Annotated in this window: 53 protein-coding genes, 1 tRNA gene and 1 pseudogene (1 of these 55 running past the window's edge); 31 read left to right on the top strand and 24 right to left on the bottom strand. The window is 59.3% G+C overall.

Annotated elements, in window-relative coordinates:
• The 8 genes from dnaK to greA all read left to right on the top strand — a co-directional run.
• Positions 1–1518, top strand: the 3' portion of a protein-coding gene (dnaK, locus tag H035_RS0115840) for a molecular chaperone DnaK (RefSeq protein WP_022949938.1). It extends 423 nt beyond the left edge of the window; the window shows 1518 of its 1941 coding nt (coding positions 424–1941); its start codon lies off the left edge, out of view; the stop codon is at positions 1516–1518.
• 86 nt (positions 1519–1604) lie between these two features.
• Positions 1605–2750, top strand: coding sequence for a molecular chaperone DnaJ (gene dnaJ / locus H035_RS0115835; protein WP_022949937.1), 1146 nt, complete (start codon positions 1605–1607; stop codon positions 2748–2750).
• Between the two features lie 2 nt (positions 2751–2752).
• Complete coding sequence (gene dapB / locus H035_RS0115830) at positions 2753–3553, top strand: 4-hydroxy-tetrahydrodipicolinate reductase (RefSeq protein ID WP_022949936.1); 801 nt, start codon at positions 2753–2755, stop codon at positions 3551–3553.
• 213 nt (positions 3554–3766) lie between these two features.
• On the top strand, positions 3767–4420 hold the full coding sequence (gene hxlA, locus H035_RS0115825; RefSeq protein ID WP_026596703.1) for a 3-hexulose-6-phosphate synthase: 654 nt from the start codon (positions 3767–3769) through the stop codon (positions 4418–4420).
• Between the two features lie 2 nt (positions 4421–4422).
• Positions 4423–4962: a 6-phospho-3-hexuloisomerase gene (gene hxlB, locus H035_RS0115820; RefSeq protein ID WP_026596702.1), complete on the top strand. Its 540-nt coding sequence runs from the start codon at positions 4423–4425 to the stop codon at positions 4960–4962.
• A 230-nt stretch (positions 4963–5192) separates the two neighbouring features.
• Positions 5193–6323: a glutamine-hydrolyzing carbamoyl-phosphate synthase small subunit gene (gene carA / locus H035_RS0115815; RefSeq protein WP_022949935.1), complete on the top strand. Its 1131-nt coding sequence runs from the start codon at positions 5193–5195 to the stop codon at positions 6321–6323.
• A 24-nt stretch (positions 6324–6347) separates the two neighbouring features.
• Entirely contained in the window at positions 6348–9590 is a 3243-nt protein-coding gene (gene carB, locus H035_RS0115810; RefSeq protein ID WP_022949934.1) for a carbamoyl-phosphate synthase large subunit, read from the top strand.
• 2 nt (positions 9591–9592) lie between these two features.
• Positions 9593–10069 (top strand): transcription elongation factor GreA, encoded by a 477-nt coding sequence (greA, locus tag H035_RS0115805; RefSeq protein ID WP_022949933.1) that lies wholly within the window; start codon positions 9593–9595, stop codon positions 10067–10069.
• A gap of 3 nt (positions 10070–10072) precedes the next feature.
• Here the strand turns inward: greA and yhbY are convergent, their stop codons facing one another.
• Positions 10073–10342: a ribosome assembly RNA-binding protein YhbY gene (gene yhbY / locus H035_RS0115800; RefSeq protein ID WP_022949932.1), complete on the bottom strand. Its 270-nt coding sequence runs from the start codon at positions 10340–10342 to the stop codon at positions 10073–10075.
• Positions 10343–10458: 116 nt separating this feature from the next.
• On the opposite strand from yhbY, the gene rlmE reads away from it, so the two are divergent.
• The 6 genes from rlmE to H035_RS0115770 all read left to right on the top strand — a co-directional run bounded on the left by rlmE (position 10459) and on the right by H035_RS0115770 (position 15877).
• Positions 10459–11079 carry a 23S rRNA (uridine(2552)-2'-O)-methyltransferase RlmE gene (gene rlmE, locus H035_RS0115795; RefSeq protein WP_022949931.1) on the top strand — a complete coding sequence of 207 codons (621 nt, stop codon included), beginning with the start codon at positions 10459–10461 and terminating at the stop codon, positions 11077–11079.
• A gap of 103 nt (positions 11080–11182) precedes the next feature.
• Positions 11183–13126, top strand: coding sequence for an ATP-dependent zinc metalloprotease FtsH (gene ftsH / locus H035_RS0115790; RefSeq protein ID WP_022949930.1), 1944 nt, complete (start codon positions 11183–11185; stop codon positions 13124–13126).
• A gap of 130 nt (positions 13127–13256) precedes the next feature.
• The gene (glmM, locus tag H035_RS0115785) at positions 13257–14597 is read left to right on the top strand and encodes a phosphoglucosamine mutase (protein WP_022949929.1); all 1341 of its coding nucleotides are present in this window, start codon (positions 13257–13259) and stop codon (positions 14595–14597) included.
• 56 nt (positions 14598–14653) lie between these two features.
• Positions 14654–15415, top strand: a complete 762-nt coding sequence (tpiA, locus tag H035_RS0115780) for a triose-phosphate isomerase (protein ID WP_022949928.1) — start codon at positions 14654–14656, stop codon at positions 15413–15415.
• A gap of 1 nt (position 15416) precedes the next feature.
• On the top strand, positions 15417–15782 hold the full coding sequence (gene secG, locus H035_RS0115775) for a preprotein translocase subunit SecG (protein WP_022949927.1): 366 nt from the start codon (positions 15417–15419) through the stop codon (positions 15780–15782).
• A 10-nt stretch (positions 15783–15792) separates the two neighbouring features.
• Positions 15793–15877, top strand: a tRNA-Leu gene (locus H035_RS0115770).
• Between the two features lie 219 nt (positions 15878–16096).
• On the opposite strand, the gene H035_RS0115765 is transcribed toward H035_RS0115770, so the two are convergent.
• Entirely contained in the window at positions 16097–18211 is a 2115-nt protein-coding gene (locus H035_RS0115765; RefSeq protein WP_022949926.1) for a PQQ-dependent sugar dehydrogenase, read from the bottom strand.
• A 234-nt stretch (positions 18212–18445) separates the two neighbouring features.
• On the opposite strand from H035_RS0115765, the gene H035_RS0115760 reads away from it, so the two are divergent.
• From H035_RS0115760 to H035_RS0115735, 6 genes are all read left to right on the top strand, one after another.
• Complete coding sequence (locus tag H035_RS0115760; RefSeq protein WP_040575096.1) at positions 18446–19189, top strand: DUF547 domain-containing protein; 744 nt, start codon at positions 18446–18448, stop codon at positions 19187–19189.
• 42 nt (positions 19190–19231) lie between these two features.
• Positions 19232–20167 carry a DUF3179 domain-containing protein gene (locus H035_RS20240; RefSeq protein WP_200861599.1) on the top strand — a complete coding sequence of 312 codons (936 nt, stop codon included), beginning with the start codon at positions 19232–19234 and terminating at the stop codon, positions 20165–20167.
• A 66-nt stretch (positions 20168–20233) separates the two neighbouring features.
• Entirely contained in the window at positions 20234–22384 is a 2151-nt protein-coding gene (locus H035_RS0115750) for an FAD-dependent oxidoreductase (protein WP_022949924.1), read from the top strand.
• A gap of 6 nt (positions 22385–22390) precedes the next feature.
• The gene (locus H035_RS0115745; RefSeq protein ID WP_022949923.1) at positions 22391–24037 is read left to right on the top strand and encodes an FMN-binding glutamate synthase family protein; all 1647 of its coding nucleotides are present in this window, start codon (positions 22391–22393) and stop codon (positions 24035–24037) included.
• 249 nt (positions 24038–24286) lie between these two features.
• On the top strand, positions 24287–25978 hold the full coding sequence (locus tag H035_RS0115740; protein ID WP_022949922.1) for an acetolactate synthase large subunit: 1692 nt from the start codon (positions 24287–24289) through the stop codon (positions 25976–25978).
• Between the two features lie 19 nt (positions 25979–25997).
• Positions 25998–26690, top strand: a complete 693-nt coding sequence (locus H035_RS0115735; RefSeq protein ID WP_022949921.1) for a glutathione binding-like protein — start codon at positions 25998–26000, stop codon at positions 26688–26690.
• A gap of 4 nt (positions 26691–26694) precedes the next feature.
• Here the strand turns inward: H035_RS0115735 and H035_RS0115730 are convergent, their stop codons facing one another.
• Together H035_RS0115730 and H035_RS0115725 are read right to left on the bottom strand one after the other, a co-directional pair.
• A complete protein-coding gene (locus H035_RS0115730) occupies positions 26695–28326 on the bottom strand; it encodes an NAD-dependent malic enzyme (RefSeq protein WP_200861598.1) in 1632 nt (543 codons plus the stop codon).
• A 221-nt stretch (positions 28327–28547) separates the two neighbouring features.
• On the bottom strand, positions 28548–29978 hold the full coding sequence (locus tag H035_RS0115725) for an aldehyde dehydrogenase family protein (protein ID WP_022949919.1): 1431 nt from the start codon (positions 29976–29978) through the stop codon (positions 28548–28550).
• A gap of 132 nt (positions 29979–30110) precedes the next feature.
• On the opposite strand from H035_RS0115725, the gene H035_RS0115720 reads away from it, so the two are divergent.
• On the top strand, positions 30111–30818 hold the full coding sequence (locus H035_RS0115720) for a ZIP family metal transporter (RefSeq protein WP_022949918.1): 708 nt from the start codon (positions 30111–30113) through the stop codon (positions 30816–30818).
• Here the strand turns inward: H035_RS0115720 and H035_RS21865 are convergent.
• A complete protein-coding gene (locus tag H035_RS21865; RefSeq protein WP_152486086.1) occupies positions 30739–31083 on the bottom strand; it encodes an HAD family hydrolase in 345 nt (114 codons plus the stop codon). The genes H035_RS0115720 and H035_RS21865 overlap by 80 nt on opposite strands.
• Positions 31084–31139: 56 nt before the next feature.
• On the opposite strand from H035_RS21865, the gene H035_RS0115710 reads away from it, so the two are divergent.
• Positions 31140–31571: a hypothetical protein gene (locus H035_RS0115710; protein ID WP_022949916.1), complete on the top strand. Its 432-nt coding sequence runs from the start codon at positions 31140–31142 to the stop codon at positions 31569–31571.
• A 263-nt stretch (positions 31572–31834) separates the two neighbouring features.
• Positions 31835–32173, top strand: coding sequence for a cupredoxin domain-containing protein (locus H035_RS20235; RefSeq protein WP_022949915.1), 339 nt, complete (start codon positions 31835–31837; stop codon positions 32171–32173).
• Between the two features lie 31 nt (positions 32174–32204).
• Here H035_RS20235 and H035_RS0115700 read toward each other — a convergent pair whose 3' ends face one another.
• Positions 32205–32780, bottom strand: coding sequence for a carboxymuconolactone decarboxylase family protein (locus H035_RS0115700; RefSeq protein ID WP_022949914.1), 576 nt, complete (start codon positions 32778–32780; stop codon positions 32205–32207).
• Positions 32781–32994: 214 nt separating this feature from the next.
• Between H035_RS0115700 and H035_RS22815 the strand changes: the two genes are divergently transcribed.
• Entirely contained in the window at positions 32995–33402 is a 408-nt protein-coding gene (locus tag H035_RS22815) for a DUF6789 family protein (RefSeq protein ID WP_084684995.1), read from the top strand.
• 677 nt (positions 33403–34079) lie between these two features.
• Here the strand turns inward: H035_RS22815 and H035_RS0115690 are convergent.
• The 7 genes from H035_RS0115690 to H035_RS20220 all read right to left on the bottom strand — a co-directional run bounded on the left by H035_RS0115690 (position 34080) and on the right by H035_RS20220 (position 41747).
• Positions 34080–34994, bottom strand: a complete 915-nt coding sequence (locus H035_RS0115690; protein ID WP_022949912.1) for an MlaD family protein — start codon at positions 34992–34994, stop codon at positions 34080–34082.
• A gap of 1 nt (position 34995) precedes the next feature.
• On the bottom strand, positions 34996–35766 hold the full coding sequence (locus H035_RS0115685) for an ABC transporter ATP-binding protein (RefSeq protein WP_022949911.1): 771 nt from the start codon (positions 35764–35766) through the stop codon (positions 34996–34998).
• A complete protein-coding gene (locus tag H035_RS0115680) occupies positions 35763–36899 on the bottom strand; it encodes an MlaE family ABC transporter permease (RefSeq protein ID WP_022949910.1) in 1137 nt (378 codons plus the stop codon). The genes H035_RS0115685 and H035_RS0115680 overlap by 4 nt, the downstream gene beginning before the upstream one ends.
• Before the next feature lie 256 nt (positions 36900–37155).
• The gene (locus H035_RS0115675; protein WP_022949909.1) at positions 37156–37710 is read right to left on the bottom strand and encodes a patatin-like phospholipase family protein; all 555 of its coding nucleotides are present in this window, start codon (positions 37708–37710) and stop codon (positions 37156–37158) included.
• Positions 37685–38662, bottom strand: a complete 978-nt coding sequence (locus H035_RS20225; RefSeq protein ID WP_022949908.1) for a hypothetical protein — start codon at positions 38660–38662, stop codon at positions 37685–37687. The genes H035_RS0115675 and H035_RS20225 overlap by 26 nt, the downstream gene beginning before the upstream one ends.
• Positions 38663–38673: 11 nt before the next feature.
• Positions 38674–39762, bottom strand: a complete 1089-nt coding sequence (locus H035_RS0115665; protein WP_022949907.1) for a cobalamin-independent methionine synthase II family protein — start codon at positions 39760–39762, stop codon at positions 38674–38676.
• Between the two features lie 11 nt (positions 39763–39773).
• On the bottom strand, positions 39774–41747 hold the full coding sequence (locus H035_RS20220; RefSeq protein WP_268741938.1) for a glycoside hydrolase family 15 protein: 1974 nt from the start codon (positions 41745–41747) through the stop codon (positions 39774–39776).
• A gap of 243 nt (positions 41748–41990) precedes the next feature.
• On the opposite strand from H035_RS20220, the gene H035_RS20215 reads away from it, so the two are divergent.
• The 3 genes and pseudogenes from H035_RS20215 to H035_RS22540 all read left to right on the top strand — a co-directional run bounded on the left by H035_RS20215 (position 41991) and on the right by H035_RS22540 (position 45480).
• The gene (locus tag H035_RS20215; RefSeq protein WP_022949905.1) at positions 41991–43136 is read left to right on the top strand and encodes a transaldolase family protein; all 1146 of its coding nucleotides are present in this window, start codon (positions 41991–41993) and stop codon (positions 43134–43136) included.
• Positions 43137–43139: 3 nt separating this feature from the next.
• A pseudogene (locus H035_RS22810) lies at positions 43140–43349 on the top strand (glycogen debranching enzyme N-terminal domain-containing protein); the annotation flags it as partial.
• A 118-nt stretch (positions 43350–43467) separates the two neighbouring features.
• Complete coding sequence (locus H035_RS22540) at positions 43468–45480, top strand: MGH1-like glycoside hydrolase domain-containing protein (protein ID WP_051149873.1); 2013 nt, start codon at positions 43468–43470, stop codon at positions 45478–45480.
• Between the two features lie 63 nt (positions 45481–45543).
• Here the strand turns inward: H035_RS22540 and H035_RS0115645 are convergent, their stop codons facing one another.
• From H035_RS0115645 to H035_RS0115605, 9 genes are all read right to left on the bottom strand, one after another.
• Positions 45544–46092: a DoxX family protein gene (locus H035_RS0115645; RefSeq protein ID WP_022949904.1), complete on the bottom strand. Its 549-nt coding sequence runs from the start codon at positions 46090–46092 to the stop codon at positions 45544–45546.
• Positions 46089–46865: an HvfC/BufC N-terminal domain-containing protein gene (locus H035_RS0115640; RefSeq protein ID WP_022949903.1), complete on the bottom strand. Its 777-nt coding sequence runs from the start codon at positions 46863–46865 to the stop codon at positions 46089–46091. Before H035_RS0115640 ends, H035_RS0115645 begins: the two co-directional genes overlap by 4 nt.
• Positions 46862–47752 carry an MNIO family bufferin maturase gene (gene bufB, locus H035_RS0115635; protein WP_022949902.1) on the bottom strand — a complete coding sequence of 297 codons (891 nt, stop codon included), beginning with the start codon at positions 47750–47752 and terminating at the stop codon, positions 46862–46864. Before bufB ends, H035_RS0115640 begins: the two co-directional genes overlap by 4 nt.
• A 30-nt stretch (positions 47753–47782) precedes the next feature.
• Entirely contained in the window at positions 47783–48208 is a 426-nt protein-coding gene (locus tag H035_RS20205; protein WP_022949901.1) for a BufA1 family periplasmic bufferin-type metallophore, read from the bottom strand.
• Between the two features lie 185 nt (positions 48209–48393).
• Positions 48394–49125: a DUF6969 family protein gene (locus tag H035_RS0115625; protein WP_022949900.1), complete on the bottom strand. Its 732-nt coding sequence runs from the start codon at positions 49123–49125 to the stop codon at positions 48394–48396.
• Positions 49126–49335: 210 nt separating this feature from the next.
• Entirely contained in the window at positions 49336–49977 is a 642-nt protein-coding gene (locus H035_RS0115620) for a DJ-1/PfpI family protein (RefSeq protein WP_022949899.1), read from the bottom strand.
• 99 nt (positions 49978–50076) lie between these two features.
• Complete coding sequence (locus tag H035_RS0115615) at positions 50077–50640, bottom strand: TetR/AcrR family transcriptional regulator (protein ID WP_022949898.1); 564 nt, start codon at positions 50638–50640, stop codon at positions 50077–50079.
• A gap of 556 nt (positions 50641–51196) precedes the next feature.
• Positions 51197–51409, bottom strand: coding sequence for a hypothetical protein (locus tag H035_RS0115610; RefSeq protein WP_022949897.1), 213 nt, complete (start codon positions 51407–51409; stop codon positions 51197–51199).
• A gap of 69 nt (positions 51410–51478) precedes the next feature.
• Positions 51479–51865 (bottom strand): RlpA-like double-psi beta-barrel domain-containing protein, encoded by a 387-nt coding sequence (locus H035_RS0115605; RefSeq protein ID WP_022949896.1) that lies wholly within the window; start codon positions 51863–51865, stop codon positions 51479–51481.
• A 174-nt stretch (positions 51866–52039) separates the two neighbouring features.
• Here H035_RS0115605 and H035_RS20200 point away from each other — a divergent pair, with 174 nt between their 5' ends.
• Positions 52040–52414, top strand: a complete 375-nt coding sequence (locus H035_RS20200) for a methyltransferase family protein (protein ID WP_022949895.1) — start codon at positions 52040–52042, stop codon at positions 52412–52414.
• A 115-nt stretch (positions 52415–52529) separates the two neighbouring features.
• Here the strand turns inward: H035_RS20200 and H035_RS0115595 are convergent, their stop codons facing one another.
• Positions 52530–52829, bottom strand: coding sequence for an RNA recognition motif domain-containing protein (locus H035_RS0115595; RefSeq protein ID WP_022949894.1), 300 nt, complete (start codon positions 52827–52829; stop codon positions 52530–52532).
• A 305-nt stretch (positions 52830–53134) separates the two neighbouring features.
• Between H035_RS0115595 and H035_RS0115590 the strand changes: the two genes are divergently transcribed.
• Genes H035_RS0115590 through H035_RS0115580 form a run of 3 tightly spaced genes read left to right on the top strand, consistent with a single transcriptional unit; the run spans position 53135 to position 55235 of the window.
• Complete coding sequence (locus tag H035_RS0115590; RefSeq protein ID WP_022949893.1) at positions 53135–53776, top strand: LemA family protein; 642 nt, start codon at positions 53135–53137, stop codon at positions 53774–53776.
• Positions 53776–54573: a TPM domain-containing protein gene (locus tag H035_RS0115585; protein WP_022949892.1), complete on the top strand. Its 798-nt coding sequence runs from the start codon at positions 53776–53778 to the stop codon at positions 54571–54573. The genes H035_RS0115590 and H035_RS0115585 overlap by 1 nt, the downstream gene beginning before the upstream one ends.
• Complete coding sequence (locus tag H035_RS0115580) at positions 54567–55235, top strand: TPM domain-containing protein (RefSeq protein ID WP_022949891.1); 669 nt, start codon at positions 54567–54569, stop codon at positions 55233–55235. The genes H035_RS0115585 and H035_RS0115580 overlap by 7 nt, the downstream gene beginning before the upstream one ends.
• On the opposite strand, the gene H035_RS0115575 is transcribed toward H035_RS0115580, so the two are convergent.
• Positions 55225–56466: an MFS transporter gene (locus H035_RS0115575; protein WP_022949890.1), complete on the bottom strand. Its 1242-nt coding sequence runs from the start codon at positions 56464–56466 to the stop codon at positions 55225–55227. The genes H035_RS0115580 and H035_RS0115575 overlap by 11 nt on opposite strands.
• Positions 56467–57199: the final 733 nt, after the last annotated feature.

Genomic DNA, 57199 nt, shown 5'->3' with positions numbered 1-57199 from the left:
ATCACCGTGCCGGCGTATTTCAACGACTCCCAGCGTCAGGCCACCAAGGACGCCGGCCGCATCGCCGGGCTGGAAGTGAAACGGATCATCAACGAGCCCACCGCCGCGGCTTTGGCTTTCGGTCTGGACCGGCAGCAGGGCGACCGCAAGGTTGCGGTGTACGACCTGGGTGGCGGCACCTTCGATATCTCCATCATCGAAATGGCCGATGTGGAGGGCGAGCGTCAATTCGAGGTCCTGTCCACCAACGGCGATACTTTCCTCGGGGGGGAAGATTTCGACAAGCGGGTCATCGATTATCTGGTGGATGAGTTCAAAAAAGACGCCGGCATCGATCTCCACAACGATCCCCTGGCATTGCAGCGTTTGAAGGAGGCCGCCGAGAAGGCCAAGATCGAGCTTTCCTCCACCCAGCAGACCGAAGTCAATCTGCCCTATATCACCGCCGACGCCTCGGGTCCCAAGCACTTGAACGTGAAACTCACCCGGGCCAAGCTGGAAGCCTTGACCGAAGATCTGGTGGAAAAGACCCGGCAGCCGTGCGAAATCGCCTTGAAGGACGCCGGCCTGTCGCCGTCGGAAATTGACGATGTCATCCTCGTAGGCGGTCAAACCCGGATGCCCAAGGTGCAGGAGTTCGTCAAGCAGGTCTTCGGCAAGGACCCCCGCAAAGACGTCAACCCGGACGAGGCCGTCGCTCTCGGGGCCGCGATCCAGGCCGGTGTGCTGGGCGGCGACGTGAAAGACGTGCTGCTCCTCGACGTCACTCCGCTCTCCCTGGGGATCGAAACCCTGGGCGGCGTGATGACCAAGCTGATCGAGAAGAATACCACCATTCCCACCAAGGCGAATCAAGTGTTCTCCACCGCCGAGGACAATCAGACCGCGGTGACGGTTCATGTCCTGCAAGGGGAACGCGAAATGGCCAAGGACAACAAGTCCCTGGGCAAATTCGATTTGGCCGGGATTCCGCCGGCACCGCGCGGTGTGCCGCAAATCGAGGTGATCTTCGACATCGACGCCAACGGGATTCTCAACGTGTCGGCCAAGGATAAAGCGACCGGCACGGAGCAGTCGATCGTGATCCGGGCCGCCAGCGGCTTGACCGACGAGGAAATCGAGCGGATGGTCCGCGACGCCGAAGTACACGCCGAGGAGGACCGGAAGTTCAAGGAATTCGTGACCGCGCGCAACGAAGCCGACGCCCTCATCCACGGCACGCGCAAGAGCCTGGAGGAATTGGGCGACAAGGTGCCGGCCGCGGAAAAGGAATCAATCGAATCGGCGATCCAGGATCTGGAAGAAGCCATGAAGGGCGACGACAAGGACGCCATCGAGGCGAAAAGCCGGCACTTGGCGGAATTGTCCGGTAAACTGGCGCAACAGATGTACGGTGCGGCCGGCGGTGGCGAGGAAGCCGCGGGCGGTGCGGCCGGCGCCGGTGAGTCCGCCTCCCGCCCCGAAGGCGAGGAAGTGGTGGATGCCGAGTTCGAAGAAGTCAAAGACGATAAGAAATGATGATCGTCGAAGACTGGAACACGGACCGATTGGGTTGAAATATAGAAAAATGCCGCCGGCGTGAAGTCGGCGGCACCTTTATGTCTATGGCAGAAGATTATTACACGATATTAGGTCTTTCCCGCAACGCCAGCGAGACGGAGATCAAGCGTGCGTTCCGCAAGCTGGCGATGAAATATCATCCGGACCGCAATCAGGACAATCCCGAGGCCGAAGAGCGCTTCAAACAGGTTAAAGAGGCCTATGACGTGCTCAGCGACCCGCAAAAGCGGGCCGCCTATGATCAGTTCGGTCACGCCGGGGTGCATGGGGCCACCCAGGGAGGCGGATTCAGCGCCGAGTCGTTCAGCGATATTTTCGGCGAAGTATTCGAGGATTTATTCGGCATGGGCGGCGCCCGGGGGCGCGGTGGCCGCGGACGGGTCCGGCGCGGCGCGGATCTCCGCTATACCTTGGAGCTGACCCTCGAAGAGGCGGTTGCCGGCACCGACACCCAGATCCAAATCCCCACCTTCGTGTCCTGCGAGGAATGCGGCGGCAGCGGTGCCCGACCCGGGAGCAAGCCGTCTCCTTGTTCCCTTTGCCAAGGCCAAGGCGTGGTGCGGATGCAGCAAGGATTTTTCTCCATTCAGCAGACTTGCCCCCAGTGCCAGGGAAGCGGCCAGGAAAACCGCGATCCCTGTCCCAAATGCCGCGGTCAGGGGCGCGTTCAACGGACCAAGTCGCTTTCGGTCAAGATCCCGGCAGGAGTGGACAGCGGCGACCGCATTCGTTTGGCGGGAGAAGGCGAGATGGGCGAGCAGGGAGGGCCTCCCGGGGATCTTTACGTGGAGGTTCGGGTCAAGGAGCATCCCATTTTCAGCCGGGAAGGCAACGATCTTCGCTGCGAAGTGCCCATCAGTTTCACCACCGCCGCCCTGGGGGGCGAGCTGGAAGTGCCGACCCTGGACAGCAAATTGCTCCTCAAAATCCCGCCGGAAACCCAAACCGGACGCATGTTCCGCTTGCGGGGCAAGGGGGTGAAATCGGTTCGCGGCGGCTCGATCGGCGATTTGATCTGTCGGGTCCGGGTGGAGACGCCGGTGCGCCTGACCAAGGAACAGATCGAGTTGCTCAAGCAACTGGACGAATCGCTCCAGGGCGGGGGAAGCCATCACAGCCCCCAAGCCCATGGCTGGTTCGACGGGGTGAAGCAGTTCTTCGAAAAACTCACACCGGGTAAAGGACATTGACTATGACGCGTATCGCCATTCCCGGCGCCGCCGGACGCATGGGCAGGATTTTGATTCAAGCGGTGGCCGCCGCCGATGACATGGAGTTGACCGCCGCCACCGCCCGTTCCGGATCCGAGTTGCTGGGTCGGGATGCGGGGGAATTGGCCGGCGTCGGAACGTTGGGCGTGCCGATCCGGCCCAGTTTGGAGGAGTGCGAGGATTTCGACGTGCTGATCGATTTCACCTTGCCCGAGTCGTGTCAAGGCTTCGTCGAGTATTGCCGTTCGCACGGCAAGCGGCTGGTGATCGGCACCACCGGTCTGAGCTCCCGGGATCGGGCGGCGATCGATGCGGCGGCGAACACGATTCCCATCGTATTCGCGCCCAACATGAGCGTGGGAGTCAATTTGGCCCTCCGCTTGCTGGAGACGGCGGCCAAAGTGTTGGGGGACGACGTGGATGTGGAGGTGCTCGAGGCCCATCATCGTCACAAGGTGGATGCGCCTTCCGGAACCGCCTTGCGCATGGGAGAGGTGGTAGCCGACGCCTTGGGCCGGGATCTGGAGCAATGCGCCGTCTACGGCCGCCAGGGCAAAACCGGGGAACGCGATCGCAAGACCATCGGTTTTGCTACCGTTCGCGCCGGCGATATCGTCGGCGAGCATACGGTCCTTTTCGCCGGCGAAGGCGAACGCCTGGAAATCACCCACAAAGCCTCCAGCCGGATGACCTTCGGTAAAGGTGCGGTGCGGGCCGCGCGTTGGTTGATGGCGCAAAACCCCGGACGTTATGACATGCGGGACGTGTTGGGACTGGCTTAGTTAGGAATTGACGGCGTCGGTTTTCTGTTTTAAAGTGGATTTCCTAACAACATAAATAGTTAGTAGCAGTTTTTCCGGCTTAAATCAGGTATCATTGTCGGTCAAACGATAGGCCTGATGCCGAGAAATTATAGGCTCGTTTAAAGGCTTGGCAGTGCAAGGCTGTCAAGTGAACGAAAATTTAAAACCAAAACTGAAAAGTGGAGCAATCACATGGCGAAAGAAGTTCTCATTCAAGTCGCGCTCGACTCCTTGGATCCTCAAGTCACTTTGGATCTGGCTGCTAAAGCCGCTCCGTACGTCGACATCATCGAAATCGGCACCCCGTGCATCAAGCACAACGGCGTTTCCTTGGTCAAGGAATTGAAGTCCCGTTTCGGCGACAAGAAAATCCTGGTCGATCTGAAAACCATGGACGCCGGCGAATACGAAGCCGATCCGTTCTTCGCCGCTGGCGGCGACATCACCACCGTGCTGGGCGCGGCGGATCTGGACACCATCAAAGGCGTGGTGACCGCGGCGCATAAGCACAACGGTTGGGCGCAAGTGGACCTGATCAACGTATCCGACAAGAGCGCCATCGCCAAGGCCGCCGCCGAAGCCGGTGCCGACATCATCGGCGTGCACACCGGTATCGACCAGCAGCTGGCCGGCCAGACGCCGTTTGAAGACCTGAACTTGGTTTCCGGCCTGGGACTGGACGTGAAGATTTCCTGCGCTGGCGGCATTAAAGCGGATACCGTTCAAGACGTGGTGAAAGCCGGTGCTGATATCGTGGTGGTTGGTGGTGCTATCCACAGCGCCGACGATCCGGCTGCCGCTGCCAAGAAAATCCGCGAATTGGTGGACGAAGCCGCAGGAGCTTAAGGATGAATCCGCATCGGAAGCTCGTTTTAGACAAGATCACGGATATCCTGTCCAATACCCCGAACGATTACGAAGATCGTCTGACCCAAATGGTCGAAGAAGCCGGTCAGGTTTTCGTCGGAGGGATGGGGCGTTCCGGCCTGGTGACGAAATTCTTCGTCATGCGGCTCATGCATGCCGGCTACAAGGCCTTCGCTCTGGGTGAAACCGTGACCCCGGCTATCCGTGAGGGGGACTTGTTCATCGTGATTTCCGGTTCCGGTGAAACCGGCTCGATGGTCACCAATGCCAAGAAAGCCAAGGAAGTGGGAGCCAAGGTCGTCTTGCTCTCGGCTAAAAGCAGCTCGACTATCGCGGATATCGCCGATGAGGTCATCCAAGTAGGCACGGATGCGTCCTACGCCAAGGTGAAAGGGCTCCCCATGGGTACCATGTTCGAGCTTTCCACCTTGATCTTCCTGGAAGCCCAGATTTCCCATGTCATCCATGAGAAGGGGATTCCGGAAGAGGACATGAAGGCGCGTCACGCCAACCTGGAGTGATTGGATCATTCTTGCGGTTGATGGCGACCTTTAGGGGTCGCCATGCTTTCCCTGCAAAGGCAAGTATCTGTTTCGGATACTTGCCTTTTTTATGAAAACCGTTCACGGGGACGCCATGGACACTTTACAGGGGTATCGCCTAGAATGAATACTTATTGGTGTAAATTGGATCGGAAACGGGATGGCCTCTGCGGGCATCCCGTTTCGTTTGTCACGCTTTCGGGGGATACGTGAAAGAGACAGCTATCTTGGCTTTGGAGGATGGCACGTTATTTCAGGGCGTCTCCATAGGCGGCTCGGGGTGCCGGGTCGGGGAAGTGGTGTTCAACACCGCCTTGACCGGTTATCAGGAAATCCTGACCGATCCTTCCTATGCGCGCCAACTGGTGACTTTGACCTATCCTCATATCGGTAATGTGGGGGTCAACCCGGAAGACGTGGAATCCGATTATATCCATGCCGCCGGGCTGATCGTACGGGATGTGCCCGGAGTCGCCAGCAACTGGCGGATGACCGAATCCTTGACCGCTTATCTCAAGCGCCGGGACGTGGTCGGAATCGCGGATATCGATACCCGCAAATTGACTCGGATCTTGCGCGACAAGGGGGCCCAGCGGGGGTGTGTTTGGGCCGGCGTGGATGTGGATCCGCAGGTGGCGGTTGCCAAAACGCGAGATTTCCCGGGACTCAAGGGCATGGATTTGGCGCGCGAGGTGAGTTGTCGGTCCTCTTATGTTTGGAGCCAGACCCCGTGGCGACCGGACCGATCGGGATACGGCGAACTAGAGACGCCCCGCTTCAAGGTGGTGGTTTACGATTTCGGCGTCAAAAATAACATCCTCCGCTTGCTCGCCGGGCACGGCTGCGAGGTGACCGTGGTGCCGGCGACCGCTCCCGCCGCCGAAGTATTGCGCCTGGCGCCCGACGGCGTGGTGTTGTCCAACGGGCCGGGCGACCCGGAGCCGTGCGATTACGCCATCGAAGCGATCCGAATCCTGTTGGCGGAGCGGATGCCGGTGTTGGGTATTTGTCTCGGCCATCAGCTCTTGGCCTTGGCCTGCGGCGCGCGGACGGAAAAGATGAAATTCGGCCATCACGGCGCCAATCACCCGGTCCAGGAACTGGCGACCGGAAGGGTGATGATTTCCAGCCAGAATCATGGATTCTCGGTGGAGGAGGCGAGCCTGCCCGCGCATCTTCGCGCCACCCATCGCTCCTTGTTCGATGGCAGCCTCCAGGGGATCGAGCATACGGAGTGTCCCGCCATCGGTTTCCAGGGCCATCCCGAGGCCAGCCCCGGTCCGCGGGATGTGGAAACCTTGTTCGATCGCTTCATCGAGTTAATGGCCGCCAGGTCTTGACACTTTTACCGCCGTTATCGAATCATGCCTAAAAGAACTGATATTCAAACCATCCTGTTGCTCGGCGCCGGCCCCATCGTCATCGGTCAGGCGTGCGAATTCGATTATTCCGGCACTCAGGCTTGCAAGGCCTTGCGTGAGGAAGGCTATCGAATCGTCTTGGTCAATTCCAACCCGGCCACCATCATGACCGATCCGGATACCGCCGACCGAGTTTATATCGAACCGGTGGATTGGCAGACGGTGGCCAAAATCATCGAAAAGGAACGTCCGGATGCCTTGCTGCCCACCATGGGCGGGCAGACCGCCCTCAACTGCGCGTTGGATCTTCACCGGGAAGGGGTGTTGGAAAAGTACGGCGTGGAGTTGATCGGGGCCTCGAAGCAGGCGATCGAGAAGGCCGAGGATCGGGACCTGTTCCGGCGCGCGATGGGAGAGATCGGCCTCAGCGTGCCGCGGTCCGGAATCGCCTACAGCATAGAAGAATCTCTGAACGTATTGGAGGATATCGGTTTTCCCGCCATCATCCGGCCCTCCTATACTCTCGGCGGTTCGGGGGGCGGGATCGCCTATAACCGCGAGGAATTCGTGGAAATCTGCGAGCGCGGTTTGGAGCTTTCCATGGTCGGCGAACTCTTGATCGAGGAGTCGATCCTCGGGTGGAAAGAGTTCGAGATGGAGGTGGTGCGCGATCGCAACGATAACTGCATCATCGTCTGCTCGATCGAGAACCTGGATCCCATGGGCGTGCATACCGGCGATTCCATTACCGTCGCCCCCGCCCAGACCTTGACCGACAAGGAATACCAGGTGATGCGCGACGCCTCGATCGCGGTGCTTAAAGAGATCGGCGTCGATACCGGCGGCTCCAACGTTCAGTTCGCGGTCAATCCCGAGGACGGGCGATTGGTGGTGATCGAAATGAATCCCCGGGTATCGCGCTCCTCGGCGCTGGCTTCCAAGGCCACCGGCTTTCCCATCGCCAAGGTGGCGGCCAAGTTGGCGGTGGGCTATACCTTGGACGAGTTGCGCAACGAGATCACCGGAGGGTTGATTCCGGCCTCCTTCGAGCCTTCCATCGACTACGTCGTGACCAAGGTGCCCCGCTTTACCTTCGAGAAGTTTCCCGACGCCGACGACCGCCTCACCACCCAAATGAAGTCGGTGGGAGAAGTGATGGCGATCGGCCGGACTTTCCAGGAATCTATGCAGAAAGCCTTGCGGGGGCTGGAAATCGGGGTCGACGGGCTGACCGAGAAATTGGATCTGGATGCGGAAGATACCCGCGACCGCTTGGTGCGGGAACTGCGTAGCCCGGGACCGGAGCGGCTGTGGTACGTGGCCGACGCTTTCCGCTTCGGGATGACGTTGACGGACATTCACGATCATAGCCGCATCGACCCCTGGTTCCTGGCTCAGATCGAGGAAATCGTCAAGGCCGAACATTCCCTCCAAGCCGAGACCTTGGCGACGCTGAAGGCGGAAGCATTGTACCGGTTCAAACGGATGGGCTTTGCCGATTCGCGCCTGGCGAAACTGCTCGACAGCGCCGAGGGCGAAGTGCGGGCCGCCCGCCACAAGCACGGTATTCGACCGGTCTACAAGCGGATCGATTCGTGTGCGGCCGAATTCGCCTCGAGTACCGCCTACCTGTATTCCACTTACGAGGAAGAATGCGAAGCGGCCCCCTCCGATCGGCGCAAAATCGTGGTCCTGGGGGGCGGTCCCAATCGGATCGGGCAGGGAATCGAATTCGATTATTGCTGCGTCCACGCATCTTTCGCCCTCAAGGAAGACGGTTTCGAGACCATCATGGTCAACTGCAACCCGGAGACCGTATCCACCGATTTCGATACCTCGGACCGGCTTTACTTCGAACCGTTGAGCCTCGAGGACGTGTTGGAAATCATTCAACTGGAGCAGCCCGAAGGGGTGATCGTCCAATACGGCGGCCAGACCCCTCTCAAACTGGCCCGCGACCTGGAGGCGGCGGGAGTTCCCATCATCGGCACCACGCCCGATTCCATCGACTTGGCGGAAGATCGGGAACGCTTCCAGAAATTGGTGGAGCGCTTGGGGCTGAAGCAGCCCGAGAATCGTACCGCCCGCTCGCTGGAGGAAGCGATTCTGTGCGCGCGGGAGCTGGAGTATCCCTTGGTGGTCAGACCGTCCTACGTGCTCGGCGGCCGCGCCATGGAGATCGTGCTCAACGAGGACGACCTGCGTCGCTATATGGTGGAGGCGGTGAGCGTTTCCAATCAGTCGCCGGTACTATTGGATCGGTTCCTGGACGACGCAGTGGAGGTGGACGTGGACGCCGTCAGCGACGGCAAGAAAGTTTGGGTCGGCGGGGTGATGGAACACATCGAACAGGCCGGAATCCATTCCGGGGATTCGGCGTGTTCCGTCCCCCCCTACGAATTGAGCGGAGCGCTGCAGGAGCGTTTGAAGGAACAAGTGCGTTGCCTGGCGCAGGCCTTGGGGGTGGTGGGTTTGATGAATACCCAGTTCGCCATCAAGGAAGAGGATATCTACATCTTGGAAGTCAATCCCCGCGCTTCGCGAACGGTGCCTTACGTTTCCAAGGCGGTGGGCTTTCCCTTGGCCAAGATCGCGGCCCGCTGCATGGTCGGTCAGTCCCTCGCCGAGCAGGGAATCGAGCGGGAGCGGGTGCCGCATTATTATGCGGTGAAGGAAGCGGTGTTTCCGTTCATTAAATTCTCCAAGGTCGATCCCCTGCTGGGACCGGAAATGAAATCCACCGGCGAGGTGATGGGCGTGGGGGAAACCTTCGGCGAGGCCTATGCCAAGGCCCAACAGGCAGCCGGCACCTGTCTGGTGCGCAGCGGCCGAGTGTTGATGAGCGTCCGCGACCGCGACAAAGCCCAATTGGTTGCTCTTGCCCGCAGCTTGATGGAAAGGGGATTTGAATTGGTGGCCACCCGCGGGACCGCCCATGCCCTGCAGGCAGCCGGAATCGCCTGCGAAGTGGTGAACAAGGTCGGACAAGGGCGACCCCACATTGTGGATTTGATCAAAAACGACGAAGTGGGTCTGATCATCAATACGACCGAGGGAAAGAAGGCCATCGCGGATTCCTTCCTGATCCGGCGCGAAGCGCTTCAGCACGGGATCACGTATACCACGACCCTGGCGGGGGCTCATGCCACTTGTCTGGCGCTGAGTGCGCTTCACACGGGTCAGGTGTATTGCCTGCAAGATCTGCATCGGCAACTGATCGAAACAGAACAGGAAGGAAGGGTGTAACGATGAAAAAAATACCATTGACCGTCAAAGGGGCGGAAAAGCTCAAACAAGAACTGCAGAAGCTCAAATCCGTGGAGCGTCCGAAAGTCATTCAGGCGATTGCCGAAGCCCGGGAGCACGGGGACTTGAAGGAAAACGCCGAGTACCACGCCGCGCGCGAGCAGCAGGGCTTCATCGAGGGAAGAATCCGGGAAATCGAAGGCAAATTGGCCAACGCTCAGATCATCGACGTCACCCAGATCGACGCCGAGGGCAAGGTGGTGTTCGGCGCCACGGTGGAGTTGGAGGATCTGGAGAGCGGCGAGACGGTGACCTATCAAATCGTCGGCGACGACGAGGCCGATATCAAGCTGGGGCTGATCTCGGTTTCCTCCCCCATCGCGCGGGCTTTGATCGGCAAGGAGGTCGAGGATGTGGTGGAAGTGAGAACGCCCAAGGGCGGGCGGGAATACGAAATTCTCGCGGTGCGTTACGAGTAGGATTTATTTATCCGGGTTTTCCCGATAAAACGTGGCGACATGTCCCAGTAATTGCACCAATTCCGCTTCCAGGCGCTCGCAAATGTGGGTGGCCATTTCCTTTCGCGCTTGGCGATCCCCGGCACTGAGCCTGACCTTGATCAACTCGTGGTGATCCAAGGCGAGGCCGATTTCGGCCAGGACCGCTTCACTGATTCCGTGTTGACCGGTCATCACCACCGGTTTGAGGTGGTGGGCCCGGCTCCTCAAGTTGCGCTTCAGTCTCGCTTCCATGGAATGTTTGGGATGACGTGGAGAAAGGCCATAGTATAGCCGATCTGAACCTTGAGGGGCGACAGGAGTCGAAAATTGAGTAAAATGCTAAGTTATGACGGTGTATAGGGTTAGCGATGGCAAGGACTCGTAGCAGCGGCCGTTGGTTGGCCGAGCATTTCAACGATACGTATGTCCGCCAAGCGCAGTCCCGGGGGTATCGTTCGCGCGCGGTATTCAAATTGCAGGAAATTCAATTCCGCGATCGAATTTTGACCCCCGGAATGACGGTAGTGGATCTGGGCGCGGCCCCCGGGGGATGGTCCCAGTTTGCGGCGGATCAAATCGGCTCCGGCGGCAACGTGGTGGCCGTGGATATTCTCCCCATGGATCCTCTGCCGGGCGTCACCTATTTGCAAGGGGATTTCACCGAGGACCGAGTTTGGCAAAACTTGTGCGCCTTGCTTGGGGAGACTCCGGTGGATGTGGTATTGTCCGACATGGCCCCGAACCTGAGCGGCAACCGCAGCGTGGATCAACCGCGCGCCATGTATTTGGCGGAATTGGCCTTGGATGCCGCCGAGCACCTTCTGACGGAAGGGGGCTGTTTTTTAACGAAACTTTTTCAGGGAGAAGGGTTCGAATCATTTCAGAAGCGCCTGCGTGGGCGCTTTACCAAGGTCGCGACTCGCAAGCCCAAGGCTTCGCGGTCGAGGAGTCGGGAAGTGTATATGTTAGCCCAGGGTTTCAAATCTTAGCCGTCATCCATTCGCTCAACTTTGTGAGCGCAACCTTCGTAAACAATACTTAGGATGTATTGGTAATTTAAAACCAAACGGACCTGGTTGGGAGAAAGCGCAGATGAACAATATGGTAAAAAATATCCTATTATGGGTAGTGATTGCGGCGGTCCTGATGTCCGTATTCAACAATTTCGGATCGCGGAAAGCACCGGGAGCGACGCTGTCTTACACCCAATTCATCTCGGCGGTGCAAAACGGCCGGGTTCGGGAAGTGATGATCGACGGCAACGCCGTCAAGGGGCAAACCACCGACGGTCAGAAATTCGTCACCTACAGCCCCAGCGATCCGCATCTTGTGGACGACTTGTTGGCCAACAACGTCGAAATCAAGGCGCGCCCGCCGGAAGGCGAATCGCTGCTGATGCAAATCTTCATCTCCTGGTTCCCCATGCTGCTCCTGATCGGCGTCTGGATCTTCTTCATGCGCCAGATGCAAGGCGGCGGCGCGGGCGGCCGCGGCGCGATGAATTTCGGCAAGAGCAAAGCCCGGCTGATGGAGGAGGAAAAAATCAAAGTCACCTTCAAGGACGTGGCCGGATGCGAGGAAGCGATCGAGGAAGTGGCCGAAGTGGTCGACTTCCTCAAAGACCCCAGCAAATTTCAAAAGCTGGGCGGCAAAATTCCGCGCGGGATCCTCATGGTGGGCCCCCCGGGGACCGGTAAGACATTGATCGCCCGAGGGATCGCCGGGGAGGCCAAAGTGCCCTTCTTCACCATCTCCGGGTCCGACTTCGTGGAAATGTTCGTCGGGGTGGGCGCCTCGCGGGTGCGCGACATGTTCGAGCAGGCCAAAAAGCATGCTCCCTGCATCGTCTTCATCGACGAAATCGACGCGGTCGGTCGGCAGCGGGGCGCGGGTCTGGGCGGCGGTCACGACGAGCGCGAACAGACCCTCAACCAGTTGCTGGTAGAAATGGATGGGTTCGAAGGCAACGAAGGCGTCATCGTCATCGCCGCCACCAACCGACCCGACGTGCTCGACCCGGCGCTGCTGCGTCCGGGACGTTTCGACCGCCAAGTGACCGTGGGCCTGCCCGACATCCGGGGGCGGGAACAAATCCTCAGCGTCCATTTGCGCAAGGTTCCCACCCTGGACGACGTGGACCCCAAGGTCATCGCTCGCGGTACCCCCGGCTTTTCCGGGGCCGACTTGGCCAACTTGGTCAACGAGGCCTCCCTGTTCGCCGCGCGGGCCAACAAAAAACGGGTGGGCATGGCCGAACTGGAAAAAGCCAAGGACAAAATCCTCATGGGCGTCGAACGGCGTTCCATGGTCATGACCGACGAGGAAAAGAGCATGACCGCTTACCACGAAGCCGGCCACGCCATCGTCGGGCTCACCGTGCCCGAACACGACCCCGTCTACAAGGTCAGCATCATGCCGCGGGGTCGGGCGCTGGGGATCACCATGTTCCTCCCGGAAAGGGACCAATATTCGGCCTCCAAGCGCAAACTGGAAAGCCAAATCGCCAGTCTTTTCGGCGGGCGCTTGGCCGAAGCGATCATCTTCGGTAAGGAAGCCATCACTACCGGGGCGTCCAATGACATCGAGCGAGCCACCCAATTGGCGCGCAACATGGTCACCAAATGGGGGCTTTCGGAAAAGATGGGTCCCTTGGCCTATGCCGAGGACGAGGGCGAGGTCTTCCTGGGACGTTCGGTGACCCAGCACAAGAATATCTCCGAGGAAACCGCCCGGATGATCGACGAAGAAATCCGCGGGATTATCGACCGCAACTACGAGCGGGCGGAACAGATCCTGACCGACAATCTGGACAAGCTGCACATGATGGCCGAGGCGCTGGTCAAATACGAAACCATCGACCGCGCTCAGATCGACGCCATCATGGCGGGCCGGACGCCGCCGCCGCCCAAGGACTGGGAAGATACGCCGCCGACCGAAGGCAAGTCGGCGGGCCAGGAAGAAGATCGGCCGGAGAAACCCGCTCCTTCCCCCGGGGTTAGCCCCCTCGGCGGGCCGGCGAAGCAGCACTACGAGTAAATCGCTCCGCACTGAAGACCCCGCGCCCGGTTCCCGGGTGCGGGGTTTTTTATTATGGCTCGCTGATGGCGCGGCGGTCATGGCTTATACTAAAACCCATTAGGTTAATTACGATACAAGGGGGATAACTGTGGCTAAGCGTTATTTCGGCACGGACGGTATTCGCGGCAAGGTGGGGGAAGCGCCGATTACCCCGGATTTCGTTTTGAAATTGGGCTGGGCCGCGGGTCAGGTGTTTCGGGACAACGGCTCGTCCCACGTTTTGGTGGGCAAGGATACCCGAATCTCCGGGTACATGTTCGAGTCGGCCCTGGAAGCCGGCTTGTCCGCCGCCGGGGTGGATACCCAATTGCTCGGCCCTATGCCGACGCCGGGCATCGCCTATTTGACCCGCACTCTGAGAGCCAAGGCCGGGATCGTGATCAGCGCCTCGCACAATCCTTACACCGACAACGGGATCAAATTTTTCTCCGGGGCGGGTAAAAAATTGCCGGACGAGATTGAGGCGGCCATCGAAACCCATCTGGAGCAGCCCATGACCACGGTGGCGTCGGATCGATTGGGCAAAGCCTTGCGCATCGGCGATGCGGCGGGTCGCTATATCGAATTTTGCAAAAGCACCGTTCCCTCGTGCATGGATCTGAGCGGATTGCATCTGGTGCTCGATTGTGCCCACGGGGCGACTTATCACATTGCCCCTCATGTGTTTACCGAGGTGGGGGCCCGGGTGGACTGCATCGGGACCCAGCCCAATGGATTGAACATCAACCAGGATTGCGGCTCGATTCATGCCCAGGCGCTGCAGCGCGAAGTGGTGGCCCGCGGAGCGGATTTGGGAATCGCCTTCGACGGCGACGGCGACCGGGTGCTGATGGTGGATCATACCGGTGCGTTGGTGGACGGGGACGAACTCCTCTACATCATCGCCGCCTCCCGCCTGGGTGCGGGCAAGCTGGAGGGGCCGGTGGTGGGCACTTTGATGACCAATCTGGGATTGGAGCACGCCCTGGCCGAATTGGGCGTGGATTTGCTCCGCGCTCAAGTAGGGGATCGTTACGTCATGGAAATGCTCGAGACCCACGGCGGGATCCTGGGCGGGGAAGGTTCCGGCCATATTATTTGTCTCGATCGCACCACCACGGGCGACGGCATCGTCTCCGCCCTGCAAGTGTTGGCGGAAATGTGGCGCAGCGGCAAATCCTTGGCCCAACTCAGGCAGGGGATGCGTAAGTATCCCCAAGTCCTGCACAATGTGCGGGTAAAGGCCAAGCCACCCCGTTTGGACACCGTTGCCCCCGTTTGGACCGCCAAAGAAGGGGTGGAGCGCAAACTCCAAGGCAGCGGTCGCGTCTTGCTCCGACCGTCCGGCACGGAACCGGTGATCCGGGTCATGATCGAAGGCCGGGATGCGGATTTGATCGATGAGTTGGCGCAGGAATTGGCGTCGATCGTGGCGCAATCCTTGGCATGATTTGCCATCTCGCGGGTATCCGGCTAAAATTGTTCAAATTTCTTTGAGGGGGAAAGATGCGCCGATCATTGGTAGTAGGCAATTGGAAAATGAACGGCACGTCGGAAAGCGTGCGTCAATTGGTGGATGGAATTCTGGCGGGTTTGCCGCAGGGCAAAGCGGTCGATGCGGGCGTATGCCCGCCCTATGTATTCATTCCGCAGGTCGCCCAGCAACTTCAGGGGAGTCAGGTGCTCCTGGGTGCGCAGAACGTGGCGGACCAGGATTCCGGCGCTTTCACCGGCGAGGTTTCCGCGCCGATGCTGAAAGAATTCGGCTGCCAATTGGCCATTGTCGGTCACTCCGAGCGGCGCATGAAATACGGCGAGAGCGATGCGCTGATCGCCGCCCGTTATCAGAAAGCCATCGAGCATGGCGTGCGTCCGATCTTGTGCATCGGCGAGACGCTGGAACAGCGCGAGGCGGGCCAGACCTTCGATGTGGTGGACGAACAGCTCGATGCGATTTTAAATCAAGCGGGAATCGATTCCCTTCGCCACGCGGTCATCGCGTACGAACCGGTCTGGGCTATCGGAACCGGCCGAACGGCGACCCCCGACCAGGCTCAGGAGGTGCATGCCCACATTCGCCAGAAATTGGCCGCCCAGGATTCGACGGTGGCCGAGCAGGTTCAGATCCTCTATGGTGGCAGCGTCAATGCCGATAATGCATCGGAACTGTTCGCCATGGCCGATATCGACGGCGGTTTGGTCGGCGGGGCTTCGCTGAAAGTCGATTCCTTTTTGGCAATTGTTCAAGCAGCTGGGGAAAATAGCTGATATGTACCAGCTTATCATTGTGGTTCACGTATTGATTGCGATCGGTATCGTGGTGCTCGTGCTTCTGCAGCAGGGGAAAGGCGCCGACATGGGCGCGGCCTTCGGCAGCGGCGCTTCCGGTACCCTGTTCGGTGCGCGCGGCTCGACTTCGTTCCTGTCGCGGACCACCGCGATTCTGGCGGCGTTGTTCTTCCTGACGAGCCTATCGATCGCTTACTTTTCGGATTTTCAGACGAAGAAAAAAGACGTCATGGACATTTTGAAGCAAGAGAGCGATGTTCCCACCTTGGGAACCGAGGCGCCCCAATCCAAACAGTCGGATATGCCGGTGGTGGCGCCTTCGGAAACGCCCGAATCTTCAGAATGAAACTGATTATGCCGACGTGGTGGAATTGGTAGACACGCCGTCTTGAGGGGGCGGTGGCGAAAGCCGTGCCGGTTCAAATCCGGCCGTCGGCACCAACTATAACCCGGTTAGATTTTATCTAACCGGGTTTTTCTTTGTAATCAAGACCTTAGTTAAAATAACGACTTAACAGGCTGGTGATAAAGTCAATTTTAGATAATGCGGAACCCATATGTTGTGGTATTAATACTTTCGTGCACACAAAATAGAGTGTCATGACATCAGTTTTTCGAGTTTCTCACTACCCTGATAAGGGCGGGGGAATAGATTTGAAGCTATTTCAAACGCTCCGCCCGAATCAGTTCTAAGGTCAAGACAGGGGCGTTGGGGACTTGCCGAAGCTCGGCCGAATAAGTAGACAGGCTGCCACCGGCATCGACCACATTTACGAAGGGAAGCATCAACTCGCCGCTGGGCTGATCAAAAATCGCATTGTCGCCGCGGAAGTTTTCCGACAACTGCTCGGCGTGGACCAATTCGAAACGGAAGGGCTGGCTCCCCTGGACCAATTGCAGCCGCGCCCGATAGACGCCGCTACTGCCGTTATTGAGTGTGACATCCACGGCGGGAATCTGGACTGTGGTGAAATTAAAGTCGGCGTTGGGTACCAGTTTATACACCGCCCCGGTGGTTCCGAAGGGAACGCCGGTCGTGTTGCCGAGCACGTAGAGTTCCCCTTCGGCATCCTGGCCGAAGCCGAGGACCCAGAAGCCGGGCTGCTCCCGTTCGGTCAGATCCAATTCCCGAATCGCACCCCCGTCGAGATAAAACAGTCGGCCGTCGCCGGCGCCGGTTTTGGCCACGTCCCCGAACACATATTTCCCGTTCAGGGCGGAGACGGCGCCGCCGCGATAAACAAAGCCACCGATAATAGCGGTTCCTTCATCATGGTCGTACTGGGCCACCGGATCGATCAGATCTCCCGCCACCGGTTCGTCGGTCACGAACCCGGGATCGTTGCCGTTGGGCTCGAAGCGAAATTCGCCCTCCTTGAGACTCCAACCGTAATTGCCGCCGGCTTGAATCAAATCGACTTCTTCGATGTCGTTCTGTCCCACATCGGCCAGATACAAGGCACCGGTTTCCGAATCGAAAGAGAACCGGAACGGGTTGCGGAAGCCGAATGCGTAGATTTCATCGAGCCCGGCGGCCGAGCCGACGAAAGGATTATCTTCCGGGATCCCGTACCGACCGTTAGCCGAATCGTTTCCTGTCGGATCGATCCGTAACAAGGTTCCCAGTGGGTTGCCGGTGTCCTGACCGTTGCCGTCGGCGCCGTGGCCCACCATCGGGCTGCCCGTGAATTCCTGGCCGTCGCGATCGTCGGCCCCGCCGCCGTCGCCCAAAGCGATATACAACCTCCCGTCGGGACCGAAATTGAGGGCGCCGGCGTCGTGGTTGAACTGGGGCTGATCCACGCTCAACAAGATCCTTCCCTGCGCCGGGGTAAGCGGCAGAGTCGAATCGTCGGGATTCAGCTGCCATTCGCGAATCACCGACCGGTGGTCGGGGTGGGTACCGGGAGGGAGCGTGGAAAAGTCACTGCTTTCGTCGGCGGGCTCTGAAGTATAGGTGTATAGCAGACCGTTTTCGGCATATTGGGGATGAAAAGCGAAACCCAGAAAACCGCGCTCGTCGAACGAGTCGCTGCCAAAAGCACCCAGGGGAATCAGCAGGCCGGAAAGATCCAGGAAGATTTCCTTGCTGCCGTCGGCCAGGCGAATGCGCCAAAGCTTGCCGTCCTGATCCCCCACATACAGATGCTCCGAATCGCCGGGGGCGGGAACGGCCCAATTGGGAGCGGTCAGGCCGCTGGCCACCGGTTTCAATCGCAGTCTAATTTGTCCTTTTTCAATCGGCGCCGGAATGGGGTCCTCGAGTTTTTGGCCGGTCGTGGTTTCCGTCGCGCTGAAACTGAAATCGTCCAATACCGCATACCCCTCGCTTCCTTGGTTGCGCAGGATTATTTGCGCCACCGGTGCGCCGAGACTGGCCTCGCTGACGTTCACTTCAAGCCAATCCGCGCTGGAACCGGTGAAGGTGGCCAGAATGCCGCCGTTTCCGTCGAGCAGTTCCAGCATACTACGGGTGCCGCTGCTTTGGTTTCGCAGAAAGACGGTCAACTCCCGGGCCGAAGGACTGAGATCAACGGTTGCGGTTGTTTCCGGGTCGACCATCCAAGCACGGGTACCGGAACGGTAGAGTGAAAACACGCCAATGGTTTTCGCTTCGCCGCCGCTGAAAGTGGCGGAATCGCCGCTGTCGTTGGTCAGAGTGAATGAGCCGCTGGTATCGTTGAATTCGAAGCTGGTGTTGAGCATACCTGCCTGGAGAGGTACCGAAGCTCCCAGCAAAATCAGGAAGGATAGGTTCGGGAAATAGGGATTCATGGCAGACACCTCCATCAATAGGAGAACTTACATGAAATTAGTCTTCCGCTCTTTCATTTCCTTACATCAGAGTTAAGTGAAGAAAATAATTCCGCTCTCCTTAACTGGGTGATGAGAAATTCCAATCTATTTCCCTATGAAACTTTTGTGGGATACCTGAGCTTCGATGATTGAATGTAAGGTTCAACGTACCGCGACGACTGACTGTTAAATACTTCATGACAGGTAAGTCCTATGCAATCTACGCTTCGTTTGATTTTCGCAATTTTGGCAATGCTGGCTTTGAGCACCTCCCTGGCCGTGGAACCCGATTGGAGTGGCTATGGCCAATTTCTCCAACGACACCTAAGCCGTCGCACCGCCGCCGGTATCGAGTTGGCCTGGTTGGATTATTCCACCATCAAGCAAGACGCCCGGTTTCGTGGCCTTGTGGCGCAACTGGCGGGTTTTCCCACGGAAAGTTTGAAAAGCCGAGAAGAGAAACTGGCCTTTTATATCAATGCCTACAATATCCTGGCCATCAAGACGGTCGTGGATCATTGGCCCGTGGACAGTATCAAGGATGCCGGAAATTTCGTTTTTCCGGTATGGAAGCGGACCGCGGGCAAAGTCGGCGGCCAGGAGATCAGTTTGGATGAAATCGAGGACAAGCTGCGCGATATGGATGAGCCGCGGATTCACACGGCCATCGTCTGTGCTTCGAAAAGCTGTCCGGATTTGTTCGGCGAACCCTATACCGCCGCCCAGTTGAATGCTCAACTGAACGCCGCGAGCAAGGCGTATCTCGACAATCCCACCAAAGGACTGCGAGTGGAAAAAGGTGCGATTCGCGTCTCCCGAATTTTCGACTGGTTCGAAGAGGATTTCGAATCCATGGGTGGGGTTGAAGGATTTATTTACAAATATCATCCTGATTTGCCGACGGATTTGCCCATCAAGGTGAACCTTCCCTATGACTGGTCCTTGAACGGCGAATGATCGGCATGTCGAAAATCGCAGCCCATCGTTTTGGAGGTCATCATGCCAGCGTTAAAAATTGAATTCTGGATTGGTTTGGGACTTATCTTCGCTACGATGTCCAGCTGCGCCGACCCCGTCAAGAACGGTTTCGATCTTGAGGGCGCGTTGGTTCCCGCCGATGAAATCGTTTCCGGCGGACCGCCTCGAGACGGCATTCCGGCCATCGACGATCCCCGTTTCATCGAAGCGGAGGAGGCGGAGTTTCTGAGCCCTACCGATCGGGTTCTGGGAATGGTGCGCCACGGCATCGCCAAGGCCTATCCCATCGCCATTCTCAACTGGCATGAGATCGTCAACGATGAGTTCGCCGGCGAACCGGTCGCCGTCACCTACTGTCCCCTGACCGCGAGCGGCATCGCCTATCCCGGCGAAATCGACGGCAAGCGGACGAGTTTCGGTACTTCCGGCCTGCTCTACAACGGCAATCTGGTAATGTATGATCGGACAACCGAATCGTTATGGTCGCAGCTGATGAGTCGGAGCATCGACGGTCCGATGAAAGGGCGGAGGCTCGAGAGCCTACCTCTGTCTTACACCAGCTGGGCCGAGTGGCGGGCGCGGCATCCGGATACCCGGGTGTTGTCCACCGATACCGGTTATCGCCGCGACTACGGGCGCGATCCCTATGCAGGCCACGCCCGTTCAGCGCGGGTGCCTTTCCCCTTGTCCCACTACGACGACCGCTACCATCCCAAGGCGTTGGTCCTGGGAGTGGCTTTGAACGGGGAAACCAAGGCCTACCCTTTCGAGGAATTGGCGAAGACCCGGGGAGAGATTCAGGATAGCCTGGGAGGGCACAGTCCGTGGTTGTGCGCTTCGACCCTAGACATCGCACCGCTCGCGTATATACGTCCGAGGGAAGGACAATCCCCGCTATCGTCGCCTATTGGTTCGGCTGGTACGCTTTTCATCCGGAAACGACGGTCTTCCGGGTAAAAGTGCAAACATGAAAGCCGATTTATTCCTCCTTTTCATTCTGATCTTATCAATGGGAAACTTATAATGACTCGTTCTCGAATTCTGCTGGTGTTAATTGTCCTCGGGCTCATCGGCGCTTTTTTCGCTTTCGATCTCCAGCGTTATCTGACCCTGGACGCCCTCAAGGCCCAACAAGCGGTCATCGAAAATTATCGCGCTGCCCATCCCGTTCTCTCGGCGACCCTCTACGGTTTGATTTACGTGACGGTCACCGGCCTTTCCCTCCCCGGCGCGGCGGTGTTGACCCTGGCCGGCGGCGCGGTGTTCGGATTGCTGTGGGGCACGGTGATCGTCTCCTTCGCTTCCACTATCGGCGCCACCCTGGCGTTTCTGGCGGCGCGCTTCCTGTTTCGGGACACGGTGAGAAACCGTTTCAACCGGCGGCTCCGGGCCATCGACCGGGGCGTCGAACGCGACGGGCCTTTTTATCTGTTCACCCTGCGGCTGGTGCCGGTGTTTCCCTTTTTCGTCATCAATCTGGCCATGGGCTTGACCGCGATGCCGGCGCTCACTTTCTATTGGGTGAGCCAGGTGGGGATGCTTCCCGGCACTTTGGTTTACGTGAATGCCGGGACTCAGTTGGCCCGGATCGATTCGCTCTCGGGCATTCTGTCGCCCGCGGTATTGGGTTCTTTCGCCCTCCTGGGGTTGTTTCCCCTGATCGCCAAGAAAATCGTCGATTTCGTCCAATCCAGGAAGGTTTACGCGCAATGGCCGAAGCCGAAACAATTCGACCGTAATCTGGTGGTCATCGGCGCCGGCTCCGCCGGTCTGGTCACCGCCTACATCGCCGCAGCGGTGAAGGCGAAAGTGACCCTGGTCGAAAAGCACCGCATGGGCGGCGACTGTCTCAACACCGGCTGCGTGCCGTCCAAGGCGCTGATTCGCTCCGCCAAGCTGCTGTCGCAAATCGACCGGGCGCCCGAGTGGGGCATCCGCGAAGCGCATGCCGACTTCGATTTCGCCGAAGTGATGGCCCGGGTGCAAGGGGTGATCAAGACGGTGGAACCCCACGATTCGGTGGCACGTTACACGGACCTGGGGGTCGATGTCATCGAGGGCGAGGCGAAAATTCTTTCCCCTTGGGAGGTGGGCGTCAAAACGGCAGAGGGCGAGCGTACCCTCACCACCCGAAGCATTGTGATCGCCGCCGGCGCCCGTCCCTTCGTGCCGCCGATTCCGGGGCTCGAGGAGGTCGGCTATCTGACCTCCGACACCCTCTGGGATTTGCGCGAGTTGCCCGAGCGCCTGGTGGTGCTCGGCGGCGGCCCCATCGGTTGCGAACTGACCCAAGCCTTCGCCCGCTTGGGCAGCCGGGTGACCCAGGTGGAAATGCAATCGCGTCTTTTGGGCCGCGAAGACCCGGAAGCGGCCGAGGCGGTGATGGCACGCTTCCGCCAAGAAGGGATCGATCTCAAATTGGAACACACGGTCCAGCGTTTCCAAATGGAAAACGGCGAAAAAATCCTGATTGCCGACCATCAAGGACAAGCAGTTCGAATTCCCTTCGATCAAGTGATCGTGGCCGTCGGCCGCATCGCCAACACCCAAGGGTATGGCTTGGAGGAACTGGGCATTCCCACCGCGCCTTCCCGGACCGTGGAAACCGACGCCTTCCTGCAAACCCTCTATCCCAATATTTACGCCTGCGGCGACGTGGCCGGCCCCTTCCAGTTTACCCACACCGCCGCCCATCAGGCCTGGTACGCGGCGGTCAACGCCCTGTTCGGGGATTTCAAGAAATTCCGCGCCGACTATTCGGTGATCCCCTGGGCCACCTTCACCGATCCCGAAGTGGCTAGGGTCGGTCTCAACGAACAGGAAGCCCGCGAACAAGGCGTTCCCCATGAAGTGACCGTCTACGGCATCGACGATCTCGACCGCGCCATCGCCGAGGGCGAGGCCCATGGTTTCGTCAAGGTGCTCACGCCGCCAGGCAAGGACAAGATTCTGGGGGTGACCCTTGTTGGCGAGCACGCCGGCGATCTGATCGCCGAGTTCGTTCTGGCCATGAAGCACGGGTTGGGGCTCAACAAGATTTTGGGCACCATCCACATCTATCCCACCCTGGCCGAGGCCAACAAATATGCCGCCGGCGAGTGGAAGCGTAACCATGTCCCGGAGAGGCTGTTGGGGTGGGTGGAACGGTACCATACTTGGAGACGGGGTAGTTAAAAAGGCATGCGTAGACCATTTATCGTCATCTCGTTGATTCTCTTGGGGGCGATCGCGGCGATCGCCTGGTTTTGGCCGCCGGCGTGGTGGTCCCTGCTGGCGGTGGTTCCGTTGATCCTGGTTGGCGTGTATGACCTGTTTCAAGCCCGTCATTCCATCCGTCGCAATTTTCCCCTCATCGGCCGTTTCCGCTGGCTGATGGAAGACCTGCGTCCTTTCGTCCAGCAGTACTTCGTCGAATCCGATACCGCCGGGGCACCGATCAACCGGATGTTTCGCAGCATCGTTTATCAGCGCGCCAAGAACGCGCTGGAGACGGTGCCTTACGGGACCCGCGTAGATACTTCCCGCGTCGGTTACGAGTGGATCGGCCATTCCCTGGCCGCGGTCGACGTGGAGGAGATGGCTTGCGATTTGCGTATTCAGGTGGGTGGGCGCGATTGCCGAAAGCCTTATCTGGCCAGTATTCTCAATATCTCCGCGATGAGTTTCGGCTCCCTCAGTCCCAATGCCGTGCTCGCCCTGAATCAAGGGGCGAAAATGGGCGGTTTCGCCCACAACACCGGCGAAGGCGGACTCAGCCCCTACCATTTGGAACACGGCGGCGATCTGATCTGGCAGATCGGCACCGCCTACTTCGGCTGCCGCGACACGAAAGGCGATTTTTGCCCGGACACCTTTCGGGACAAGGCCGCCTTGGAATCGGTCAAGATGATCGAGATCAAACTCTCCCAGGGCGCCAAACCGGGGCACGGCGGCATCTTGCCGGCGGATAAAAACACCCCGGAAATCGCCGCCATCCGCGGGGTCCCCGTGGGCACCCAAGTCAATTCTCCGCCCACCCATCGCGCCTTCGATACGCCCTTGGGCCTGGTCCGGTTCATCCAAAGGCTGCGCGAGCTTTCCGGCGGCAAGCCGGTGGGATTCAAGCTGGCCATTGGGCGCCGCAGCGAGTTCATCGCCATCTGCAAGGCGATGGTGGAGACCGGAATCCATCCCGATTTCATCACCGTCGACGGAGGCGAGGGCGGTACCGGCGCGGCGCCGCTGGAATACACCAATTCCGTCGGCATGCCGCTGCGCGAAGCCCTGGCTTTCGTCGCCGACAGTCTTCACGGATATGGCCTGCGTTCGCATATCCGCGTCATCGCCTCGGGCAAGGTTCTGACCGGTTTCCACCTGGTCAAGAATCTGGCCTTGGGGGCGGATTTGTGCAACAGCGCCCGCGGGATGATGCTCGCCCTGGGCTGCGTGCATTCCCTGACCTGCAACAGCAACCGCTGCCCCACCGGCGTCGCCACCCAGGATCCCCGGCTTTACCGCGGGTTGGTGGTCGCGGACAAAGCCCGGCGCGTGGCCCAGTATCATGCCAAAACCATGCACGCTACCGCCGACCTTATTACTTCGGCCGGACTCCGGCATACTTCGGATCTCAACCGGACCCATATCCACCGGCGAGTCAGTCAGCACGAGATTTTGCGCTACGATCAGATATTTCCCCATATCAAGGAAAATTGTCTCCAATCGGACGATATTCCCCCGGCGTTCGCGCTCGATGTGGCAGAGGCCACGGCCGGAAGCTTCCGCCCCCGCCGCCATCTGACCCAGGTCGGCGAGGAAAAGGTACCGGTGGCACATGCCGGCTGTAAATGAAACGGTGCGTACAAGGATATGTCGACTGTAGGGGCGGACCTATGTGTCCGCTCTCATCGATCTCTATTAACCCATCTCAACAAGTAGAGTCCCTTCTCCCGCTGGCGGGAGAAGGTTAGGATGAGGGTGGATCGAAATAAAGGTATTTGCCTAATGGATTCCACCCTCACCCCATCCCTCTCCCGCCAGCGGGGGAGGGAGATAACAGCATTTTTTGAAACAGCGTCTGAACTCTCCAAGAGGTTTTCAATGAAAGCATCCGATTTATTCGTCCAGGCGCTGGAGGCCGAAGGGGTCGAATATCTCTTCGGCATCCCGGGCGAGGAGAATCTCGATCTGCTCGACTCGCTCAAGGATTCGTCGATCCGGCTCGTTCTGACGCGGCACGAGCAAGCCGCCGGTTTCATGGCGGCGACCTACGGGCGGCTGACCGGACGGACCGGGGTGTGCCTCGCCACCCTGGGACCGGGGGCGACCAATCTGGTCACCGCGGCCGCCTACGCCCAGCTCGGCGCCATGCCGATGCTGATGATCACCGGACAGAAGCCCATCAAGGCGAGCAAGCAGGGGGCCTTCCAGATCGTCGACGTGGTGGACATGATGCAACCCCTGACCAAATACACCCGTCAGCTTAGCAGCGGCGGTCACATCCCTTCCCAGGTGCGCGAGGCGTTCCGCCGCGCCGAGGACGAGCGTCCCGGGGCGGTGCATCTGGAACTGCCCGAGGACATCGCGCGCGAGACCACCGATGCGGCGATCATCGGCCGCAGCCGATTCGAAAATCCCAGAGCCAGCGAACGGTCCCTGGCGGAGGCGACGGCGATGATCCAATCGGCGCGCTGTCCCCTGCTGCTGATCGGGGCCGGCGCCAATCGCCGGCATACCTGTCGGGTGTTGAGAAACTTCATCGACCGGACCGGCATTCCCTTTTTCAGCACCCAAATGGGGAAAGGCGTGATCGACGAGACCCATCCCCTGTTCCTGGGGACCGCGGCGCTTTCCAGCGGCGATTTTCTGCATCGCGCCATCGAGGCGGCGGATTTGATCATCAACGTGGGCCACGACGTGGTGGAAAAGCCGCCCTTCATCATGGGCGACCGGCCCCCCGTGGAACCGGCCGACCCGGACATCGCGGGGGCGGCGCGCGCGGGGTCGGCCCGGGTGATCCACGTCAACTACGTGACCGCCGCCATCGATCCCATCTATCACCCCCAGCAAGGGGTGATCGGCGACATCGCCGACAGCATCGAACGGCTGACCGCCGCCGTCGCCTTTCAGGCGCATTGGGATTTCGATCGTTTCATGACGGTCAAGGCGCGCCTGGAAGCCCATATTCTCGAGGACGCCGACGACGACCGCTTCCCGGTTTATCCCCAACGCCTGGTGGCCGACGTGCGCAAAGTCATGCCCGGAGACGGCGTCATCACCCTCGACAACGGCATCTACAAGATCTGGTTCGCGCGCAACTACCCGGCGTGCCAGCCCAATACCGTTCTGTTGGATAACGCTCTGGCCAGCATGGGGGCGGGCCTGCCTTCGGCGATCGCCGCCAAAATCGTTTATCCGCAGCGGCGGGTGATGGCGATCTGCGGCGACGGCGGCTTCATGATGAATTCCCAGGAACTGGAGACCGCTGTCAGGCTCGGATTGGATCTGGTGGTTTTGGTCCTGCGCGACAACGCCTATGGCATGATCAAGTGGAAACAGGCCAACATGGGCTTTGCCGATTTCGGTCTCGATTACGGCAATCCCGATTTTGTCCAATATGCCCGGAGCTACGGCGCCCAAGGTCATCGCCTCGCCGCCGCCGGAGAATTGATTCCCGTGGTCGATCGATGCTTCGAGACGCCGGGGGTGCATTTGGTGGAGGTGCCGGTGGATTACAGCGACAACGATCGGGTTCTCAACCACGAGATCCACGAGCAAAGTCGGTTGATTTAATCGAAAACGTTCACTGCTTATGATCGAAATATACAGTTGGCCGACGCCGAACGGCCACAAGGTGCATATCCTGCTGGAAGAGACCGGTCTTGACTATCGGGGTCATCCGGTGGACATCGGCGCGGGAGAGCAGTTCGATCCCGAGTTTCTGGCCATCAGCCCCAACAACAAGATCCCCGCCCTCGTCGATTCCGACGGTCCGGGTGGAAGGCCGATCAGCCTGTTCGAATCGGGCGCCATTCTGATCTACCTGGCGGAAAAGGCGAACGCGTTTTATCCGCAGGAGTCGCGCGTCCGCTATGCGGTCCTCGAGTGGCTGATGTTCCAGATGGGAAGCATCGGCCCCATGCTCGGCCAGGCCCATCACTTCCGCCGCTACGCCCCCGAACCCATTCCCTATGCCATTGAGCGCTACACCAACGAGGCAAACCGGCTCTACAGCGTCCTCGACCGGCGCCTGGGAGAGAGCCATTATCTCGCTGGCAACGAGTACACCATCGCCGACATCGCCGTCTTTCCCTGGCTTCGCAGTTCAAAATCCCAGGGCGTGGATATTACCGAATATCCCAACGTCCTGCGCTGGTATGCGGAGATCGCCGAACGGCACGCCGTTAAGCGGGGGCTCAAGGTTTTGTCGGACAAGACCCTTGCTTTCGACCGGCGTGCTCGGGAGAATTTGTTCGGTGTCCGCCAGTATCGCCGCAGGCCGTAGACTGTCAATACCACGGATTGTAGCGCATCGACTGGATGGTCTCTTCCAAACCGTCGGGGCGGTCGCCCCGGGCCAGATTTTCCTTCCAGGCTTGGTCGGCCACCGCGACCGCGATGGGCAGCGACGCCCGCCGGATTTCGGACAAGGGAGGAAACAAGGCGCCGCAGTTCAGGTCCTTGTCGGTGACTTGGGCCGCCAGGGCCCGGGCCGCCTGAAGGAACATCCCCTCGCTGATGCGGCGGGCGTGGGCTGCGAGCGCGCCCAGGCCGATGCCGGGGAAGATATGGGCGTTGTTGGCCTGGGCCGGATGGAACGTCTGTCCGCCGAGGGTTACCGGAGGGAAGGGACTGCCGCCGGCGAAAACCGCCCGACCTTCGCTCCAGCGATACGCCTCCTCGGCGGTGCATTCGGCGCGCGAGGTGGGGTTGGACAGGGCGAAAACCAAAGGTCGCCGGTGGATGGAGGCGAGGGTTTGGATGGTCTGCCGGGTAAAGGTGCCGGGCGCTCCCGTCGCGCCGATCAGGGCGTGGGGCCGGACGAACCCGATCGCCTCGATGAAATCGAGGCGGGGCGCGTCGTGGGCGTAGGGCAGATTGTGGGGCAACAGATCGTCGCGGTCTTTGACCAGAAGGCCGTGGATGTCCACGAACCAGAGCCTGCGGCGGGCTTCCTCGCGTGTCAGGCCCGCCTCCAGCAAGGCCGTCTGGAACAGGTCGGCAATCCCGGTAGCGGCCGAGCCGGCCCCCAGAAACAGGACCCTGAGATCCTTCAATGCTTGGCCCGCCAGACGGCAGTAGGCCAGGACCCCGGCCAGGGCGACGGCCGCCGTGCCCTGGATGTCGTCGTTGAAGCACAACACCCGCTCCCGGTAGCGGTTCAGCAGCAGGCAGGCGTTGGGGGTGAGAAAATCCTCGAACTGAATCAAAGCCCGGGGATAGCGTTTTTGCACGGCGGCGACGAACTCGTCCACCAATGAAACATAGGCCTCACCCCGGAGGCGGGGCCGCTCGATGCCCAGATACAGGGGATCGTCGCGAAGTTCCCGGTTGTCGGTGCCCACGTCGAGCATCACCGGCAGGCAGTGTTCGGGCTCGATTCCGGCGAAAGCCGAATAGAGCGCCAGCTTGCCGATGGGGATTCCCATCCCGTTGGCGCCCAGATCGCCCAAGCCCAGGATACGCTCGCCGTCGGTCACCACGATCAGGCGCACGTCCCGATGCGGCCAGTTTTCCAGGATTTCGGCGATCCGCCCGCGATCTTCGGGGGTGAGGTAAAATCCGCGCGGCTGGCGGAAGATATGGGCGAACTCCAGGCACGCCTGGCCCACGGTGGGTGTGTAGACGAGGGGCAGGATCTCGTCGGTATGCTCGATCAGAAGGCGGTAAAACAACCGCTCGTTGCGGCCGTGGAGCGCCATCAAAAACACATAGCGTTCGATGTCGTAGGCCTTGCGCCGGAGATTCTCCAGCACCCGCCTGATTTGCATGGACTGGGTGCTGACCGCGGCGGGAAGTAGGCCGCGCAGCCGGTAGCGATCGCGTTCGGCGGCGGTGAAGGCGGTCGATTTGTTGTATTTGGGGTTGCCGAGCAGGGCCATTCCCGTCAGCCCGGGAGGCGGTTCGGGGCTTTTCATCATAGACTCCTTACATTGACTCGCTTCGGAGTAGGGTCCCTTCTCCCTCTTGGAGGGAGAAGGTTAGGATGAGGGTGGATCTAATTGAAATAAAAGGCATTTTGTGATTTAAACCACCCTCACCCCATCCCTCTCCCGCCAGCGGGAGAGGGCGCTTTTGTAAAAAACTCTCGCATGTCTTGTCAGTGCTTGTTTCATTGTATTGCCAAGGGGGAAAGTCGAGTTTAGAGCTGAGGGGACCGAATGACCGCCATTTTTTCGATTTGCATCTCGCGATAGGTATAGGGAATGCCGCCGGTGCCGTAACCGGATTCCTTGAGGCCGGCAAAGGGCATCCAATCGACGCGGAAGGCGGTATGGTCGTTGATCATCACCGCCGAAGCCTGCAAATGCTTGAACGCGTGCATTGCGGTATCGAGGCTACCGGTCATCACCGCGGCCTGAAAAGCGTAGGGCAGGGCGTTGGCGCGGGCGATCGCCTCGTCGATCTCGTCATATTCGTAGACGCAGACCACCGGGCCGAAGATTTCCAGGCGGCTGACCTTGCTGGAATCGGCCGGATTGAACAGGACCGTAGGCCGGTAGCACGCCTCCGAAAGGCGCTCGCCTCCCGCCAGCAATTCCGCGCCTTCGGTCACAGCCTCGTTGACCCACTTGTCGACCCGGTCGACTTCCTCGCGGCGGATCAAAGGGCCCACTTCGGTATCCAGATCGGTCGGATCACCCACTTTCAGGGCGTCGGCCGACCGGGCCAATTTTTCCGCCAGTTCCCGGGCGATCGATCGATGGGCGTAAACCCGCTGGACCGAGACGCACACCTGTCCGGCGTGATAAAAGCCGCCCTTGGTCAAAAGCGGCAGCATGGCGTCGAGATCGGCGTCTTCAGCCGCCACCACCGGCGCCGCGCCGCCATGCTCCAGGGCGCAGCGGGTGCCCCGGGCGAGCTTGGAACGCAGGTGCCACCCCACTTTGCTGCTGCCGATAAAGCTGAAAAAAGCCACCCGGGCGTCGGTGACCAGGGCTTCGGCGATGGAGAGCTTTTCGGGCATCAGCGGTTGGCACCAGGCTTCCGGAAGCCCCGCCTCACGCAGCAATTCCACCAGCGCGAACGCTGATAGCGGGGTCTTTTCGGCGGGCTTGACGATCACCGGACAGCCGGCGGCGATCGCCGGCCCCACTTGATGGACGATCAGATTGAGCGGATGATTGAAGGCGCTCACCGCCACCACCGGGCCGATGGGCTCGCGGTGGGTGAAGGCCAGCCGGTGCATGGAAGCATCGTTGATCTGCATGGGGATTTCACTGCCGTGCCCGGAGCGGATGCATTCGCGGCAATTGTGGATTCCGTCGATGGCGCGCCGCAGTTCCGCCCGCGTATCCTGATAGGGCTTGCCCCCTTCGGCGATCGCCACGGCGATCAGTTGCTCGGCGCGCTCGGTCATCAACGCCGCGGTGCGTTCCAGAATCGCGGCGCGCTCGCCCGCCGGCAGCCAGCCGGTCCGGTCTCGATAAAGCGCAGTGCTGTTTTCCAGGGCCTGCTCCACCCCTACCGCATCGACGGTTTCCACGCTGCCCACGGGACGATTTTCGAAGGGCGAGAAAACGCGCAGGTTCCCGGCGGATGGGGCATCCGGTACTTTGATCGAATAGTGCATGGAATAATGCTCCTTTCGATGACGATATAAATGCTCGCTTGCCAGATGAGTCGAATCAATCCGGTAAGGCTTACGGAAAAATGAAGACTGATTCGGAATAAGGGCTTTTGGATCGAGCACGCAGGTTTTCTTATGACACTGTCTTCGAGTCTGCTTTTGGCGCTGATGGCCGGATTGAGCATCCCGCTGGGCGCCCTGGCCTCGTCCCATTTGAGGCTGAGGTCGTTCTGCCGGCAACGGGAGATCGACAGTTTCGTGGCGTATTTCGGGGGCGGGGCGCTGCTCGCCGCCATCGCCCTCGTGCTGATTCCCCACGGCATGAAGGACGCGTCGACCCTTTCGGCGGCGTGGTCTTTTTTTCTGGGCGGTCTGATTTTTTGGGGGATCAACCGCTGGGTGAAAGGCAGAGGCGGGACGGCTTCCCAATTCATCGGGATGCTGCTGGATTACATCCCCGAGGCCATCGCCCTCGGTGCGGCTTCGGCGGGGGAGTCGAACACGGGCTATCTGCTTGCGGGCTTGATCGCGCTGCAAAATCTTCCCGAGGGATTCGCCTCGTTCCACGAAATGCACGCCGGCGGGCTTTCCAAAGGCCGGCTGTGGCTGATTTTCCTGCTCGCTCCCTTGGCGGGCCCGCTTTCCGCCTGGTTGGGGTACGCCTGGCCTTCGAACGAGAGCGGCAGCCTGGGGCTGTTGATGCTTTTCTGCAGCGGCGGCATCATTTACCTGATTTTCGACGATATCGCCCCCGGCGCCCATCTCAAGCACCGGGACTTCCCCGCCCTCGGCGCCGTATCCGGCTTCCTGTTGGGGATGGTGGGAACCATGATGGTTCATTGACCGCCTTCACCATTAGCAAGGTGGCCACGCCGATTTGGCCGAAATCCCGGTAATGATTTCCCACCGTGGCGACCAATGAATGGTGCAGGAGGCTGGTGAACCAGAGAACCGCCAAATCCCGGCGACCGTCGAGCACCCGGGCGACGGATTCGGTCAGCGGGTTCAGATCCAGCAAGGTTTCGTTGACGTCGAAAAACAGGGCTTTCGGTCTTCCGATGGCAGGGGCGTAAGGGTTTAACATGGTCGTGTCGGCGAAATCGAGCATTCAGTGGAACGGCTATTCCCGGATTTTTTCTTCACCTACTCTATCAAGGAGCCTATATGAACACGATCACCCACGATTGGCGCCGTGTGGCGCGAGCCCTTTTCGTTCTTCGAATCAGCGTATTTCTGGTCATGCTCATGTGGACGCTGGATAAATTCGTCCGCCCCGGGCATGCGGCCTCGATTTTCGAGCATTTTTATGGATTGGGCGGCTTCGGGGAGGCGATGATCTACATCGTGGCGGTGGCCGAGATAGGACTGTTGATCGGATTCGTTCTGGGGGCGGCCCCGCGCTGGATCTACGGTGCCGTGTTTTTGCTGCACGGGGTCTCGACCCTTTCCTCTTATCGGCAATACCTGCAGCCCTTCGAAGGTTCGAATCTTCTGTTCTTTGCCGCCTGGCCCATGCTGGGAGCCTGCTTTGCGCTTTACACGTTGCGCGATCTGGATACTTTGTGGCGGATCCCGTCGAAGCGGGAGCGCGATTGATGGGGGCCCGGCGAAACCCGGGTCGCGAAGACACACGAGAGAAAGCGTAAGGTTGAGCGGAGCGGCGCGACCTAATTTATAACCATCGAGGGGATGGTTAATTTCAATCGATTCAATTTGGCCGAGAGGAGATCATCGATGGCTAACCAAAACGATACCGCTTCTGTTGACCGCTCGAGCCGCGTTCTTCGCGGGGTTGCGGCGGGGCTCGATGCGGTTTTTCCGGTTTTCAAGGGTTCCTGGCGGCGGCCTTCGCCGGATGGATGTTCGCGGCCGGAGGCCTCCAGGCGGAAAGCGGGGCGGTGGTCGTGGAGATGACCAATACCTTGAAGTTCGTCCCGGAAAAACTGACCGTTCCCGTCGGGACGACGGTGGAATGGCGGAACGCTTCGGTGCTGGTGCATACGGTCACGGCGGATCCGGAAAAGGCGGCCCGCCCCGAAAGCGCGGCGCTTCCCGAAGGCGCCGCGCCGTTCGACTCAGGCAACCTGGAAGTCGACGGGACGTATCGCCACACCTTCACGACTGCCGGTACTTACCGCTATTTCTGCATTCCCCACGAAGGGGCGGGCATGGTCGGAACGATCGTGGTCAGGCCATGATCCCGACCCTGCCCGCGGCGGAAGCCGGGCCCTAGCCCCGTTTTTTCCAGGCGTAGTCGGCAAACATGCCGTCAAGCGGGGTGTGAAAGAGGTGGTTGGCGTAGTTGCTGATCGTTTTGACCGCCAGGGCTAGGATGATCTCGAGCACATGACGCTCTCCATAGCCGGCGTCGAGAAAATCCTGAACCGCGGCCTTGGAGGGAAGGCCGCGGGTTTCCCACATCACATGAGTGAAGGCGCTGAGCGCGGCCAGCTTCGGATCGGGAATGGGGTCGCCCTCGCGAATGGCGGCGGTCACTTCCGGCGGCACCTCGGACATTTGGTCGGCGATCATGCTGTGGGCCCCCATGCAATACTCGCATCCGTTGGCGCGGCTGAGGATGAGGAAGACCACCTCCTGCTCGGCGGGCGTGAAGCCCGAATCCCGTCGAAAGCGGGCGTAACCGTCCAGATAAGTTTCCAATAATCCCGGCGAGTTGACCATGTAGCTGTACATGTTGGGAATGAATCCCACTTGCGCCTTGGCTTTTTCCAGCACGGCCTTGGCCGTCGGATCTACGTTGTCGAGGGTTTTCGGGAGCAGGGTCAAGCGGTATTCGCTGGTCATGGGACTCTCCATCAATTGGGTTAAAAATTAGATTGATTCATCCAATGGGTCGAGGCGGATGAGCAATCCTTACATAGAAAACGCTTTTTCTTGAATCCGGTGATCCCGCTCGGCATGAGGTATTCAAATCCATTTTTCCAGGTAAGGTGGGAGCGATGTGGGCGACATATATTCGTGAATTATTTTGAATCTCTCGAACTAAAGGAGCTCAATCATGAATAACATCGCTCGCGGAATCATTGCCGGACTGGTAGCAACGGTGGTTCTCTCTCTGCTCATGATGATGAAAAGCGCCATGGGGATGATGCCCCAACTGGATGTGATCGCTATGCTGGCTGGCATGATGGGCGGCATCAAGGCGCTCGGATGGATGGCCCATTTCATGGTCGGCATGGGATATGGTTTGGTTTTCGCCTTTCTCCATGGCAAATTGCCGGGACCCTCGGTCGTTCAAGGCATCATCCTCGGCATCATCGGCTGGCTGGTGATGATGAGCATGCTCATGCCGATGATGGGCGCAGGGCTTTTCGCCGTCGCCATGGGCATGATGGCCCCCGTCGCTACGTTTATGCTGCATGTCATCTTCGGTGGTGTATTGGGATGGACCTATGGCAAGTTTTGATTTCTCTTTTCGTGGCATATTACCGAGATCGCGGTTTTTATGGCCATTACGGTTTTCACGGCCATCACGGCTACCACTGGCCATTTCGGATCGAGCCGATGGAACGCTCGAGCGTTCTGATGATATCTTCATCAGCCAGGCTCGAAGTTGAACGGAAGCCTGTTTCATCAAATCGGCGAAGGCGGTCACCGCGCCGGTGGCGTTCGCCGTTGCGGTCGGAAGGCTGAGGTGAAACCGTCGTTCGCCGAATGTCCGGTTACCGGTTGCCTCGACTATCGCGTTAAATCGCATCACGACCCGGGCGCGGTCGGGTCGTTCGAAAACCTGTTCGAATGCCAGCAGGCGAATGCGCAACCGGTAGCCGCGTTCGCCTTCCGTTCCGCGCCAATATTCTTCGATCAGCTCGGGCAGAGGAGCGATCCAGCGGCTGCGAGTGTAAGCATCGACGCGGGTGGGATCGAGATACAGCCTACGGTAATGGATTCGGTCGCCTTGCAGCCATTCCGGCGCTTCCACGACGACTTTCGACCAGGGTCTTTGGGTCGGAATATCCGTGACCGGGCCGAAGTCATGCAATCTCGGCGGGGGCGGCCGATCCGGCGCCAGGCCGCACCCCGACATTCCAAGCAGGGCCAGGCAGATTCCCAGGCGGTAGGTAGATCGAAAAAAATGCCGAATCATTTCCATTTCTCATAGCCGGGTTCGCCGGGGCCGGGCGGAGGAGATGGCGGTCCCAGCAAAAGCATTTGTGGGTCTCTTTCCAGCATCCGGGTCAGTTTTCCCAGATGTTTGATCGCGGGGCGTAAATCCCGCAGCAAGGCGTTCACTTCAGGGAGCGTCTCGGTGGTCATCGTCTGGGTGGCGTTTTGGCCCGATGCTATTAGCTGTCGAGTGTCCTCGGTGAGGTTTTTCGCTTCCGCCGATACTTCCTTGAAATCCTTGGCCAGGGTGTTGATGTGGGCCAGGGTTTGCCGGGCTTCGGCGGTCAGGGCAGGGAGATCGGAAAGGGTTTGGTCGAGCCGTTCCTCCAGGGACGCCATCCGCTCGGCGGCGGTTTCCACCGCCGCCAGGGTGTTTTCGATCCGGGCTCGATTTTCGGCGTTCAGCAAACGGTTGAGGTTGGTCGTGAGTTGCTTGATCTGAAGGAGGATATCCTGACCGGATTCGGTCATTTTGTCCAGCATGGAGGGTTTCATGGGAATGCGGGCGGGCCGGTCGGCGCGCGTTGGCAGGAGGGTGGGATTGTCGCCGGTATCGTTCAGTTCGATCTCGGCCAGGCCGGTCAGGGGCTGGCTTCTGAGGGTGGCGTACGTGCCGCGGGTGATCGGCAGGGTGTGGTCGACTTGGATGTGGATCAAAATGTCGCGTATATTCTCGGGATCGAAATCGACCGCCGTCACTTTGCCGGCCTCGACGCCGCGATAATAGACGGTGGATTCGGGATTGAGCCCGGAAATCGCCGATTGGGTGACCACGATGTAGGGATCGCGTTGCACCGTGTGGCCGCCCAGCCAGTAGAACGCGGCCAAGGCGGCCGTCATCAGGACGACCACAAAGGTTCCGGCCATCAGGGCGTAGCTTTCCCGTCCCATCTTACTCCCTCCTCTCGAAAACGCGCCGGGCGCGTTTGCCGTGGAAATACTCCCGCGCGAAGGGGTGCGGGCAATCGAGCACCTCTTCCAGCGTTCCCAAGGCGATCAATCGTTGATCGGCCAATACCGCCACGCGGGTACACAAATCGCGCAAGGTATCCAGATCGTGGGTGATCATCAGGACGGTGAACCCTAATTCTCGATGCAGGCAACTCAGAAGATCGACGAAGGATTCGCTCGAAGCCGGATCCAGCCCGGAGGTCGGTTCGTCCAGAAACAATAATTCGGGTTCCATGATCAAGGCCCGCGCCAGCGCCGCGCGCTTCACCATGCCGCCGGACAATTCCGCCGGCATGTGCATGGCGTCGCGGGGCTCGAGCCCCGTCATGGCCAATTTCATGCAGACCAAATGTTCGATCAATTCCTCGTCGAAAAAACCCAGTTCCCGCAAGGGGAAAGCGATATTGTCGAAAACGTTCAACGCGCTGAACAGGGCGCCGCCCTGAAACAGCACGCCGCAACGGTTGCGCAATTGCTGGCGGCGTTGGACGCCCCGCTCCCACAAGGGTTCGCCGAGAATCGAGATATGTCCGCAGGTGGGCGTCTTGAGGCCGATCATTTCATGCATCAAGATGGTTTTTCCGCTTCCCGATGCGCCCACCAACCCGACGATTTCCCCTCTTCGGATCGACAGATTGATATCCCGGTGAACCACCGTATCGCCGAAAAGCGTCCATACCCGTTCCAGGCAAACCACGCAGCTTTCGTTCATGGCATCCCCACGTCGTCGAAGACGACCGCGAACAGCGCGTCGATCAGGATGACCAGAGTGATTGAGGTGACCACCGAGTGGGTGGTTTCTCGGCCCAAGCTTTGGGTGTTGGGTTGGGTATGCAATCCGAAGTGGCTTGCGATCAGTCCGATGCACAAGCCGAAGACCGCGCCCTTGCCCAGCCCGATGATCAAATTGGAAACCGGCACCACGTCGGGCAAGCGGGTAAAGAATTGATAGTAGCCGAAATCCAGCTCCCATTTGGCGGCGACCGCCCCGCCCACCAGCGCCATGGCATCGGTCCAGACCACCAGAAGCGGCATCCCGATCATCAAGGCGACCACATTGGGTAGGATCAGGCGCTGCGAGGCGGAGATACCCAACGCCGCGAGGGCGTCCAATTCCTGGGTCACGCGCATCACTCCCAATTGCGCGGTCATCGCCGAGCCGGAGCGCCCCGCCACCAGTACCGCCGCCAGCGTCGGTCCCAGTTCGCGGATGATGCCGAGCCCCATAATATTGACGGCGAACGCCTGGGCGCCGTAGTTTTTCAATTGCAGCGCCGACAGGTAGCTGAGGACGATGCCGATGAGAAAGCCCACCAGCGCCGTGATCCCCAACGCTCGGACGCCGGCGTCGTGAAGGGTGGCGGAAGTTTCCCGCCAGGGAAAATCGCGGGGATGGGGGATGACGTTACCCAGGTCGATTATCAATTGCCCCAGCAGAATCAGCAGTTCGATCATTTGTCCCGTAAAGGCGGAAAGATTGCGTTTGAGAGGCCTCAGCAGCATCCGGGATCGGCGCGGGGCGTCCTGGACGGAGGGGATTTGCCGTTTCCGCCAGCGGTCGAATACCGCGACGAGCTCGGCGCGTATTTGAAGATGCTCGGGGAATCGCTCGCCCCAAACTTGCCAGAGCACGTAGGCGCCGGCGCTGTCCAGGATATCCACCCCGTTCAAGTCCCACTCTAATCCGGTTTGGCGAACGTAGCGTTTGAGTCGCGAACGCAATCTCGGCAGTTCCGTCGCCAAACCGCGCAGATTCCAGGCGCCGGAAAGCATCACCTTTCGATCCTCGCATTTGATCCCGGGATTGTCCGGAAGCGGCTTTGCGGCGGTCGATGAATTCGACATGATTTCAGCCCGATTGGATTTGGAAGTTGTCAGTGAAAGGAAAGTCGGGTATTGGCTCTCTACCAGAATAGTTTAACTTGTTCCGTTTATTCGTAGTTGAGCGGGGCGATCCCTTACATCGTTCAGGCGAAATTGAGGTTGATTGGTTGCGGAACGGTTCAAGAGTCGCTGAGACCGCTCTAGAATATAATGTGACAGATTTAAGAAGCGCGCATGTATGCGCCTTTTTTGCTTCTGGATGAGATAAAGGTTCGCTTCAGCGATGGGTATGGGGCGCAAGTTCCGGCGGAATGCCGGCCGGACTGAGACCGTGCTGTTTCAGCCAAGCGTAGGTCTGATTCGCGGCTCGGTCGATCAGTTCGCCGGCGACGGAAAAATCGTAAGCACTCGATGAGAGGGGGCAGAGCGGCGGAAGGATGATGATTTCCAATTTGTCCCGATAATAGGCGGCGTCTTTCAGCAATTGCTGCACCGTGAACAGATTGAGGGAATGCAAGACGATTTCGAGAATGCCTAGAGGCAAGCGTTCCAGGGTGCAAGGGGCACCGGTCGGCAGTACGATAACCCGTTTCGCTCCCAGATCAACGGCGGTGGATAAGGGGGTGTGGTTGGCTACTCCGCCATCGATGAGACAATGACCGCGGATGCGGACGGGCGGCAGGACGCCCGGAATGGCCGCGCTGGCCAGGTCCGCTTCCACCCCCTCGGTCACGAGAGCCTTGAGCATGCCGACTTGAACGGCGCCGAGGCTGCCGCCGCCGGCGAATACCAGCGCTGTAACCGGTCTATGCCGGTCCGGACGGCGAGGCATGGAGTATTCTCTCGTCACCGGGATAGCCGGAAGGAAGCTTTGGATTCCAGTCGTTCAGGCGCATGAATTCTTGATGAATCGCTTCTCTGGCTTCCTTGCATTGTTCCAGGGAAAAACCATTGACGATGGCGAGCCTGAACCCGCCGGGCGGCATGGAATGCTGTTGATAAGGCACCTCTTCATAAAAAGGCAGCTGGATGCTGGTCACCCGGTCGTGATCGATCAATTGACTTAAAAACGCCTGCGACGGTTTTCGATAGTTGCGGTGTTCTCCGAACAGCACCACGCTGAAGCCGGTGCGATTTAACGGTCCCATGCGCCAGATTCCGGCGCGATACAGCTCGATCAGGTTGGGGACGAATGGCTCTCCGTAAAGATCCGGCCATTGATCGGCGAATCGAAGATGCATCTCGATGATGCGCCCGCCGATGGTCTCGAAATTCAGCATGCCGCGGTAATGGATGAAATTCTCCGAGATGAAGGTCTGCAAATATGCTTCTACCCTTTCCCGGTTCCCGGGTAGAATCTCCCAATAGTCGAAGGTGCCCTCCCGTTCGGGATAACCGATCGCATGGGCGTACCACAAGGCTTTCCCGTTCACCACCGCCACATCGGTACTCAGATGTTCGCCTTTCAGAATTTCCACCCACATGAAGCCGGGATTGTATCTCTTTGAAAAATCATATCGATCGGCGATCACTCCGCTGCCCGAACCCATGGATCTCAGGTTGTAGATGGGCTTGCTGAAGACGGGATAAAAGCCGGGCTCGATATCATGGGGACCGCACATCAGGTGTTGCTTTTCGGCGATCATGAGTTTGTTGTAGGCCCAGGCGTGAAGCGGATTCAGGCGATAGGCATCCGGGTCCTTGGTGGGAATGGCGAGATCGTCCGGGCAGGGGAAATGATCGAAGAATGCCTGTCGCCAGGGATCGGGTTCCAGGATGGGCATGTTGTTTCTCGCTATTTTAAATTCAGTTCGGCAGAGGCTAATCGCGTTCCTTCGACACGCGCGCGAATTTTTTCGAAAGCCAGATCCCTGGCGGTGGAGGTGTCGTCGCCGAAGGGGGAAAACCCGCAGTCGTCGGTGGTGCCCAGACGCTCCGGGGGAAGGTGGCGCGCGGCTTCCAACACCCGGTCGCGGACGGTTTCGGGGGATTCCGCCCGGGGATCGATGGGATCGATGACCCCGACGAAGAGGCGTTGATCGGGTTTGGCGTGCTCGGCGATGATCTCGAGCACGCTTTCGCGATCGGGTTCGCTGGCCAGTTGAATGTAGAAATTGTCCGCCTTGAGCTCGAACAGATGGGGTAGCAGGCCGGCATAATCCACGTCCGCGCTGTGGGTGGAGTCCCGGTCGCCGCCGGGACAGGTGTGGATGCCGATGCGCTTGCGTTCTTCCGCCGTGAAACGCGCCAGGACGCGATTGTTGAGCTCGACGAAAAAGCGCAGCAAACCGCCGCTCGGATCCAGCTTGACCGCCAGGCGGCCTTCGGTGAAATCGATCTGAACCCGGTGGGCGCCTTGCGCCAGGCAGCGGCGGACGTCGGTGGCGGTTTCGTCCACCAGGTCCGCCAGAAAACGCTCCCTGGGATAATCGGCAATGCCTTCCTCGGGATAGAGGAGGCTCAGGGCCGAGGCGGAGATGACCGCCTGCTTGACCGGCACGCGGGCGTATTTTTGCGCGCGTTTCAAGTAACCGTCGGCATACCTTGCGTAGCGAAATGGCCCTTCGTCGAGGCGGGGGAGGCGGCGCTGATGGCCGTCGGCGAAAGCGATGGCGATGCCGTCGGGGGCGATGTTGGAAAGTCCTTCCAAGGGATAGCCGAGGAAGTTGGGTTTGCCCTGTTCGCCGTCGGTGATTACGGGCGATCCGGTGGTCTCGAAGCGCGCCACCGTGTCGCGCACCGCCACTTCGATCAGGGCGTCGAGTTCCCTTTGACCCAGGCGGCCCGCCGCAAACGCTTTGACGGCGTCGATCAGTTCCGGCGGGCGCGGCACGCTGCCGATGGGTTCGGTGGGAAGCGTCGGGGATGGCTTGGATGTGGGCATGGAGGGCCTCCTCAGGGTTTGAGATCGGATTCGATTTGCGGTTTGTCGCCACACTTGGCATGGGTTTCGGACAGGATGGAGGCCCGCGAGGATCGAAGGCGTCCCACCCGGCGGGTCTTCTTGAAGGCCGCCCAAAGCGCTTTAAGTCCTGCGGTCGCCTCCACGTCCAGCCGGGCGCGGTCGGCCTGGGTGCCCCGGAGGGCGGCCGCGCCGCCGCGCGCGTACAGATCCAGATGGGCGGCGCTCTCGATCAGCGCCAGGTGGGTGAATGCCTGCGGGAAGTTGCCGAGAAGCTCCTCCGTGTCCGGTTCGATCTCCTCGGAGTAGAGCCCCAGATCGTTGCCGCAGCGGAGGAGGCGTTCGTACAAGGCGCGTGCCTGCGTCTCCCGGCCCAGAAACAGGAGCGCGTCGACTAGCCAGAAGCTGCACATCAAAAAAGCGCCTTCCTTGCCCGACAGACCGTCGTCGTTCCGGTAGCGATAGACGTAATCTCCGTGTTTCAATTGATTTTCCACTGCATCCACGGTGGCTTCCAGAATCCGGTCCGGCAGGGGAAAATCCAGCTTAGGGATCATCAGCAAGGCGGCGTCGGCGCCGGCATCGGCGAAGGCCAGCTTGAGATGACCGGATCGGCCATCGACGCCGTACTCGAGCACCATGCGGTATATTCGGTCGCGCAGCCGGACCCATTCCTTGGCGGGCCCGAACAGACGGAGGGCCCGGTCGACGGCCACCCACGCCATGATTTTTCCGTATACGTGATGGCGGGGCGGGCCGCGCATTTCCCAAATCCCCTGGTCGGGCTCGTTCCAGCGGTCGGTCACATAATCGACCATCGACTGCAACAGGCGCCTTTCCGGCGGGCCCACTTTGCCGCCCAGGGTCCGGTAGACCAGCGCCCAGTCCATGACCTCTCCGTGGACGTCCAATTGCTCCTGGCCGAACGCCGCGTTGCCCACCCGGACCGGACGGCTGTGGCGGTAACCTTCCAGGTGGTCGAGGCAGTATTCCTGGATCTCGGTCTCCGAGCAAATGCCGTAGCCGATGCGTAGTGCCGGGGCGCTGGCCCGGCAGCTTCGCTTGAGAAAATCGCTGAAGCGCCGTGCCTCGCCGCTGTATCCCAGACGGGCGAGGGCGTGCAGGGTGAAGGCGGCGTCGCGCAGCCAGCAATAGCGGTAATCCCAGTTGCGCACGCCGCCGACTTGCTCGGGCAGGGAAGTGGTGGGCGCGGCCACGATGGCGCCGGTGGGCGCGTAGGTAAGCATCTTCAGTACCAGGGCGCTGCGCACCACCGATTCGCGATAAGGGCCGTCGTAGCGGCAGTAATCCGACCATTCCTCCCAGAAGGCGCGGGTGACCGCCAGTAGTCGCTCCAGATCCGGACGCGACACCGCCGTCGGCGTGGGATCGGAAGAAACCACCAGATAATATCGAGTTCCGGCGGAAAGCTGGACTTCTCCCGCGGCGAGATCGTCCGCCACGGAGAGGTGATCGTTCAGGTCGGTGTGAAGATACGGCCCATCCGGACAAGCGATGCCGCCGTCGGTTTGGCTCAAGCGGGCCGACCGCCGGGCGAATTCAAGGCTCGGGCGGTAGCGTATCCGCAGGCGAACGGTACCCTCCACGCCCTCGACGAGGCGGACCAGCCGGAACGGAGCGTTGAGCGATACGTAATCGTGGACGCCGGCCCCCGGTTTTCGGCCCAGGGGCATGAAATCGGTGAGGGCAATGCGCCCGGTGTCGGTGGTGAAGGTGGTTTGCAGGATATTGGTACGCCCCACGTAGCGTCGCTCGGTCTCAAAGGCGTTGGCGGGCATCACCTCCAGAAAACCTCCCTTTGCGGCGTCCAGAATCCGGCAGAAAACCGGATCGGCATCGAAGCGACCGAGGGCGCACCAGTCCACGCTGCCTTCGCGCGAGACCAGCGCGGCGCCGTGGCAATCGCCGATCAAGGCATAGTCACGAAGCGGGACATAGGATTGGATAGCCGTACTCCTTTTCGATAATGAATGAAAAATTAAGATCCGGTGACTGACTTGATACCGACATATGGTTCTTTTGATTGGTCTCCACTGACCGGAAAACCTTTCACCCGTCTTGTCGCATTTATTGGCCCAACGGAATTATCCCGCCATTTCGGTGTAAGCCATGGCGTTTTCCTTCGACCCATGGGTAAAGCCCCGGTCGATTCGGGGTTTGTATTGAAAGACTGATCGGAGGGGAACCCAATGAATGCATTGAAAGCTCTAAACCGTCATGGCCAATCGTTTTGGCTCGATTCGCTGGACGACGAATTTTCGAGGAGAAGCGGATGGAAATCGATCATCCAGTGGAACGATTATCGAGGACTGATTTCCCGGCCGCCCGTCTTCGGAAAAGCTTTTTTTCCACCACCCGAATACTGTCATCTGATCTACCGCCTACGAGATGAAGGGCGGGACCCCGAGTCGATATACGAGCATCTGGCAATCCGCGAAATTCGCGCCGCCGCCGGAAGGATGCGGTCGGTTTACGCTTCAACCCAGGGGCAAGATGGTTATGTTTCCTGGGAGGTTTCACCCCATTTGGCCTACGACACCTATGGCCTGCTAATGGAGGCGAGACGGCTGTGGCGGACGGTCGGCCGCGACAATCTGATGATCAGGATTCCGGCCACGGATGAGGGGATCGCGGCGATTCCTCTGCTGATCGCGGAAGGCATCCATGTCCACGCGACGCTGATTTTCTCGCACCAAGCTTATCGGCGGGTGGCCCAAGCTTATCTTTCCGGCCTGGAGGATCTGCTGGCGCGCGGGGGCGATCCGAGTAAAGTGGCCGCAGTGGCCAGTTTTTGCCTGAACCGCATCGATGCGGAGGTGGATGTCCGGCTGACTGCGCTCGAGATGCAGTCACGCTGCAGCGATGAGGCGGAATCGGCAAAAAGCCTCCACGGCCAAATGGCCATCGCGAGCGCCAAGTTGACTTATCAGAGTTTCCTGGAAATCCACGACGAGCAGCGTTGGAGCGAGCTTAGCCAGCGCTGGCGGGCCCTCAAGGGCTTGGGCGCCAAACCCCTGCGGCTGCTTTGGTCCGGCACCGAAGTGAAAAACCCGGAATACGACACGCTGAAATATGTGGAGGCATTGATCGCCCGTGATACGGTGAGCGTCATGTCTCCCGCGACGGCGAGGGTTTTCCGGCGCCGGGGGCGAGTGGTGCCGACCTTGGAGAAGGGCGTTGAAGAAGCGCAAGCAGCGGTGGCGCAACTGAAGGAACTGGGGCTTTCCTGGGAAGGGCTTGCCGGGTCCTTGCTCGCCGACGGAGTGTTCGCATTCCAGAAAGACTTCGACCAGTCGCTGGATGGAATCGAGCGGCGGTCCCGGGTCGCGGCGTAAGTCATGTCCTTGCTGAAAGTACCCACCGGCATCCGATTCGGCCGCGCCGCCTGCGGCGATTTGAGTCAATCCGAGCAGCGCGAATGGTGGCTGTCCAACGGCCTCGGCGCCTATGCTGCAGGCACCGTGGCCGGTTCCCTCACCCGGCGCTATCACGGCCTTTTGATCTTTCCCGCAGGCGGATTTCAGCATCGCGTCCTGGGGTTCGCCAAGGCCGATCCCGAGACCCTCCACTGCCGGATTCGCATCGTTAATCGCGGGCCGGAGGCCGAAACCCTCCACCTTCTGCCCACCCTCTGGTTCCGCAACACCTGGTCGTGGGGCGACGAAGATGCGGTCCGCCCCGGTTTGGGGCAAATCAAACCGCCGCGGGGGGGCGGCCTGGGCCGTCGAGGCCGAACACGAGACCTTGGGCCGTTATCACCTCTACGGCGCCGACGATGCGCGGCTATTGTTCACCCGCAACGAGAGCAACGCCGAACGGCTGTGGGGAGTGGCGAACGCGCAACCCTACGTCAAGGACGCGTTCCACCGCCTGGTGGTGGAAGGGGAGAGGGGCGCGGTCGATCCGGAGCCGGCAGGCACCAAGTTCGCCGCCTGGCATGTCTTGGAACTGGATTCCGGCGAAGCGGCGGAAATTGATCTGGTGCTGGCGGCGGAGCGGGCGGAATTCCCCTTCGAGGCCGCCGATGCGGTGTTCGAGGCGCGCCGGGCCGAGGCCGACGCTTTCTACGCGGCTCTGTTGCCCGGCGAGGCCCCCGCCGAAGTCCGGCGAATAGTGCGCCAAGCCCTTTCCGGCCTGATCTGGAACCAGCAGTTTTATCATTACCACGTGGCGCGCTGGCTGGACGGCGACCAAATGCCGCCGCCAAAGGCGCGCAAGACGGGCCGCAATCGCCACTGGCGCCATCTCAAGGCGCACGATGTCATTTCGGTGCCGGATTGCTGGGAGTTTCCCTGGTTCGCCGCCTGGGACGTGGCCTATCAGGCGATGACTTCCTGCGTGCTCGATCCAAATTTCGCCAAGCGGCAAATCGAGTTGCTGCTGAAGGCGCGCTATCTGCACCCCAACGGCCACATCCCCGCCTACGAATGGGCGTTCGGCGACGCCAATCCTCCGCTGCACGCCGCCGCCGCGTTGAAGGTTTTCCAAATCGAACGGGAGCGAAGCGGCCGGGCCGACTACGATTTTCTCCAGCGCGTCCTCAATAAGCTGCTGCTCAACTACGCCTGGTGGCTGAACCGCAAGGACAGCCGTCATCACGATCTGTTCGAGGGCGGTTTTCTGGGGCTCGACAACATTTCCGTCTATGATCGTTCCAAGCCTCTGCCGCCCGGTTACCTGCTCAAGCAGGCCGACGCCACCGGCTGGATGGCCATGTTCGCCCTCAACATGACCATGATGGCGGTGGAACTGGCCGCCGCCGGGCGCGGCTACGAGGAGATCGCCGTTCAGTGCTACAGCCAATTCCTCGCCGTCGCCAAGGCCATTGCGGGTTATAACGGTGACGGCATAGCCCTCTGGGATGCCGACGATCATTTCTTCAAGGATTTGATCCTGACCCCCGAGGGGCATTGGCAACGGCTGGATGTGTACTCGTGGGTGGGGATCATTCCCCTGTTCGCGTGCGAAATCCTGGATACCGAGACCCTGAGCCGCGTGCCCCGTTTCCGCGAGCTGCTGTATGAGCACCGCGGCGGTATGTTCGACGGTCACACCATCTGCGCCTGTCCGGAACACACCAACGAACGGGGCGAGCATCTCCTGGCGCTGGCCGATCATACCATGCTGCCCGGCATTCTGCGCCACCTCTTGAACGAGGAGGAATTTCTGTCGCCTTACGGAATCCGCAGTCTCAGCCGACTCCATGCCGAGCGCCGCGATCTGGGCTCGCTGCCGGGCATCGGCGAAGCACTCATCGAATACGAGCCGGGAGAATCCGCGACTCCCTTGTTCGGCGGCAACTCCAACTGGCGGGGGCCGGTGTGGTTTCCCACCAACTTCCTGTTGATCGAAGCGCTGGAAAAATTCCACCGCTACCTGGGGGAGGACTTGAAGGTTTCCGCCCCCGCCCTGGCCGGGCAACCCATGACCTTGCACCAAGTGACCGGTCATTTGGCCGAACGTTTGGTCGGCCTCCTGCGCCGCGACGGAAATGGATCGATTCCGGCCTATCCTCCGGACAGCCCGTTGCAGCACGATCCGAGCTGGCGGGACGCACTGTTGTTTCACGAATATTTTCACGCGGAGACAGGTAGGGGCCTGGGCGCCTCCCATCAGACCGGTTGGACCGCCCTGGTGGCCAATCTGATTTTGAAGCTCCACGAAAGACAACCAACCTGAATGGCGCCTTCCTTGGCTTGATGGAATCCGGACGTTCCGAAATTCCGGCTCGCCTATTTGGATCTATGGCGTTTCGGTTTGGCCGATTTTCTTGGCTTTTGCCTCGCGTGCGAGCCAATGATCGATCGAGAACAGACCACCGCCGCGCGCCATCAGATAGAGGAGGATCGCCGCCCAGGTTCCGTGGGTGGGGTAGGCGCCTGGGTAGACGAATAGCTGGATGACCAGCGTCATCACCAATAGGGCGAGGGCCGAGAAGCGGGTTGCGAGGCCGAATAAAAGCAAGATAGGAAATAGATGTTCGGCGAATGCGGCGAAGGGGGCGGCAAGTTCCGGACTGATAAAGGGGAGCTGATATTCTTCCCGGAAAAGGTACACCGCCGTGTCCGACAGATGCGGCCAGCCCAACTGGAAAGTGCCATCGAAGATGTCCAGGGCAAACCCCTCTATTTTGGTCTGGCCGGATTTCCAGAACACCGCGGCGATGGAAAACCGTCCCACGAAAGCGATCAGCGCTTCCGGGATCCTTGCCAAATATTGGATCGACTTTTCGATCCAGTGGGTGATTTTTGCGCCGGCGGAGGTTTCGAGAAACGATTGTAATGCGTTCATGCGGAGCTTTCCTCGTCAAGGTCCAATGCAATCAATGCGTTTGCGCCGATCAGATCGGAGAGCACGCCGGTCAGGTCGAATTCCGGATGGGCCTCGACCGTGGCCGACACACTCTCGCCGAACGGTATGTCGGCGCTGATCCGATCCAAAAACCGGGCGGCGCCGGGACGCAGGGGAAAGACCCGAACTTGCAACCGGGGACGGACGACGAGCACGTCCTCGGGACGATAGGGATCGACCGCGGTCAAATCGATCTCTCCCCGGTGGGCCGCCCAGAGCGAGTGGGCGGCATGGGAAGAGCGCAAGATGCCCGCCGAAGGGTGCAGGCGGAGGCGGGCGGCGGGCAAATCCTCGGTACGGGTCAGCGCTCGTAGGAAGCGCGCTCTGTCCAGAGGCTCGGCATCGGCTGCGTGATAGGCGGTCAGATACAGCCACTCCAGCCGCGCCACGTCGGCCAGGTAGGGGACGATACAAGCTTGCGGAAAGCATTGGATAAAATCCGGGAATCGATGGCCGTATTCCGCCAGAATGGGAGATCGAGGCGGTTCTGCCTCGACGAAGCTGTGGGCCATGGCGCGAAAGAATGCCTCGCTCACCAACTCGCAGGTCACCGGAAACGTATCCGCCAGCGCATCGATCAAGGAGGCGACCACGTTGTTGCGATAGACCGCCAGGCGCTTTTCCGCATCCGAGCCGTTCCAGGCGATCCATCCTTCCGGACAAAGCCGCTCGGGGTCGAGCAGGGCGGCGGCGAATTCGGTTTGGATCGTCATGCCGGTCTCCTTGCTGCAAGATGGGTTTGCGCGTGCAGTGCTTCCCGCAGGAGATGCTTGAACGGGGGAATATCGTTGTCCCGTTCGATCAGGGTGGCCACCGGTCCGGTGCCTTCCAGAGCGTATTCATAAAGTGCCCATACCGCCTCGGCGACGTCGCTGCCGTGGGAATCGATCAGCAGGGGCGAACCGGCCGCGTCGCGATCCTCGGAAAACCCGGCCAGATGGATTTCCTCTACCTGCTTCAAAGGCAAGGCGGTGATATAGGCGCGCGGGTTCCAACGATGGTTGGTGCAGGAAACATAGACATTGTTGACATCCAGCAGCAGGCCGCAGCCGGTCCGCTTGACCGCTTCGGCGATGAATTGGGGTTCGGTCAAGGCGCTTTGCGCGAACTCCACATAGGTGGAAGGGTTTTCCAGCAGGATGCGGCGCCTAAGCCGCTCCTGGATTTGATCGATGTGATCGCACACGCGCTTGAGCGTCGACCGGGTGTAGGGCAGCGGTAAGAGATCGTTGAAATAAGCGCCGCCGTGGCTCGACCAGGCCAGGTGTTCGGAGAACATTTCCGGTAGGTAACGGTCGAGCAGGGCGGCCACACGGTCGAGATGGGTCTGGTCGATGCCCCCTTCGGAGCCGATCGACAGTCCCACGCCATGCACCGACAGCGGATAATTCTCGCGGATGCGGGTCAGGTAGTGATGCGGCGGTCCGCCCGCGCCCAGGTAATTTTCCGCGTGAACCTCGAAAAATCCGACCTTTGGCCGGGTGTCGAGGATGGTTTGATAATGCTCGGGTTTGAGGCCGATGCCCGCCGAAGCGGGCAGGCGGGTAAAAGGTGGAGCGCCCGCCGAATCAGGGTCCAAGAGGGCATAGGAGATCATCATCGACGAACGCTCCAAAACGAGGAAATGGGATCAATAGACGCTTTTTGCCGCGCACGGATTTTTGGCGGCGCAGGGGTTCTTCGCTGCACAGGGGTTTTTGCCGGCACAGGGGTTCTTGGCGGCGCAAGGGTTTTTCGCCGCACAAGGATTCATGGCCGTTTTGTAGGCCTTGAGCTGGCCGAATCCGGTCGGCGACGTGGGCGACCGGATTTCCTCGCAGGTGCCCGCCGGCACGAGCTTCCAAGCGTTGCCCTGATAGTCCCTCTTGGCGGTGCCGGCGCAGGTGGTTCCCGGTCCGGCCTTGCAGTCGTTCTTGCCCTTGAGGGCGACGCCGTAGCATTTTTCCTTACCGCCTCCGGCTGCCGCGACCGGTTCGGAAGCCACGGTCAGTGCGCTGCCGAGCGCTGCGGCAAGAGTGATAGCGGAAACAGTCGAATGAGTAGGATTTTTTTTCATTTCTATTTACCTCTATTACATTTAGATAAAAAATATTTGCATCAACTAATGTTGAGGAGCCGGATCAAATCGGCCGGTTGATCCGAAGTTTCCAAAGTCATCCCAAATGCGGGCCGATCGGAATGCTTTCCGAGATCATTTCGGTCAATGGGTCGCGGCGGGTTTTAATTCCTTACAAATTTTTTTCATTGCTTTCTCAATGCGGCGGCTACCTCCCGCATCTGGGTTTCCACATCGATCGGCAAGCGGGAAATGACTTCCAGGCGCCTATCCTCGTAGACGTCAACATCGGGATGCGCCTTCCGCCATTGTGTCACCTTCCGGTCGCGTTCCCGGAGGAGCCATTCCACTTGCGGTCGGAATAAAATCGGGAGGTTGGACAGCCAGATGTTCACCGGCCAGGAGGGAAAGGCGTGATCGATGTGGAATCGATCCAGCATCGCAATGATATCCTCGGCCCGATACCACGCTTCGGCCGTGACCCATCGATTGGTGGTGAACAGGGCGATGGGAAATCCGTAGGCGTCCATGGACACCGCCACCAGATGAGTCAGCGCTTGCTCTCCGGTCGGCCATGCTTCCTTGCCGTCATGGGCGATCGGGGAGACACCTTCGGGCATGCCCGGTTGCCGGATGAAGGTATGAAAATGCCCGTGTTCGACGGCATCCGCACGGTGGGCGTGATAGTAATACTGGCAATGGGTGTCCGGGTCGAACACGTCGTCCTTGGGATAGTGTTCGAATTCGTAGAAGGTTCCTTGGCCGCGCAGCACTTCGCCGACGATGTTGAGGCCACCCTTGGTCAGTGCGCGATAACACTCCCGGATTCGCGAACCGGCATAGGCCATGCGTTCGAGTTGAATAGGGCTGAACGCCGTTAAAGCAGAGCGGGAAGGTGTGATCGGAGAGTGGACCATGGCTGAATTAACTTGTCACGTGGTGTTGTTTGAGGTTTGGTTTTGCCTATGAGTCGCGCAACAAAGAAATTGCTTACCGTGACTGAATCGTCTAAAAGGCTGTTTACGAACTTGCTTTCCCAGAGTGGGGGAGGGGCGGCCCCTTCCCGGGCGTCAAGGATTGTTTATAAACCGCCGCCGGTAAAATTGCCTGGAATGGGGCCGGAATAGCTAGGGATCGATTCGCTCAACCAATCGGTCGTGCTTCATCCGTTCCCAGTGTCGATCGTACTCCATGATGTAAGCGACGGTATCGACGAACTCGTCGTCGTAGCCGAAGCGGGACAGGAGATACAGGCCCATCTCGAGACCGGAGGAAATGCCGCCGGCGGTGAGGATGCGTCCCGTGTCCACAATACGATGCCGATCGAGGATGCAGGCAGGCGCGATTTCCCCCAGCCGGTCGATCGGAATCAGTTTTTCGGAAGGATCGCCGTGCTTCCGGTTGGTCGCTTTGCGTCCGTCCAGAAGCCCTGCCTTGCCGTAAATCCACGAGCCCGTGCATACGCTGACCAGCAGCGTCTCGGTCGGCAATGTCCGGACGAAGTCGATCAATCGCCCGTTGTGCATCTCATTGCGTGTGCCGATGCCGCCCGGGATGAGAAAGGCGTCCATGGTGGGGCGATCGTCCAGGCGGTAACGCGGCGTCACTTCCATGTGGGCCGTCGTTTTTACCGAGCCTCCCGAGTCGCCCACGAGAAAAGCCTCCAGTTCCGGATCCATGCGGCGAGCCACCGCCATTACCCCGAGCGGGGCCGTGAAATCGATGACCTCTACCCCGTCAAAGACATAGATGCCGAGTCGCTTGGACATGTCGGATACCTCCTTTGCTGTGTGTTGAAGATAGATAGACAGAACATTCAGTCTGGATTAAAGTAAAATTTTTCCCCTTATTGCCGATGGCACCAAGGCTCATCGATCGATTAAACGAAGTATCCCTTTTTTGGCGGCCTCGATGGGCCAGAGATCACGCATCACCTGGCATTCGATGATGGCGCCCTCAAATAATACGAGCACGACATCGGCGATCTGCTCTTGAGGCGACACGTCGAGATAGGCAGTTAGTGCGCGGATGTAGTCTCGCAGTTCGGATTTATGCTGCTTGATCACCGCTTGGATTTCGCCGCCGAGCGTCGGTGATTCGGACATCATATTGAGAAAGGCGCATCCCCGGTATCCCGAGGCAGGCAGCCAGTCGGCGAGAAAATCGAACAGGGCGGAAAGCCGCGCGGTCGGCTCCGTTTCTCGTTCCACGTGACTGCGCAGCCACTGGAACCAAATTCGGTGGCGGCGTCGCAGGTAGGCGACCGCCAAATCCTTCTTGGAGGGGAAGTGCTGGTAAAAGCTCGCCCGGGCCACCCCCGCCTCGGAAATGATTTGGTTCACGCCGGTGGCCGCATAACCTTGGGTGTAAAATAATTCCCCCGCGGTTTTTAGAATCCGCTCCGCCGGTTCGCTGTGACGCTTGCTGTTCATGGCGTCTTTATAAAACAGAACGATCTGTCTGTCAAGCTTGATAGCAGATATTTCTTCAATGGCCAGTCGGTAGGTGGAGCGAACCCTGTCATTGACCGTCTCTTTCCAATAAGCATTTCTCAGTTCCCACCACCATCAAAGCTAAACCCACGGCGAATACCATTCCGCGTCAGGCAGGTATTAAGGAGCATTTCTAACCGGAGGGCTACTTCTCTTATCCTGATCAGCGGGGAGGCCCAGATGATTGTTGAGACGTGATATTGTTAATTTGGTATCTTCAGGTGCGTGGCCTTTTTTGTGGGAAGCCTCTGCATCCAAATTCTCATCGGCCTGCGTCAGCCAGTGAGCGATACTCGTGAAACAGCGGCTCGATGTCGATGATTTAGCGGAACCCCGTGGGCGAAATGATCCAGGCTTTCTCCCGTATGGGCCGCGCTGGTAGCTGGCTCGAAAAATGGATCTGATGAAAAAGGGATTAAGACTGTCTACTACGCGAAATTTTTGCGGCAGTAGGGCCTGAAACCTCCTCGATGGAAAAGCGATCGGGATTCGGGATCTATCGCAGTTTGCGGAGATTCGGTTTGCCTCGATCAAGCCGTTTTTGGACGGCCTCCATTCCTTGCCGTAAATTGTCCGGTTTGATCCGGAGGGATTGTCTGCAGGCGGGGCAGGCGAGGACCGGGTTATGCTTCAGGCGTCCGATCTTCTCTTTGAATTTATTGTTGCAGTGTGGACAGGTGAGGGTGAGGAGCTGGGTGTCCAGATTCATGAGCCGCTCCTTTTGGAGAGAGAGTTGTAAGCATCTTATTCTACTCGGATTGACTGTGCCCCATAGGGTTTATTCCTCAGGCTCCCAGCGGATGGTGACCTTCCGTTTTCCCCAAGCCTTGGCTTTTTGCACGTCGTCACCCATGTAAATGTCGATTCTTCGCCGCCATCGTTTGTGGGTTTTATCCAGCACTTTGTATCTCCCCGGCAGTCCTTGGATGGAAACTTCGACGCCTTGGGTAAGCCCCAGGTCGATCAGATCTCTAGAAACGGCGATGGCTTTCATACCCGGCTTGAGGGTGTCTCCCCATGCGCCGACTGAAGGGATTGAGCTCGTTTCCTTGACGGATGAGGTATACGCGGTGGCGGTCACCGAAAGTGATCGGGTGTTGTCGCTACACCCCAAGAGGGATAGAGTGATCAGAAAAACAATCGTAAAACCGTAGTATTTGGCCATTGCTTCATCCAACCCTTTATATTTTCATAGAACGCGGATGGTTCGACCGTTTCGGTCTGGAATGGATTTGCCGCATTATGGGGTAACCGTTTGCGGTTCATGTTAGCGCATGCACTCCTGGCATTTATAGTCTTACCGGGCATCTTCGCCGTTGCCGTTCCGGTGAAATGGCTCATGGCCAGTTCTCATACTCAGATGGTGCAGCCCCTGGGTCTGATTCCATTGGTCGCCGGGTTCCTCGGATTGCTTTGGTGCGCGCGCGATTTTTACGTTTCTGGCAAGGGGACACTCGCGCCCTGGGCGCCTCCGAGGCGCTTGGTTGTCGTGGGCTTCTATCGCTACACACGCAACCCGATGTATTTTTCCGTGGTTCTCCTCTTGCTGGGGTGGGCGGTTGCCTTCCATTCCCTCGGTTTGTTCGTCTACGCGGTGATGCTGGCCGCCATTTTTCAGGTTCGCGTCGTGCTGGGCGAAGAGCCGTGGCTCGCTCGTGCCCATGGGAAATCTTGGGAGGAATACTCCCGTCGCGTGCCGCGATGGTTGTGGTAGGAAAGCGGATCGGAAAGCCGTGGGTCACCGGTGGGATGGCTGGAGAACCGAAGGCTTTGTTTAAACGGTGCCGATCGGAAAAGGAGATGTCTCCCACCCCAACGGGATATTGAGATTAGGTTTTGGGCTTGGATCTGGGCTTGTCGGTCCTTCCAGAGTCGGCGGGTTTATGGCTCCTGGGGCGGGCTTCGTTCACTTTGATTTTTCTCCCGTCCACTTCATGCCCGTCAAGCTTCTCGATCGCGTGGTCCGCTTCCTCCTGGCTTCCCATCTCGACAAAACCAAAGCCTTTGGGAATGCCGCTATACCTGTCTTTTATCACGTACACGCTTTGAACGTCGCCATACTGCTCGAATAACCGGCGAAGCTCGTCTTCCGTTACGCTGTAAGGCAGGTTGCCAACGTAGATATTCATTCACAGATTTCCTAATGAATGCGTTGACAAGCGCTGGCTCTATCAAGCTAGCCAACGCACAAAATAGCCTGATAAAGGATTGTCTTTCGCATTGGATCGCGTTTTCGGACCCTGATTTTTTGGGCAGGGCTTTGAAAGTGAGACATTCATCGCGAAAGCTACTCCTAAGTTCGTTCGACCGCAACTAATAATTTGGGTACGAGAGTTTATTCGGCATCCTCGATGCCTATCGCCGCATAGGTTAAAATTCCACGCAAATGTTAGTATGTATCGGTCGGTCCTGATATTGAAGAGGGATAATCACAATGGCGCTTCGCTCTGAAACAAGCGAGACCCTGCCTTCCCGAGCGGTAGGAACCTTCGGCCGCGTTGTCGCCGTGCTGGCATTCACGGCGCTGCTGCTCGGCGGATGCGGATTGCAATCCATTCCGCAAGCCAAAAACGACGTCGAAGCGGCGCTTGCCGAGGTGACCAATCAATACAAGCGGCGCGCCGATCTGATTCCCAATTTGGTGAAAGTCGTGAAGGGCTACGCGAGTCACGAACAGGAAACATTGACCGCGGTGATCGAGGCGCGCGCCAAGGCCACCCGCATGACGATCGATCCGAGTCAGGCTTCGCCGGAACAGCTGGAAAAATTCCAACGGGCTCAAGGATCGCTCAGTCAGGCCCTGGGCCGGCTGATGGTCGTCGCCGAGCGCTACCCCAATCTCAAAGCCGATCGAAATTTCCGGGACCTCCAGGTTCAACTGGAGGGCACCGAAAACCGGATCGCCATTGCCCGGCGGCGCCATATCGAAGCCATCAAGCGCTTCAACGATTTGATTACGGTTCCTCCGACGAGCTGGACCAACGGACTTCTCTATCAGCATGAAAAGATGCCCCAGTGGACCGTTTCCGAGGCGGAGCAAAAACAAATAGAACAGGCGCCGGAGGTGGCGTTTTAATGCCTTTGGCTCCGATTCTTTGGCTCTTTCTGATCGCATTTTCTCCATCGGCCCTGCAGGCGGCCGAATTCACCGTGCCCGCCCTTGAGGGGCCGGTGGTCGACGACGCCGGAATCCTGGAGCCCGCCGCCAAGCGACAAATTGAAAAAGCGCTGCGCCGTCTCTGGCAGGAGGGCGGCAGCCAAATTGCCGTGTTGACGGTGAACGAACTGCACGGCCTGCCGATTGAAAGGGCTTCGATCCAGGTGGCGGAGGACTGGAAGTTGGGAACCGCCGAGAAGGACAACGGCGTCCTTTTGCTGATCGCCCGGAAGGAAAGGCAAGTTCGTATCGAAGTGGGCGGCGGGTTGGAAGGCCGTCTGACCGACATCGAAGCGGGCCGAATCATCGATCAAACAATGGTGCCTTTATTCAAAGCGGGCCGCATGAGTCAAGGAATAGTACGTGGGATCGCCGAAATCGCGCAAAAGACCGATCCCGAATTCGATATGGCGGCCGCGCTGAATGCCAAGACTTCTCCGGTCCGCAAAAGCAGTCGTGGAAGGAGCTGGGGGGGTATCGTCAATTTTCTGATTTTCGTCCTGTTTGCAGGGGGCGTGTTCCTGCGGCGCCTGGGCGTCGGCCTTGCTCCCTATTCCATTCGGCGTCGACGGTACGGCCGCGCCGGCATTTACGGCATCGGCGCCGGTGGATTCGGCAGCGGGCGATTCGGCGGAGGCGGTTTTTCCGGTGGGGGCGGCGGCTTTTCCGGCGGTGGCGGTGGATTCAGCGGCGGAGGCGCATCCGGACAATGGTAGGAAATACACCGACCATCCCCTCTTGGGCCAAAAGGCATCTAAAAAAATCGGGATTCGATCGGATCGAACGTGCAATCCGAGAAGCCGAACGCGCCACCCGGGGCGAGATCGTTCCCATGATCGTTGAAAGATCGTCCACGGTGGGGCACGTGCCGGTTTTGCTGGCGGCGATTCTGCTCTTGTTATATTTCGCCCTGGGCGTGCCCGATTTGTTGATCCCGTACCTGGGCGACGACCCTCTTTGGTCGGCGATTTCCGCCTTGTTCGTCGTCGCCTTTTCCTGGTGGATGGCCCGGTTTCCATGGATTCAACGCGCGTTGACCAGTCGCGACGACCGAATCCACCAAACCGAACTTCGCGCCGAGGTGGCGTTTTACGAGGCGGGGCTGGATAAAACGGAAGGGGAGACCGGAATCCTGCTATTCGTTTCTCTCATGGAACACCGCGCAGTGGTGCTCGCCGACAAGGCCATTGCCCGGGAGCTTCCGCCGGAGACCTGGGACGAGGTCGTGAACACCCTGATAAAAGGGGTCAAAAGCGCCGATCTCAGCCAAGGTTTCGAAGACGCCATTCGGCAATGCGGCGAGCTTTTGGCCGCGCATTTTCCCGCCGGGGAGATCAATCCCAACGAGCTCTTCGATCATCTCATCCTCAAAGACTAGGCGCTGTCGATTTGCCCGCTTTCGGGAGCGGTGCGAGCAGTGCCAGCAGGGTAGATCCCCCCATCAATCCTATGCTCCAATGCAGCAGCGTAGGGATGCCGACTCCCCAATCGATCAATCCGCCCGTCACTGCCGGCGCCGCCGCGGCGGCGCCCACTCCCAGGCTGGCTTGGAGGCTCTTGATCGCCCCCAAATGCCGGGTGCCGTAAACCTCGGCCCACACCGTCGCCCCGACGTTTCCCGCAAATCCCACCGTGATGCCGCATAGGGCCAGATAAACCAGTCCCCACCAGGGAGCGTCGGAGACGATCAATACCCCCAATCCGCCCATGAGCGGGAACAGGGTCGTCGGCAGTATCCGCCGCGCGCCGATGGTGTCCACCAGGGGGCCGACCAAAAATGAGGATACCACCCGCGCTACCGCGTAGGCGCTGATTCCCGCCGCCAACCAGCTCAGGGCCCAGCCCTTGGTTTCGGCGATCAAGTCCTGATAGAGTAGCAGCGCCGTCATCATGAACGGCGGCATCAGTCGCAGGGGCATGACGGCATAGAAATAAACGGTTTTCAGCATTTGTCCCCGGGTGAAATGGTGCGCGCGATCGGCGGCCGCGCCACCGCCGGTTCCGGCGTGTCCGTGGGGAAAGTTGAAGCGGTCGCCGGTCCGGATCAGAAGTCGGGTCAAGGGCAGAAAGAGTACCAGGCTGCTGGCGCCCAGAAGCAAATAAACCTGGCTCCATCCCCAACGCTCGATCAGCACCAACAATAGCGGCGGCATGACCACTTCCGCCAGCGGCATGCCCAGGATGGAAATGCCGAGCGCCTTGCCCCGGTTGGCGCCGAAATAGCGTGTCATCCCCACGCTGTTGATTTGCACCATCAAGCCTTGACCGCCCAGCCGCAATAGTGCCAACCCGGCAAATAGCATGGTCAAGTTGGCGGCCTCGGCGGTCAGCCAGCACCCCGCCGACAGAATGAACGTGGTTAAAAGGCTCACCCGCCTGAGCGGCATGACATCCAGCAACCTTCCGGCGAACGGCAACACCAGTGCGTTCAGCACCGTCGCCGCGGCGTAGAGGGTTCCGAACGCCACCGGCGACAGGGAAAATTCCTTGCGGATAAACGGCGTGAAGATGGCCACCAGGACCGTTTGTCCCAGGCTGGAATAGAACATGTGCAGCAGCCCGAACGCCAAATGGCGCGGGTAGCGGCGAGCCAGTTCAAGATAGGTCAAGAGGCGGCCTTCTCCTGCGCTGTCTTTGGCACGAAGAAGCTTAATAACAGCGGCGTTTCCAGCATGGATAGAAGCTCTGACAATCGCCCAGCCGCTATTCGCCGGCCTTTTGTCAGCACTTGGGGGCGCTGAAATAATTGAGTCACAAGCTTGAAGTTAAGCATTCTTATATTGTCGGAATTTCTAAGGAGATTGGCAAGGACAGGGGAATGAGATAGCAGCAGCATGAGGGTGAAGCTTCCCTTCTACCGTTTACAGAAGAGAATCGAAGAGAGGGAGATATTAAGAATATGCCTTTTATTTTGATTCCCCCTTATTTTTTTGGGCTGACCGTTAAAATAAAGATTGTAATGCTTAAATAGCAGCGTTAGGATGAATATCCCTCTAACGTTAAGAAGGAGGAAACCATGATGCGAGAAGTCGGAGATCGTTATCGTTGTGAGAAATGCGGTGCGGAACTTGTATACGAAAAACCTTGTACTTGTTCTGAAATGGAGCATAAGGAAATCTGCTGTGGCGAGCAGATGAAGAAAGTAGAGGGTAAGGGTTAGGTTGCTCTTTGAGCAGAGCTCATCAGCATTGAGTTGCTGCATTCGATCAGACAAAATTCCAGGACCCTGAACCTTGTTAATTATATAGCCCGACCTAGACCGGATGAATCCGGGCCGGGCTTTTTATTGGCCCGATCAAGGGCAATACATATCGGCACATCAAGTTGATGCTGATTTTGAGA

This window comes from Methylohalobius crimeensis 10Ki (assembly GCF_000421465.1).
In the GTDB taxonomy this organism is placed as follows: Bacteria; Pseudomonadota; Gammaproteobacteria; order Methylococcales; family Methylothermaceae; genus Methylohalobius; species Methylohalobius crimeensis.
This window is presented reverse-complemented; position numbering and strand designations above follow the sequence as displayed.

Excerpts from the sequence above, each read along its gene's own strand:
- yhbY (WP_022949932.1), bottom strand. The coding sequence starts at position 10,342 with ATGGAAGCGAGACTGAAGCGCAACTTGAGGAGCCGGGCCCACCACCTC.
- H035_RS0115645 (WP_022949904.1), bottom strand. The coding sequence starts at position 46,092 with ATGAACGCATTACAATCGTTTCTCGAAACCTCCGCCGGCGCAAAAATC.
- H035_RS0115625 (WP_022949900.1), bottom strand. The coding sequence starts at position 49,125 with ATGGTCCACTCTCCGATCACACCTTCCCGCTCTGCTTTAACGGCGTTC.
- hxlB (WP_026596702.1), top strand. The coding sequence starts at position 4,423 with ATGAATCCGCATCGGAAGCTCGTTTTAGACAAGATCACGGATATCCTG.
- H035_RS0115740 (WP_022949922.1), top strand. The coding sequence starts at position 24,287 with ATGAAAGCATCCGATTTATTCGTCCAGGCGCTGGAGGCCGAAGGGGTC.
- H035_RS0115720 (WP_022949918.1), top strand. The coding sequence starts at position 30,111 with ATGACACTGTCTTCGAGTCTGCTTTTGGCGCTGATGGCCGGATTGAGC.
- H035_RS0115605 (WP_022949896.1), bottom strand. The coding sequence starts at position 51,865 with ATGGCCAAATACTACGGTTTTACGATTGTTTTTCTGATCACTCTATCC.
- tpiA (WP_022949928.1), top strand. The coding sequence starts at position 14,654 with ATGCGCCGATCATTGGTAGTAGGCAATTGGAAAATGAACGGCACGTCG.
- H035_RS0115750 (WP_022949924.1), top strand. The coding sequence starts at position 20,234 with ATGACTCGTTCTCGAATTCTGCTGGTGTTAATTGTCCTCGGGCTCATC.
- H035_RS0115580 (WP_022949891.1), top strand. The coding sequence starts at position 54,567 with ATGGTAGGAAATACACCGACCATCCCCTCTTGGGCCAAAAGGCATCTA.
- H035_RS20240 (WP_200861599.1), top strand. The coding sequence starts at position 19,232 with ATGCCAGCGTTAAAAATTGAATTCTGGATTGGTTTGGGACTTATCTTC.
- H035_RS0115680 (WP_022949910.1), bottom strand. The coding sequence starts at position 36,899 with ATGTCGAATTCATCGACCGCCGCAAAGCCGCTTCCGGACAATCCCGGG.
- H035_RS20205 (WP_022949901.1), bottom strand. The coding sequence starts at position 48,208 with ATGAAAAAAAATCCTACTCATTCGACTGTTTCCGCTATCACTCTTGCC.
- H035_RS0115590 (WP_022949893.1), top strand. The coding sequence starts at position 53,135 with ATGGCGCTTCGCTCTGAAACAAGCGAGACCCTGCCTTCCCGAGCGGTA.
- hxlA (WP_026596703.1), top strand. The coding sequence starts at position 3,767 with ATGGCGAAAGAAGTTCTCATTCAAGTCGCGCTCGACTCCTTGGATCCT.
- H035_RS21865 (WP_152486086.1), bottom strand. The coding sequence starts at position 31,083 with ATGCTCGATTTCGCCGACACGACCATGTTAAACCCTTACGCCCCTGCC.
- H035_RS0115610 (WP_022949897.1), bottom strand. The coding sequence starts at position 51,409 with ATGAATCTGGACACCCAGCTCCTCACCCTCACCTGTCCACACTGCAAC.
- secG (WP_022949927.1), top strand. The coding sequence starts at position 15,417 with ATGTACCAGCTTATCATTGTGGTTCACGTATTGATTGCGATCGGTATC.
- H035_RS20200 (WP_022949895.1), top strand. The coding sequence starts at position 52,040 with ATGGCCAGTTCTCATACTCAGATGGTGCAGCCCCTGGGTCTGATTCCA.
- bufB (WP_022949902.1), bottom strand. The coding sequence starts at position 47,752 with ATGATGATCTCCTATGCCCTCTTGGACCCTGATTCGGCGGGCGCTCCA.
- H035_RS0115730 (WP_200861598.1), bottom strand. The coding sequence starts at position 28,326 with ATGATGAAAAGCCCCGAACCGCCTCCCGGGCTGACGGGAATGGCCCTG.
- carB (WP_022949934.1), top strand. The coding sequence starts at position 6,348 with ATGCCTAAAAGAACTGATATTCAAACCATCCTGTTGCTCGGCGCCGGC.
- H035_RS20225 (WP_022949908.1), bottom strand. The coding sequence starts at position 38,662 with ATGCCCATCCTGGAACCCGATCCCTGGCGACAGGCATTCTTCGATCAT.
- H035_RS0115685 (WP_022949911.1), bottom strand. The coding sequence starts at position 35,766 with ATGAACGAAAGCTGCGTGGTTTGCCTGGAACGGGTATGGACGCTTTTC.
- rlmE (WP_022949931.1), top strand. The coding sequence starts at position 10,459 with ATGGCAAGGACTCGTAGCAGCGGCCGTTGGTTGGCCGAGCATTTCAAC.
- H035_RS0115725 (WP_022949919.1), bottom strand. The coding sequence starts at position 29,978 with ATGCACTATTCGATCAAAGTACCGGATGCCCCATCCGCCGGGAACCTG.
- H035_RS0115595 (WP_022949894.1), bottom strand. The coding sequence starts at position 52,829 with ATGAATATCTACGTTGGCAACCTGCCTTACAGCGTAACGGAAGACGAG.
- H035_RS0115690 (WP_022949912.1), bottom strand. The coding sequence starts at position 34,994 with ATGGGACGGGAAAGCTACGCCCTGATGGCCGGAACCTTTGTGGTCGTC.
- dnaJ (WP_022949937.1), top strand. The coding sequence starts at position 1,605 with ATGGCAGAAGATTATTACACGATATTAGGTCTTTCCCGCAACGCCAGC.
- H035_RS0115745 (WP_022949923.1), top strand. The coding sequence starts at position 22,391 with ATGCGTAGACCATTTATCGTCATCTCGTTGATTCTCTTGGGGGCGATC.
- H035_RS0115765 (WP_022949926.1), bottom strand. The coding sequence starts at position 18,211 with ATGAATCCCTATTTCCCGAACCTATCCTTCCTGATTTTGCTGGGAGCT.
- ftsH (WP_022949930.1), top strand. The coding sequence starts at position 11,183 with ATGAACAATATGGTAAAAAATATCCTATTATGGGTAGTGATTGCGGCG.
- H035_RS0115760 (WP_040575096.1), top strand. The coding sequence starts at position 18,446 with ATGCAATCTACGCTTCGTTTGATTTTCGCAATTTTGGCAATGCTGGCT.
- H035_RS0115735 (WP_022949921.1), top strand. The coding sequence starts at position 25,998 with ATGATCGAAATATACAGTTGGCCGACGCCGAACGGCCACAAGGTGCAT.
- H035_RS22540 (WP_051149873.1), top strand. The coding sequence starts at position 43,468 with ATGCGGTCCGCCCCGGTTTGGGGCAAATCAAACCGCCGCGGGGGGGCG.
- H035_RS0115620 (WP_022949899.1), bottom strand. The coding sequence starts at position 49,977 with ATGTCCAAGCGACTCGGCATCTATGTCTTTGACGGGGTAGAGGTCATC.
- greA (WP_022949933.1), top strand. The coding sequence starts at position 9,593 with ATGAAAAAAATACCATTGACCGTCAAAGGGGCGGAAAAGCTCAAACAA.
- H035_RS22815 (WP_084684995.1), top strand. The coding sequence starts at position 32,995 with ATGAATAACATCGCTCGCGGAATCATTGCCGGACTGGTAGCAACGGTG.
- H035_RS0115675 (WP_022949909.1), bottom strand. The coding sequence starts at position 37,710 with ATGCCTCGCCGTCCGGACCGGCATAGACCGGTTACAGCGCTGGTATTC.
- H035_RS20215 (WP_022949905.1), top strand. The coding sequence starts at position 41,991 with ATGAATGCATTGAAAGCTCTAAACCGTCATGGCCAATCGTTTTGGCTC.
- H035_RS0115640 (WP_022949903.1), bottom strand. The coding sequence starts at position 46,865 with ATGACGATCCAAACCGAATTCGCCGCCGCCCTGCTCGACCCCGAGCGG.
- H035_RS0115700 (WP_022949914.1), bottom strand. The coding sequence starts at position 32,780 with ATGACCAGCGAATACCGCTTGACCCTGCTCCCGAAAACCCTCGACAAC.
- H035_RS0115615 (WP_022949898.1), bottom strand. The coding sequence starts at position 50,640 with ATGAACAGCAAGCGTCACAGCGAACCGGCGGAGCGGATTCTAAAAACC.
- H035_RS0115585 (WP_022949892.1), top strand. The coding sequence starts at position 53,776 with ATGCCTTTGGCTCCGATTCTTTGGCTCTTTCTGATCGCATTTTCTCCA.
- H035_RS0115665 (WP_022949907.1), bottom strand. The coding sequence starts at position 39,762 with ATGCCCACATCCAAGCCATCCCCGACGCTTCCCACCGAACCCATCGGC.
- H035_RS0115710 (WP_022949916.1), top strand. The coding sequence starts at position 31,140 with ATGAACACGATCACCCACGATTGGCGCCGTGTGGCGCGAGCCCTTTTC.
- dapB (WP_022949936.1), top strand. The coding sequence starts at position 2,753 with ATGACGCGTATCGCCATTCCCGGCGCCGCCGGACGCATGGGCAGGATT.
- H035_RS20235 (WP_022949915.1), top strand. The coding sequence starts at position 31,835 with ATGTTCGCGGCCGGAGGCCTCCAGGCGGAAAGCGGGGCGGTGGTCGTG.